General features: G+C 62.0%; 60 protein-coding genes, 5 tRNA genes and 2 pseudogenes (1 of these 67 running past the window's edge). 62 read left to right on the plus strand and 5 right to left on the minus strand.

Features of this window, described 5'->3' with window-relative positions; all coding sequences use genetic code 11:
• The first annotated feature begins 40 nt into the window (after positions 1–40).
• A complete protein-coding gene (gene groES, locus BMIN_RS04170) occupies positions 41–334 on the plus strand; it encodes a co-chaperone GroES (RefSeq protein ID WP_022860850.1) in 294 nt (97 codons plus the stop codon).
• 117 nt (positions 335–451) lie between these two features.
• On the opposite strand, the gene BMIN_RS04175 is transcribed toward groES, so the two are convergent.
• Positions 452–1,690 carry a trans-sulfuration enzyme family protein gene (locus BMIN_RS04175; protein WP_022860851.1) on the minus strand — a complete coding sequence of 413 codons (1,239 nt, stop codon included), beginning with the start codon at positions 1,688–1,690 and terminating at the stop codon, positions 452–454.
• A 175-nt stretch (positions 1,691–1,865) separates the two neighbouring features.
• On the opposite strand from BMIN_RS04175, the gene BMIN_RS04180 reads away from it, so the two are divergent.
• From BMIN_RS04180 to dapC, 9 genes are all read left to right on the plus strand, one after another.
• Positions 1,866–2,936 carry a histidinol-phosphate transaminase gene (locus BMIN_RS04180; RefSeq protein WP_022860852.1) on the plus strand — a complete coding sequence of 357 codons (1,071 nt, stop codon included), beginning with the start codon at positions 1,866–1,868 and terminating at the stop codon, positions 2,934–2,936.
• A 182-nt stretch (positions 2,937–3,118) separates the two neighbouring features.
• Positions 3,119–3,200, plus strand: a tRNA-Tyr gene (locus BMIN_RS04185).
• A 1-nt stretch (position 3,201) separates the two neighbouring features.
• Positions 3,202–3,273, plus strand: a tRNA-Thr gene (locus BMIN_RS04190).
• A gap of 4 nt (positions 3,274–3,277) precedes the next feature.
• Positions 3,278–3,351, plus strand: a tRNA-Met gene (locus BMIN_RS04195).
• Positions 3,352–3,399: 48 nt separating this feature from the next.
• Entirely contained in the window at positions 3,400–3,570 is a 171-nt protein-coding gene (gene rpmG / locus BMIN_RS04200) for a 50S ribosomal protein L33 (protein WP_026647380.1), read from the plus strand.
• 96 nt (positions 3,571–3,666) lie between these two features.
• Positions 3,667–4,869, plus strand: coding sequence for an FAD-binding protein (locus BMIN_RS04205; RefSeq protein ID WP_022860853.1), 1,203 nt, complete (start codon positions 3,667–3,669; stop codon positions 4,867–4,869).
• A 102-nt stretch (positions 4,870–4,971) separates the two neighbouring features.
• Entirely contained in the window at positions 4,972–6,489 is a 1,518-nt protein-coding gene (locus tag BMIN_RS04210; protein WP_022860854.1) for an APC family permease, read from the plus strand.
• Between the two features lie 51 nt (positions 6,490–6,540).
• Positions 6,541–6,864, plus strand: coding sequence for a ferredoxin (fdxA, locus tag BMIN_RS04215; RefSeq protein WP_022860855.1), 324 nt, complete (start codon positions 6,541–6,543; stop codon positions 6,862–6,864).
• Between the two features lie 30 nt (positions 6,865–6,894).
• Positions 6,895–8,010 (plus strand): succinyldiaminopimelate transaminase, encoded by a 1,116-nt coding sequence (dapC, locus tag BMIN_RS04220; protein ID WP_022860856.1) that lies wholly within the window; start codon positions 6,895–6,897, stop codon positions 8,008–8,010.
• Positions 8,011–8,186: 176 nt separating this feature from the next.
• On the opposite strand, the gene dinB is transcribed toward dapC, so the two are convergent.
• The 3 genes from dinB to BMIN_RS04235 all read right to left on the minus strand — a co-directional run bounded on the left by dinB (position 8,187) and on the right by BMIN_RS04235 (position 11,083).
• Positions 8,187–9,467, minus strand: coding sequence for a DNA polymerase IV (gene dinB, locus BMIN_RS04225; protein WP_022860857.1), 1,281 nt, complete (start codon positions 9,465–9,467; stop codon positions 8,187–8,189).
• Between the two features lie 104 nt (positions 9,468–9,571).
• The gene (locus BMIN_RS04230; protein ID WP_022860858.1) at positions 9,572–10,501 is read right to left on the minus strand and encodes a DMT family transporter; all 930 of its coding nucleotides are present in this window, start codon (positions 10,499–10,501) and stop codon (positions 9,572–9,574) included.
• A 78-nt stretch (positions 10,502–10,579) separates the two neighbouring features.
• Positions 10,580–11,083 (minus strand): Lrp/AsnC family transcriptional regulator, encoded by a 504-nt coding sequence (locus tag BMIN_RS04235; RefSeq protein ID WP_022860859.1) that lies wholly within the window; start codon positions 11,081–11,083, stop codon positions 10,580–10,582.
• Between the two features lie 277 nt (positions 11,084–11,360).
• Between BMIN_RS04235 and BMIN_RS04240 the strand changes: the two genes are divergently transcribed.
• From BMIN_RS04240 to BMIN_RS04465, 47 genes and pseudogenes are all read left to right on the plus strand, one after another.
• Positions 11,361–12,497, plus strand: a complete 1,137-nt coding sequence (locus tag BMIN_RS04240) for an ABC transporter ATP-binding protein (RefSeq protein WP_022860860.1) — start codon at positions 11,361–11,363, stop codon at positions 12,495–12,497.
• Complete coding sequence (locus BMIN_RS04245) at positions 12,494–13,474, plus strand: ABC transporter permease (protein ID WP_022860861.1); 981 nt, start codon at positions 12,494–12,496, stop codon at positions 13,472–13,474. Before BMIN_RS04240 ends, BMIN_RS04245 begins: the two co-directional genes overlap by 4 nt.
• Positions 13,471–14,373 carry an ABC transporter permease gene (locus BMIN_RS04250; protein WP_238565620.1) on the plus strand — a complete coding sequence of 301 codons (903 nt, stop codon included), beginning with the start codon at positions 13,471–13,473 and terminating at the stop codon, positions 14,371–14,373. Before BMIN_RS04245 ends, BMIN_RS04250 begins: the two co-directional genes overlap by 4 nt.
• A 117-nt stretch (positions 14,374–14,490) precedes the next feature.
• Entirely contained in the window at positions 14,491–15,606 is a 1,116-nt protein-coding gene (locus tag BMIN_RS04255; protein WP_022860863.1) for an ABC transporter substrate-binding protein, read from the plus strand.
• A 97-nt stretch (positions 15,607–15,703) separates the two neighbouring features.
• Positions 15,704–15,832 carry a hypothetical protein gene (locus tag BMIN_RS09065; RefSeq protein WP_022860864.1) on the plus strand — a complete coding sequence of 43 codons (129 nt, stop codon included), beginning with the start codon at positions 15,704–15,706 and terminating at the stop codon, positions 15,830–15,832.
• Between the two features lie 2 nt (positions 15,833–15,834).
• Complete coding sequence (locus BMIN_RS04260) at positions 15,835–17,484, plus strand: amidohydrolase (RefSeq protein WP_022860865.1); 1,650 nt, start codon at positions 15,835–15,837, stop codon at positions 17,482–17,484.
• Between the two features lie 178 nt (positions 17,485–17,662).
• Positions 17,663–19,039 (plus strand): aspartate aminotransferase family protein, encoded by a 1,377-nt coding sequence (locus BMIN_RS04265; protein WP_022860866.1) that lies wholly within the window; start codon positions 17,663–17,665, stop codon positions 19,037–19,039.
• 90 nt (positions 19,040–19,129) lie between these two features.
• A complete protein-coding gene (locus BMIN_RS04270; RefSeq protein WP_022860868.1) occupies positions 19,130–20,470 on the plus strand; it encodes an NAD-dependent succinate-semialdehyde dehydrogenase in 1,341 nt (446 codons plus the stop codon).
• 175 nt (positions 20,471–20,645) lie between these two features.
• Positions 20,646–20,732: transfer RNA gene (locus tag BMIN_RS04275), tRNA-Ser, on the plus strand.
• A 276-nt stretch (positions 20,733–21,008) separates the two neighbouring features.
• Positions 21,009–21,677, plus strand: a complete 669-nt coding sequence (locus BMIN_RS04280) for an IMPACT family protein (RefSeq protein ID WP_033395420.1) — start codon at positions 21,009–21,011, stop codon at positions 21,675–21,677.
• Between the two features lie 79 nt (positions 21,678–21,756).
• Positions 21,757–22,374, plus strand: a complete 618-nt coding sequence (locus BMIN_RS04285) for a hypothetical protein (protein ID WP_022860870.1) — start codon at positions 21,757–21,759, stop codon at positions 22,372–22,374.
• Between the two features lie 78 nt (positions 22,375–22,452).
• Positions 22,453–24,618: a 4-alpha-glucanotransferase gene (malQ, locus tag BMIN_RS04290; protein ID WP_022860871.1), complete on the plus strand. Its 2,166-nt coding sequence runs from the start codon at positions 22,453–22,455 to the stop codon at positions 24,616–24,618.
• Positions 24,619–24,932: 314 nt separating this feature from the next.
• Positions 24,933–25,382 carry a 50S ribosomal protein L13 gene (rplM, locus tag BMIN_RS04295; protein WP_022860872.1) on the plus strand — a complete coding sequence of 150 codons (450 nt, stop codon included), beginning with the start codon at positions 24,933–24,935 and terminating at the stop codon, positions 25,380–25,382.
• A gap of 20 nt (positions 25,383–25,402) precedes the next feature.
• Entirely contained in the window at positions 25,403–25,891 is a 489-nt protein-coding gene (rpsI, locus tag BMIN_RS04300; RefSeq protein ID WP_022860873.1) for a 30S ribosomal protein S9, read from the plus strand.
• Between the two features lie 266 nt (positions 25,892–26,157).
• A pseudogene (adhE, locus tag BMIN_RS04305) lies at positions 26,158–28,889 on the plus strand (bifunctional acetaldehyde-CoA/alcohol dehydrogenase).
• Between the two features lie 491 nt (positions 28,890–29,380).
• A complete protein-coding gene (gene rpsJ / locus BMIN_RS04310) occupies positions 29,381–29,689 on the plus strand; it encodes a 30S ribosomal protein S10 (RefSeq protein ID WP_003827292.1) in 309 nt (102 codons plus the stop codon).
• A 16-nt stretch (positions 29,690–29,705) separates the two neighbouring features.
• The gene (rplC, locus tag BMIN_RS04315) at positions 29,706–30,356 is read left to right on the plus strand and encodes a 50S ribosomal protein L3 (RefSeq protein WP_022860875.1); all 651 of its coding nucleotides are present in this window, start codon (positions 29,706–29,708) and stop codon (positions 30,354–30,356) included.
• Positions 30,357–30,360: 4 nt separating this feature from the next.
• Positions 30,361–31,026, plus strand: a complete 666-nt coding sequence (rplD, locus tag BMIN_RS04320; RefSeq protein ID WP_022860876.1) for a 50S ribosomal protein L4 — start codon at positions 30,361–30,363, stop codon at positions 31,024–31,026.
• Positions 31,027–31,028: 2 nt separating this feature from the next.
• Positions 31,029–31,325 carry a 50S ribosomal protein L23 gene (gene rplW, locus BMIN_RS04325; protein WP_022860877.1) on the plus strand — a complete coding sequence of 99 codons (297 nt, stop codon included), beginning with the start codon at positions 31,029–31,031 and terminating at the stop codon, positions 31,323–31,325.
• A gap of 35 nt (positions 31,326–31,360) precedes the next feature.
• Entirely contained in the window at positions 31,361–32,191 is an 831-nt protein-coding gene (gene rplB / locus BMIN_RS04330) for a 50S ribosomal protein L2 (protein ID WP_022860878.1), read from the plus strand.
• 15 nt (positions 32,192–32,206) lie between these two features.
• Complete coding sequence (gene rpsS / locus BMIN_RS04335) at positions 32,207–32,485, plus strand: 30S ribosomal protein S19 (RefSeq protein WP_022860879.1); 279 nt, start codon at positions 32,207–32,209, stop codon at positions 32,483–32,485.
• Between the two features lie 14 nt (positions 32,486–32,499).
• Positions 32,500–32,859 (plus strand): 50S ribosomal protein L22, encoded by a 360-nt coding sequence (gene rplV, locus BMIN_RS04340; protein ID WP_022860880.1) that lies wholly within the window; start codon positions 32,500–32,502, stop codon positions 32,857–32,859.
• Between the two features lie 2 nt (positions 32,860–32,861).
• Positions 32,862–33,671, plus strand: a complete 810-nt coding sequence (gene rpsC / locus BMIN_RS04345; protein WP_022860881.1) for a 30S ribosomal protein S3 — start codon at positions 32,862–32,864, stop codon at positions 33,669–33,671.
• A 3-nt stretch (positions 33,672–33,674) separates the two neighbouring features.
• A complete protein-coding gene (gene rplP / locus BMIN_RS04350) occupies positions 33,675–34,094 on the plus strand; it encodes a 50S ribosomal protein L16 (RefSeq protein WP_022860882.1) in 420 nt (139 codons plus the stop codon).
• The gene (rpmC, locus tag BMIN_RS04355) at positions 34,094–34,351 is read left to right on the plus strand and encodes a 50S ribosomal protein L29 (RefSeq protein WP_022860883.1); all 258 of its coding nucleotides are present in this window, start codon (positions 34,094–34,096) and stop codon (positions 34,349–34,351) included. The genes rplP and rpmC overlap by 1 nt, the downstream gene beginning before the upstream one ends.
• A 2-nt stretch (positions 34,352–34,353) precedes the next feature.
• Positions 34,354–34,620: a 30S ribosomal protein S17 gene (gene rpsQ, locus BMIN_RS04360; RefSeq protein WP_026647385.1), complete on the plus strand. Its 267-nt coding sequence runs from the start codon at positions 34,354–34,356 to the stop codon at positions 34,618–34,620.
• Positions 34,621–34,691: 71 nt separating this feature from the next.
• Positions 34,692–35,060, plus strand: a complete 369-nt coding sequence (gene rplN / locus BMIN_RS04365) for a 50S ribosomal protein L14 (RefSeq protein ID WP_022860885.1) — start codon at positions 34,692–34,694, stop codon at positions 35,058–35,060.
• A 1-nt stretch (position 35,061) separates the two neighbouring features.
• Positions 35,062–35,397 (plus strand): 50S ribosomal protein L24, encoded by a 336-nt coding sequence (gene rplX / locus BMIN_RS04370; protein WP_022860886.1) that lies wholly within the window; start codon positions 35,062–35,064, stop codon positions 35,395–35,397.
• On the plus strand, positions 35,394–35,966 hold the full coding sequence (gene rplE / locus BMIN_RS04375; protein WP_022860887.1) for a 50S ribosomal protein L5: 573 nt from the start codon (positions 35,394–35,396) through the stop codon (positions 35,964–35,966). Before rplX ends, rplE begins: the two co-directional genes overlap by 4 nt.
• A 1-nt stretch (position 35,967) precedes the next feature.
• On the plus strand, positions 35,968–36,153 hold the full coding sequence (locus BMIN_RS04380; protein WP_022860888.1) for a type Z 30S ribosomal protein S14: 186 nt from the start codon (positions 35,968–35,970) through the stop codon (positions 36,151–36,153).
• 85 nt (positions 36,154–36,238) lie between these two features.
• Positions 36,239–36,637: a 30S ribosomal protein S8 gene (rpsH, locus tag BMIN_RS04385; RefSeq protein WP_022860889.1), complete on the plus strand. Its 399-nt coding sequence runs from the start codon at positions 36,239–36,241 to the stop codon at positions 36,635–36,637.
• Between the two features lie 16 nt (positions 36,638–36,653).
• Positions 36,654–37,193 (plus strand): 50S ribosomal protein L6, encoded by a 540-nt coding sequence (gene rplF, locus BMIN_RS04390; protein ID WP_022860890.1) that lies wholly within the window; start codon positions 36,654–36,656, stop codon positions 37,191–37,193.
• Position 37,194: 1 nt separating this feature from the next.
• Entirely contained in the window at positions 37,195–37,566 is a 372-nt protein-coding gene (rplR, locus tag BMIN_RS04395) for a 50S ribosomal protein L18 (RefSeq protein ID WP_022860891.1), read from the plus strand.
• The gene (gene rpsE / locus BMIN_RS04400) at positions 37,563–38,291 is read left to right on the plus strand and encodes a 30S ribosomal protein S5 (RefSeq protein ID WP_026647386.1); all 729 of its coding nucleotides are present in this window, start codon (positions 37,563–37,565) and stop codon (positions 38,289–38,291) included. The genes rplR and rpsE overlap by 4 nt, the downstream gene beginning before the upstream one ends.
• Positions 38,288–38,473: a 50S ribosomal protein L30 gene (rpmD, locus tag BMIN_RS04405; protein WP_152595158.1), complete on the plus strand. Its 186-nt coding sequence runs from the start codon at positions 38,288–38,290 to the stop codon at positions 38,471–38,473. Before rpsE ends, rpmD begins: the two co-directional genes overlap by 4 nt.
• A gap of 2 nt (positions 38,474–38,475) precedes the next feature.
• Positions 38,476–38,934, plus strand: a complete 459-nt coding sequence (gene rplO, locus BMIN_RS04410; protein WP_022860894.1) for a 50S ribosomal protein L15 — start codon at positions 38,476–38,478, stop codon at positions 38,932–38,934.
• Positions 38,935–39,141: 207 nt separating this feature from the next.
• The gene (secY, locus tag BMIN_RS04415; protein ID WP_022860895.1) at positions 39,142–40,479 is read left to right on the plus strand and encodes a preprotein translocase subunit SecY; all 1,338 of its coding nucleotides are present in this window, start codon (positions 39,142–39,144) and stop codon (positions 40,477–40,479) included.
• Between the two features lie 20 nt (positions 40,480–40,499).
• Positions 40,500–41,063 (plus strand): adenylate kinase, encoded by a 564-nt coding sequence (locus tag BMIN_RS04420; RefSeq protein ID WP_026647387.1) that lies wholly within the window; start codon positions 40,500–40,502, stop codon positions 41,061–41,063.
• A 143-nt stretch (positions 41,064–41,206) separates the two neighbouring features.
• The gene (gene infA / locus BMIN_RS04425) at positions 41,207–41,425 is read left to right on the plus strand and encodes a translation initiation factor IF-1 (RefSeq protein WP_003808114.1); all 219 of its coding nucleotides are present in this window, start codon (positions 41,207–41,209) and stop codon (positions 41,423–41,425) included.
• A 15-nt stretch (positions 41,426–41,440) separates the two neighbouring features.
• Positions 41,441–41,554: a 50S ribosomal protein L36 gene (gene rpmJ / locus BMIN_RS04430; RefSeq protein ID WP_003814578.1), complete on the plus strand. Its 114-nt coding sequence runs from the start codon at positions 41,441–41,443 to the stop codon at positions 41,552–41,554.
• Between the two features lie 126 nt (positions 41,555–41,680).
• Positions 41,681–42,058 (plus strand): 30S ribosomal protein S13, encoded by a 378-nt coding sequence (gene rpsM, locus BMIN_RS04435; RefSeq protein ID WP_022860897.1) that lies wholly within the window; start codon positions 41,681–41,683, stop codon positions 42,056–42,058.
• An 83-nt stretch (positions 42,059–42,141) separates the two neighbouring features.
• On the plus strand, positions 42,142–42,540 hold the full coding sequence (gene rpsK, locus BMIN_RS04440) for a 30S ribosomal protein S11 (protein WP_022860898.1): 399 nt from the start codon (positions 42,142–42,144) through the stop codon (positions 42,538–42,540).
• A 79-nt stretch (positions 42,541–42,619) separates the two neighbouring features.
• A complete protein-coding gene (locus BMIN_RS04445) occupies positions 42,620–43,615 on the plus strand; it encodes a DNA-directed RNA polymerase subunit alpha (protein WP_022860899.1) in 996 nt (331 codons plus the stop codon).
• An 84-nt stretch (positions 43,616–43,699) separates the two neighbouring features.
• Positions 43,700–44,344 carry a 50S ribosomal protein L17 gene (gene rplQ, locus BMIN_RS04450; RefSeq protein ID WP_022860900.1) on the plus strand — a complete coding sequence of 215 codons (645 nt, stop codon included), beginning with the start codon at positions 43,700–43,702 and terminating at the stop codon, positions 44,342–44,344.
• 134 nt (positions 44,345–44,478) lie between these two features.
• Positions 44,479–45,423 (plus strand): tRNA pseudouridine synthase A, encoded by a 945-nt coding sequence (locus tag BMIN_RS04455; RefSeq protein ID WP_022860901.1) that lies wholly within the window; start codon positions 44,479–44,481, stop codon positions 45,421–45,423.
• Between the two features lie 104 nt (positions 45,424–45,527).
• Positions 45,528–45,613: transfer RNA gene (locus tag BMIN_RS04460), tRNA-Ser, on the plus strand.
• 817 nt (positions 45,614–46,430) lie between these two features.
• Positions 46,431–47,738 (plus strand): DUF2142 domain-containing protein, encoded by a 1,308-nt coding sequence (locus BMIN_RS04465; RefSeq protein WP_022860903.1) that lies wholly within the window; start codon positions 46,431–46,433, stop codon positions 47,736–47,738.
• Between the two features lie 29 nt (positions 47,739–47,767).
• Here the strand turns inward: BMIN_RS04465 and BMIN_RS08050 are convergent, their stop codons facing one another.
• On the minus strand, positions 47,768–48,553 hold the full coding sequence (locus BMIN_RS08050; RefSeq protein WP_152595160.1) for a hypothetical protein: 786 nt from the start codon (positions 48,551–48,553) through the stop codon (positions 47,768–47,770).
• 194 nt (positions 48,554–48,747) lie between these two features.
• Here BMIN_RS08050 and nusA point away from each other — a divergent pair, with 194 nt between their 5' ends.
• The 5 genes and pseudogenes from nusA to BMIN_RS04495 form a co-directional block, all read left to right on the plus strand.
• Entirely contained in the window at positions 48,748–49,848 is a 1,101-nt protein-coding gene (gene nusA / locus BMIN_RS04475; RefSeq protein WP_022860905.1) for a transcription termination factor NusA, read from the plus strand.
• Positions 49,849–50,037: 189 nt separating this feature from the next.
• Positions 50,038–52,869, plus strand: coding sequence for a translation initiation factor IF-2 (gene infB, locus BMIN_RS04480; RefSeq protein WP_022860906.1), 2,832 nt, complete (start codon positions 50,038–50,040; stop codon positions 52,867–52,869).
• Positions 52,870–52,957: 88 nt separating this feature from the next.
• On the plus strand, positions 52,958–53,581 hold the full coding sequence (gene rbfA, locus BMIN_RS04485; protein ID WP_022860907.1) for a 30S ribosome-binding factor RbfA: 624 nt from the start codon (positions 52,958–52,960) through the stop codon (positions 53,579–53,581).
• Positions 53,578–54,651 carry a tRNA pseudouridine(55) synthase TruB gene (truB, locus tag BMIN_RS04490; RefSeq protein ID WP_022860908.1) on the plus strand — a complete coding sequence of 358 codons (1,074 nt, stop codon included), beginning with the start codon at positions 53,578–53,580 and terminating at the stop codon, positions 54,649–54,651. The genes rbfA and truB overlap by 4 nt, the downstream gene beginning before the upstream one ends.
• 184 nt (positions 54,652–54,835) lie before the next feature.
• Positions 54,836–56,080 (plus strand): annotated as a pseudogene (locus tag BMIN_RS04495) (riboflavin kinase) (it continues 35 nt past the right edge of the window).

Genomic DNA, 56,080 nt, shown 5'->3' on the forward strand with positions numbered 1-56,080 from the left:
GTATTATCTATTTCTCTTAATAAGAAAGAGGAGGTCCACAGTGTCGATCTCACTCACACCGTTGGAAGACAAGATCATCGTCAAGCAGGCCGAAGCCGAGGAGAAGACCGCGTCAGGTCTCTTCATCCCGGACAACGCCAAGGAGAAGCCCCAGCAGGGCGAGGTTCTGGCCGTTGGGCCCGGACGTCGTGATGATGACGGCAAGCGCATCCCCGTGGACGTCAAGGTCGGGGACAAGATTCTGTACTCGAAGTACGGCGGCACTGAGGTCCATTATCAGGGTGAGGATTACCTGATCGTGGCTGCGCGCGACGTTCTGGCGATTTTCAACTGACCTTCCTTCGCTGCGAAGGGGCCCTGCGGAAGCTTTTCCGCAGGGCCCCTTGCTGTTCCGGCGCGTTCCGCCTTATCGACGGAATGCGCCGGGACGGAATAAGACCGGATGAGGCGGTCAGATGCCGGCTTCGGCCAGGGCGTGGTCGATGTCGCGGAGGATGTCGTCGACATCCTCCAGTCCGATCGCAAGGCGGAAGAATCCGTTGCGGAACCGTGGCGGGTAGAGATCCCGGCGCTCGTCGTCCTCGCCGAGGAAGACGATGAGGCTTTCGTCATGACCCAGAGACACCGCCGATGTGATCACGTTGAGGTGGGACACGAACCGGTTGTGCCCATCATGGTCGGTGTCCAGAGCGAAGCTCAGCACGCCTCCGAATCCGGCCTCGGGCGACGTCAGCTGCGAGACCGCGACGTCATGCCCGGGATGGTCCTCCAGACCGGGGTAGGCGACGAATCGAACCTTGCCGAGGCCTTCCAGATGCCGGGCCACGGCCAGAGCCGAGGCGTTGTGGCGCCTCATCCGCAATTCCAGGGTGCTTGACCCGCGGTTGATCAGCCAGGCGTTGAAGGGGCTGATGATCCCGCCGTAATTGACCTGATAGACGTAGCGTATGCGATCCGTCCTCTCCTTCGTCGTCGCGATCACGCCGCCAAGGGCGTCCCCGTGCCCATTGATGTATTTCGTCAGGCTTTCGATGACGATATCCGCTCCGAGATCGAGCGGACGGACGTTGAAGGGACTGTTGAAGGTGTTGTCGACGCTGAGGAGGATGTCGTGTCCATAGCGGCGCTCCGCATCGCGTACGACGGCCGCGACGGCCGCGATGTCGGTGACCTTCAGAGTGGGGTTCGCCGGGGTCTCAATATGGACCAGACGCGTCTGCGGGCCTATGGCGGCGGCGACGGCGGAGGTGTCGGACGAGTCGACCATGCTGGTGCGGATTCCGTATTTCTCAGGCAGGATCTGATGCAGAAGCCGGTAGGCAGCGATGTACGTGGTGTCCGAAAAGACGGCGTGGTCGCCCGAGTCGAGAAACGTCGTGAAGGTCGCCGACAGCGCCGCCACCCCCGATGCCAGCACGACGCTGTCCTCGGCGCCCTCGAGGTCGGCGAGCTTCTTCTCGAGATACCGCTGGTTCGGATGCCCGTTGCGCGCGTAGAGATTGACGTCGGATGAGGACCAGTTGATGTCGGAGGGGTCGTAGGGCAGCGCGTAGGCGTTGGCGAAGGTCAGGGGGCGGCGGATGGCGCCCGTTTCGGCGTCGACGCCATTGCCCACGTGAATGGTCCGTGTGGAGAATCCGAGTGGGGTGTCGTCGAAGGATGTCCCGTTGTGAACAAGATCTGCAATCATGTCTTAACAGTGGCATCGGGCCTTCGCCGGGTCAATGCCGTCGATGCGTCCGTCTGCCGCCCATCGGAGCCTTCCTGCAACGGGCTATCAGTAACGGGTATAGGACGATTGGCCGCTCCGGCGGGCGTGTGGCCGTGGCCGCGGGTTCTGTCGCCGTCGCGCCTACGATGGGTGTATGACTTTCCGACACCGTCCCATCGTCGACACCATACCCGCCTATCGGCAGGGCCGTCCCGCTCCGTCGTCCTCGGGGAAGCGGTCCTTCAAGATATCCAGCAACGAGAATCCGTTCGATCCTCTTCCCAGCGTGCTTGAGGCCATATCCACCCAGGCTTTGGGAAGCATCAACAGGTATCCCGATATGCGGGGGTGGGCGGTTGTCGAGCGCATCTCGTCCCAGCTCGGCGTGGATCCCGGGAACGTCGTCCTTGGATGCGGATCCACCGAGGTCATCACGCAGCTCGTCGGTCTGGTCGCGGGCCCCGGCGACGAGGTCATCTATCCGTGGAGAAGCTTCGAGGCCTATCCGATCATCGTCGCCGGAGCGGGGGCCGACAGCGTGCGGGTGCCCAATCGGGCCGATGGCTCTCACGATGTGGACGCACTGATCGCGTCCGTGACCGAGCGCACCCGGCTGCTTATCGTGAACAACCCCAACAATCCGACGTCGACGCCCCTGTCGGATGTCGACGCCAGACGGATCATGGACGCCGTTCCCTCCGACGTGATCGTGCTTTTCGACGAGGCCTACTGGCAGTTCAACACCTTCGCCGGGGCGAGCTCGGCCATGGATCTGTTCGCGGAGTACCCAAATGTCGTCGTGGCCCGGACCTTCTCGAAGGCGTATGGTCTGGCCGGATTGAGGATCGGATACGCCGTGGCTCCCCCCGACGTGGCCGAGGGCATGATGAAGCTGTCCCTGCCCTTCGCGGTCACCGACGTCGCCCAGAAGGCGGCACTGGCGTCCCTGGACGCTTCCGAGGAGCTCGCCGCTCGCGTGCGTTCGATTATCGCCGAAAGGGATCGCGTGGTCGCCGCGCTGCACGATCAGGGCTGGGAGTTTCCGGAGCCGTATGCGAACTTTTTCTGGCTTCCGCTTGCGGGCCGCACCGGGGAGGCTGCCGAAGCCTTCACTCGGGCGGGGCTGTCCACTCGGGTGTTCGACGGTGAGGGCGTGCGCATCTCCATCGGGGAGCCAGAGGCCAATGATCGTGTTATCGCGGTCTGCGGAGGGCTTCGCGAATAGGCGGATTCCCTTTTGCGCCCGGAGCGGCGGCGGTGCGTTCTGATGCGCCCGCGCCGCCGGTCGGACGCTCCGTCGGGCGCCGAAGATGGCGGTGTGCGGCGTGTCCTCGACTTGCATAAGTCGGCGGCACGTGGCAGTATGGCCAAGTTGCCGATTGAGGCCTAGGTCTTGTGCGGCAACATGGCGGATTTCCCAAGCGGTCAAAGGGAGCTGACTGTAAATCAGCCGCTTCGTGCTTCAGTGGTTCGAATCCACTATCCGCCACGCCTCGATAGCTCAGTGGTAGAGCACTTCCTTGGTAAGGAAGAGGTCGTGAGTCCGATTCTCACTCGAGGCTCGATGGCGGGGTAGCTCAGCTGGCTAGAGCGTACGACTCATAATCGTAAGGTCAAGAGTTCGAGTCTCTTCCTCGCTACGAACATCGGCCAACGTCGATGACCACACGAACACAGAGGTGAGACATATGGCAAGCAAAAGCGCCGATATCCGTCCGGGCATCACGCTCGCATGTACCGTGTGCAAGGAACGCAACTACATCACGACGAAGAACCGCCGCAACACCCCGGATCGTCTTGAGTTGAAGAAGTTCTGCCCACGCTGCGGCAAGCAGACCGTGCACCGCGAGACTCGATGAGAGCATACGTGTCGCATCAGGCCCGGCCCAGTGCCGGGCCTTTTGTGTCGCGGCCGCTGTCCCCGACGCCGTGACGCGGTTTCGATACCGGGTACCATGTCCAGCATGACGACGACCTTCGCGGATCTGACCACCATCGGGGTGGGCGGTCCCATATCCTCCTTCATTGAACCCGCCGACGATGATGAGCTCATCGACTCCATCAGACGTGCCGATGGTGGCCGGATTCCCCTTGCCGTCATCGGCGGGGGCTCCAACATCCTCGTGGCGGATGAGCCCTTCGACGGCGTCGTGCTCCGTGACGCGCGTAGGGGCGTCTCCATCGTCGACGGTGGTTCCACGGGTTCCGGGGGTAATCGTGTCCGGATCAAGGCCCAGGCGGGATGCGTCTGGGATGATCTCGTCGACGCCACGGTCTCCAGGGGATGGCACGGCATCGAGGGGCTGTCCGGCATACCCGGGACCGTGGGCGCGAGCGTGGTCCAGAACATCGGCGCGTATGGGCAGGAGGTCGCCACGTCGGTGAGATCCGTCCGAGTCTGGGATCGTGCCGCTCTGGTCGTTCGCGATATCGAGGCCTCCCGGATGGGATTCGGCTACCGGACCAGTATGCTCAAGCACAGCATGTATCAGGCCCCCGGCGTGCCTGATCGACGTTTTTTCCCCACTCCCCGTTTCGTCGTGCTCGCGGTGGAGTTCGAGCTGTTTCGCACCGGATACGCGACGGTGGGATACGGGCAGCTTGCCAAGGCTCTTGGCGTCGAGGTGGGCGCGGAGATGGAACCGGCCCGCGTGCGGACGGCGGTGCTGTCGATACGCGGAGCCAAGGGAATGCTGGAGGACGCCCGTCGATACAATCTGGCCGCGATGCGTGGCATGAGGGCGCAGTCCGGCCTCGCCGCTGCGTTGTCCCATCAGAAGGGGCTGGATGAGGAGTCGCTCGCGGATCGGCATAGTTGCGGGAGCTTTTTCGTCAACCCGGTTCTGCCCCTTCGACGGGGCGCGACCCTTCCGCCGGAGGCTCCGAGGTTCGAGGCGGTGCTTCCGGACGGTTCGCCGGGCGTCAAGACCTCGGCGGCATGGCTGATCGAGCATTCGGGATTCGCGAGGGGGTTCCGGGTGACCCCGCAGGCCCGGGCGTCCCTGTCCACTCGGCATACGCTGGCGTTGACGAACCGGGGAGGGGCCACCGCCGAGGATGTGGCGGTTCTGGCGCGGACGGTCGCCGCTGGGGTCCTGTCGACGTTCAAGGTGGATCTGATGCCCGAACCCGTCATCGTGGGAGTGGATGTGCCGTAGTCGCGTGCGGTCGGTGCCGTTGGCGCCTTTGATGGATGGTTCTGCCGCTGGGCCCGTCGGGCCGGCCACGAACCGCGGAAATGTCAGGAGAGGACGATTGCCATGCAGGTGTTTCGCACCAAATCGGTCGAACAGACCATAGCGGAGACCGGGGAGGAGGGGCGATCCCTCAAACGTAATCTGACATGGTGGGATCTGGCGGTTATGGGCGTCGCGGTGGCGGTCGGAGCGGGGATCTTCTCGGTGGGCGCCCAGGCCGCGGCCTTCCACGCGGGGCCCGCGGTCATCGTCAGCTTCCTGATAGCGGGGATCGTATGCGGCGCCGCGGTCATGTGCTATGCAGAGCTCGCCTCGATCATACCTGTGGCGGGTTCCGCCTACACCTTCACCTACACCACGATAGGCGAGATCGTGGCATGGGTCATCGGCTGGGATCTCATCCTGGAGATGCTGATGGCGGGATCGGTGATCTCCAAATACTGGGGCGTGTACCTCAATGACTTCATGCGCCTTATGGGGTGGCAGGGGAACACCAATCTTGTCGTCGGGAATATCCACCTCGACGTGGCTCCCACCATCATCGTCACGTTCTTCACCGTGCTCCTCGTCTTAGGGACGAAAATAAGCGCGCGCGTCGATGGCGCCATGACGGTGCTGAAGATCGGCATCGTCCTCTTCGTCGTGGTCGTCGGATTCTTCTATGTCAAGGCCGAGAACTTCAGTCCCTTCATCCCGCCCGCGCAGCCGACGTCTTCCGCTGCGGGCTCCGCATCCGTTGGCGGGGTGATGACGCAGACGCTGTGGCAGTATGCCACGGGCACGCGGCCGATGATGTACGGAGTCGCAGGGATCGTCTCGGGCGCGGCTCTGGTGTTCTTCGCCTTCATCGGGTTCGACGTCGTGGCCACAGCGGCGGAAGAGACGGAGAATCCGCGTCGGAACGTGCCGTTGGGAATCGGCGTCGGCATGGCGCTCATCATCGTGATGTACATCCTTGTGGCGATCGTGACGACCGGCATGGTTTCCTACAAGGATCTCGCGAAGCAGCAGGACCCCTCCCTGGCGACGGCCTTCGAGCTCGTCGGAGCCGATTGGGCGGCCAGAATCATCAGCTTCGGCATCGTGCTGGGGCTGACGACGGTGGTGATGGTCCTCCTTCTCGGTCTGACCCGCGTGGTGTTCGCCATGAGCCGTGATTGTCTGCTCCCGCGGGGTCTGTCCGCAACGGGGCGCAGGGGGACGCCCGTCGCGCTGCAGATCTGCTCGGGTGTTCTGGTGGCGGCGGTCGCGTCCTTCTCGGACATCGACGTCCTCAGCGACATGGTCAACATCGGCACGCTGTCCGCCTTCGCCCTGGTCTCCATCTCCATCCCGATCATGCGACGCAAGCGTCCGGATCTTCCGCGTTCCTTCTCCGTCCCCGGCAATCCTTGGGTGCCCATCCTCATCTCGCTGGCCACGATGTGGCTGATGCTGAATCTGTCGGTTCTCACGTGGATCCGATTCGTGGTCTGGCTGGCGCTGGGCTTCATCGTGTATTTCTCGTACGGATACCGGCATGCACTTGCGGGAGGGCGGCATGCGGTTGCCGAAGCCCCGGGCGGCGACGATGGATCGTGAGTCCCCTATGGTGGGTAGCCTAGGAGGGGACGTGAACCCAAGGAGGTAGCTATGGCATATGTGATTGCCCAACCCTGCGTGGACGTCAAGGACAAGGCGTGCGTGGACGAATGCCCCGTCGATTGCATCTATGAGGGGGACCGTTCGCTGTACATCAACCCCAACGAGTGCGTGGACTGCGGGGCGTGCGAGCCGGTGTGTCCTACGGAGGCCATCTTCTACGAGGAGGATCTCCCCGAGGAATGGGCCTGGTACAAGGATGCAGCGGTGGACTTCTTCTCCGAGGTCGGTGATCTGGGAGGCGCCTCCGCCGCCGGTCCGATCGGACATGATCCCGCTCAGGTGGCGGCGCTTCCGCCTCAGGCCGCCAGCTGACGTGGCCACGCAGGACGGTATTGGAGGAGCATGGGACTGAGGTCTTTCGGCAGCGTCTACGATTGGAGCCGCCTGAGCGGTTATCGGAGCGTGGCGGGCGACTACCCCGAAGGCATGATTGACCTGTCGGTCGGGTCTCCGGTGGATTCCGTGCCCAAACGCATCATGATGGCTCTGACGGACGCCGCGGATGCGCCCGGCTATCCGAAGACGGCGGGATCCCCGGAACTGAGGACGGCGATGGCCGATTGGTTCCTCAACTGCCGGGGCTTCGATCTGCGTGAGATCGACGCGGTCTCCCTTCCCACGGTCGGATCCAAGGAGGCCGTCGCCCTGATGGCGTCCCTGCTGGGGCTTGGCGAGGGCGATGTCGTGGTGCAGCCCCAGGTGTCCTATCCGACATACGAAATCGGCACCCAGTTGGCCGGCGCGACGGTTATGAAGGTCGCTGACGTCGCCGACGTCGCCGCATGGTCGCATCAGCCGGGCGTGCGTATGGTGTGGGTGAACTCCCCCTCGAACCCCACCGGGGAGACGCTGTCCATCGCCCAGATGTCCGGCATCGTCCGCGCCGCGCGCTCCATCGGGGCCGTGGTCGTGTCCGACGAATGCTATGCCATGATGTCCTGGTCGGGGTCGCCGTCGTGCTGCGTTCTCGATCCCGCCGTGTGCGGCGGCGACTGTTCGAATCTGGTCATGCTCTACTCGCTGAGCAAGCAATCAAGCATCGCGGGTTATCGCGCCGCCTTCATGGCGGGGGACCGGGCCATCGTGGAACGGATGTCCGTCTATAGGCGCCAGATGGGCCTCATCGTTCCCGGACCCATCCAGCATGCCATGGTGGAGGCCCTGCGCGACGTCCAGGATGTTGAGGCGCAGGCGGACCGCTACCGTTCCCGTCTCGTCAGACTGGTCGCCGCCCTTCGGGACGCCGGCTACGATGCCTCCATGCCGCAGGGGGGACTCTATGTCTGGGTGCGCGCGCTGTCCGGTGACTGCTGGAAGGATCTCGGGGCTCTGGCGAAACTGGGCATCATGGCCAGTCCCGGTGAATTCTACGGTGACGGATCCCGGCTGCGTTTCTCTTCGACGGCAAGGGATGATGACGTGGATGCGGCATGCTCCCGACTGTCCCGAGGGGTGTGACGAACGTGTGACGAACGGGAGTGTGACGAACTAGGGCGTGACGAAAAGAGACGCAGACCGTCGGGGCCGGCGGGCGTAGAGAACCCCGCGTCTATCGAGAACCCCGCGTCTATCGAGAACCCCGTGTCTGTCGCGAATCCCGGCACCGAGAATCCCGGCGTCTGGGACGCCGGCCTCTAGAACCCCAGACGGGCCGCTCCGGATCCGTACTTGTGGCGGACCGTGTCCAATGCGGCCTGCGTGAGTCGGAGTCTGCTTGAGGGATCGCCGAGATCGGGGTCCTCGCCTGGCGCCGTCTCGTCCAATGATGGCTGCACGGCGGTGGTGCCGGTGTCCGAGAGCGAACTCACTGACACTCCAACGAGCCTCAGGGGCGTGAGCGGATGATCCTGCGAATGCGTGGACAGCGTTTCGGAATCCACCCGCAGGATTCGGGCGAGGAGAATCACAGCCTCGTGATAGACGCGCGAGTCGAGATCGCTTGGCGACGGCATGCTGTGCGATCTTGATTCATACCTGAGATCGGGATACCGGACTTTGACTGTGACGGTCCGCGCCACGCGGTGACGGTCCCGCAACGTGGCCGATACGTCCTGACAGCACCAGCGAAGCAGTCCCAGTATCGTCTCGCTGCCGGATGCGTCATGCTGGAAGGTCCGCTCGGCGCCGATGGATTTCTCCGTCGTGCGGGGCGCGATGACGCGCTCGTCGTCCCCGTGCGACATCAGGCGCAAACGCCGCGCGATCGTGGCGGATCCCGCCGCGGCCGTCAGCGCCTTGTCGTCAAGTCCGTTCAGGTCGGCGACGGTGCTTATCCCCCATAGGTGGAGCCTCCGCTCCATGGCGGGTCCTATTCCGGGCATGGCGCGCAATGGCATCATCCCGACGAACTCCTCGCGGCGGGATCGCGGGATGAGGAGCATGCCATCCGGTTTGGCCATCGTCGACGCGAGCTTCGCCACCACCGCGCTGGACGCGATGCCCACCGAGCACGTCACATGGAAGCGCGCGCTCACCTCCGCGCGGATCCATCGTGCGATCGCGGTGGGGCGTCCCCATGCCAGCAGGGCGGAGGATACGTCCATATAGGCCTCGTCGACCGACACCTGTTCGATGCGGTCCGTGACGCGGCCGAGGACGTCGGAGAAGATCCGGCGTGACGTCTCGCGGTAGTATCGCATATCCACCGGGAGGAAGACGCCGTCCGGGCACAGCCGTCTCGCCTGGGCCGTCGCCATGGCCGAGTTGACCCCATATCGGCGGGCCTCGTAGCTGGCGGCGGAGACGACCGACCGGGGACCGGTGCCTATGATCACCGGTCGCCCCCGCAGCTCCGGATGCCTCGCGACTTCCAGGGAGGCATAGAACGCATCCATGTCTATATGGAGAACGCGGCATCCCGTTTCGTCATGGCCCCAGTCGCGTCGGGCTTCCCGGGGGCGTGGTGAGGTGCTCATATCACCATCCTAGGCAGGATCCGGCGGTTGAATGCGGACGGTGACCCGTGAGTGCGTGGCCCCGTGCGTCGGGTTCCGTGAGCCGAGTTCCGTAAGTCGGGTCGTCAGCGATTGGCGATTTCGGACAGCATCACCGAGCCGAAGATAAGCGCGAACCCTACGGCGGCCACCGGGGTGGGCCGTTCGGAATACACCAGGATCGACAGGATCAGGGTGAACAGGGTCTCGGTGCACAGCAGAATGGAGGCCTCGTTCGGCGACGTCCCCGCGATGCCCAGATTCTGCAGCACCTGCGCGGCGAACGTGGCCAGCAGAAGGATGCCGACGGCCCACAGGGTCCGCGAGTGGAGGGGGAGGGAGGGCAATTGACGTTCCCAGATCAGCGATCCGACCAGAAAGAGGACGAAGGAGCTGCAGAACACGATGAAGGTCAGGGTTATGGGGTCGTGGCGCACGGAGGCCATCGCGATGAGGAAGAAGTACAGCGCCCAGCCGACCGCTCCGAGAAGCGTCATGGCGTCGGAAAGCGCGTGGGGCGTTCCGCTCGCAAGGCCTCCGCTCTGGGACGAGGCCACGAAACCCACTCCTATGAGGCATAGAAGCGATGCTCCGATATGCTGCACGCCGGGCGCCCTTTTGCGGAAAACCCACATCAGGAATGGCGTCAGAACGCAGTAGGAGGCCGTCAGAAAGGCGTTGCGCCCGGGCGGCATGCCCCGCAGCCCGACGGTCTGGAGAAGGAAGGCGCCGTAGTACAGGATCCCGGCGATGACTCCCGAGCGCAGGGACGCGACGGTGAACGTGGAGATAATCCGTTTGCCGAAGAATATCCACATAAGAACGATGCCGCCGAACATCCGTATGGCGAGGAGCTGCTGTACCGATATGTCGGCTATGGCCTCCTTCGACAGCGTGTAGGTGCTGCCCCAGATCGCGGCGGCGGCCACGAGCATGAAGCGCGACAGTCGTCGGCGCGCGATCTGGTCGCGGTCGGTCCGCGTCGGGGTCTCTTCGGGATATGCGGATGTGGGCATGGGTGTCATGATGGTGGTTGATTGTTTCGATTTTCTTTATGCGCGCGTGAATGGAGTGCGCATATCGTCGTCAAAAGTCTATCGGACTCCAAAATCGTATCTTTGCGATGCCAATGTCAGGTAGGTGAATATCTCCGTTCTGAGAACGCCCTCGATGGATCTGATCGAGGTCACGACGGATAGGAGCTCATCGTCCGATGAGCTGAAAGCCTCGACGAGAAGATCGAATCTCCCGGCCGTCACCACGATGTAGTCGATGTTGTAGAGGGATTTGAGCCGTTCGATGATCTCGTCCAGGTTCGCCGATCCACCGATCGTCACCCCGATCATCGCCTGACGCGTGAAGCCCAGCTGCAGGGGGTTGGTGACGGCGACGATCTGGATTACCCCGGCTTCGGTCAGACGCTGGACCCTGTTGCGGACGGCTGCTTCCGAGAGGCCGACCGATTTGCCGATCGATACGTACGAGCGTCTGCCGTTCTCCTGAAGCTGTTTGATGATCACCTTGTTGATGTCATCGAGGAGCGGATGGGGGCCTGAAGCGCCGTCATGGGGGTCGTCATGCGTGTTTTCTGTTGGCATGGCTCCATTATCCACCGGAGAAGACGGGGGACCGTCGGACGAAAACTCGTCGTTACGAAAAGACGCGGATGGCAACGTGGATTTTACGCTAAGGAAATCAAGACAAACTTTGATGAATACCAACAAAAACAAATCGAAAATATGTATTCACCTCGTGAACCGCAATGAAAAACGATAAATGATAAGTTGTTCGTTTTGAATGTCCGGTTTGCTGAATGCGGTTGCGGGGTCTTTCCTCTTGTGGTCTTGGCTGTGGACGCGGCGAAAGGATGGTGCGATGATCGGCGCGGTGGATTCGACGGCGGTGGATTCGACGGTTGGCAGGGATCGGGGCGTTGCCCTCCGGGAGTCCGGGCTCACCATCAATAGGGCATGCAAGGTTTTCCGGTCGGCGGAGGGCAAGGAGGTCCGCGCCATCGACGATGTGAGCCTCGCCATATGCCGGGGCGAGTTCTTCGTCATGCTTGGCCCGTCGGGCTGCGGCAAAACCACCCTTCTGCGGTCGATAGCCGGTCTGGAGACCTTGGACGCGGGCGAGATCTACCTTGACGATCGCAAGATCGACGATCTTCCGCCCTATGAGCGCCCGGTGAACACGGTGTTCCAGAGCTATGCGCTGTTTCCCCACATGACCGTTGAGCAGAACGTCGCCTTCGGGCTCGAGATGGAGCGAAAGCCGAAGAAGGAGATCCGCAAAACCGTGTCGGACATGCTCGATCTCGTTCATCTCGGCGACATCGCCTCCCGCCGTCCCGACCAGCTTTCCGGTGGGCAGCAGCAGCGCGTCGCCCTTGCCCGGGCGTTGGCGAAAAGCCCGCAGGTCCTTCTCCTTGACGAATCGCTATCCGCGCTGGACTTCAAGCTCAGAAGGCAGATGCAGGTCGAGCTCAAGAGGATACAGCGCGAAACGGGCGTGACGTTCGTTTTCGTCACCCACGATCAGGAGGAGGCCCTGTCCATGGCGGATCGGATCGCGGTGTTCTCCAACGGCCGCCCCGAACAGGTGGGAACGCCGGAGCAGATATACAACGAGCCGGTGAATCGTTTTGTGGCTGACTTCATCGGTGACATCAACTTCATCGAGGGGCGCAAGGGGCGGGGCGACTGCGTGGTGCTGGAGGAGTCGACGTTCCCCATCGCTCAGGACCTCAGCGGTCTCGCCGAGGGCGATCGCGTCTGCGTGGCGGTGCGTCCCGAGCACATTGCGCTGAGCGCGCCGGGGGGAGAAGGCATACAGGGAACGGTCACGTGGCTGACGTTCATGGGTGCGCATATCAGTTGTTCCGTGCTGCTGTCCGACGGAACCACCGTGATGGCGCGGTTGACGCCATCCTCGGTCGATGTTCCGCTGTCGCCGAACGCTCCGGTCACAGTCGTGATCGGGGCGGAGCGCATGAGGGTGGTGGAACGGTGATCGGCGCGGCTGGCCCGAGTGCGGAGAAACCCGATTCCGCGCGCATTCCGGAGTCGTCGCGGCGTCGTTCGGCGTTCTCCCATCGCCCGGTGCGTCCCGGGATGCTTGGCCACTGGTACGCCGTTCCGTCGGTGATCATCGGACTGTTGTTCACGCTGGGGCCGGTGGGCGTCATCGTGGCGTTCTCGTTCATGAGTCAGCCGGATTCCGGTGGGGGCGTGGTTTTCCGGTTCAGCACCATGGCCTACGAGAAACTGATCTACCGCGAGGATTTCTCCGGGAACCGCTTCCTCGATGCCAGATATCTTGAGGTGTGCTGGACGTCGTTGTTCCAAGCCCTCGTCACCACGGTGACCTGCATCGTCCTGTCCTTCTTCATCGCGTTGTGGATGTCCCTGCAGAAGCCGCGGACCCAACGGACCCTCGTGCTTCTCGTGACGATTCCCTTCTGGACCAATCTGATCGTGCGCACATACGCGTGGATGCTGATCCTCAATGAGAACGGCCCGGTCAACGCCCTTCTCCGGGCCGTGGGGCTTGGGAGCAGACAGCTTCTGTATACGTCCTCCGCATCGCTGATAGGTCTTATCTTCACGTTCCTTCCCTTCGCCATCCTGCCCATGTATTCCGCGCTTTCCGGATTCGACTTCAGGCTGGTCGAGGCCGCGTTCGATCTGGGCGCGCGAAAGATCACGGTGATGCGCAGGATCATTCTGCGGGCGGCGAGGCCCGGGGTGGTGTCGGCCATAGCCCTGTGTTTCATACCGGCCTTCGGCTCGTACGTCCAACCGGTTCTTCTCGGTGGCGGAAAGGTTCTAATGATGGGCAACCTCATCGCCTCGCAGTTCGCCGAGGCCCGCAACTGGCCCTTCGGCGCGGCCCTCTCCACGATCATTCTCGTCGTCACACTCGTCTGCGGGTTGGCCGCCACCGTTCTTGGCGGCAAGGCCTCGAGGAAGGCTGGGCAGTTGATGTGAGCAAGCCGGTAACGATTATGTCCGATGACGCTTCCGCAACGGAGGCCCCGCAAGTCTCCCCGCGTTTCGCTGGACTTCCCCTGAGCACCAGACGCTCGGGCCGTCGTGGCGGAAACTCGCTGAGAAGATTTCCCGGCGTCGCCCCGATAAGCGTGCTGGTGCTGATCTTCCTCTACGTGCCCATGGTCTTCGTGGTGGTGTTCTCCTTCAACAAAGGACAGCAGGCTCTTCTATGGCGGGGCTTCTCCCTGAGGTGGTTCGCCAAGGTCTTCACGGATTCCTCCATAATCTCCGCGACGCTCGTGTCCCTGGAGGTCGCCTCCATCGCCATGGTGCTGTCCACGATCCTCGGCGTGGCCTTCGTTCTCGCCGCCGACAACATGTCGAGGGCCGGATCAAGACTCGCGACGGCGCTTATCAACGCCTCGCTCATTATTCCCGAGGTGGTTCTGGGCATCTCCACCATGGCCTTCATCAGGCTTCTGGGCATGTCGCCGGGCTTCGTCCCGTTGATCCTGGCACACACCACATTCTGCATACCTTTCGTGGTCATGCCGGTGCGCGCCAGGCTTCAGACCATAGACCAGTCCTGTTTCGAGGCGGCCGTCGATCTGGGAGCCACCCGTATGCGAACCGTCATGCGGGTGACGCTTCCCCTTCTGACTCCGGCGATTATCTCCGGAGCTCTTATGGCCTTCGTGATCTCGATGGATGACTTCATGATCTCCAATTTCCTGACGGCGGCGGGAACCACGACGCTGCCCATCTACATCTTCTCGCTTATCCGCAAGGGGGTGAATCCCAGCATCAACGTCGTGGCGACGCTGCTGCTGCTGATGGCCGTCGTCGTAACCGTGGTGTCGACGCTTCTGACGAATGGGCGGAGGAGAAAATCGTGACCTTCGCTCCTTCCGGACGGTCCGGGCGTCGCGCTTCCGGGATCATGCGGAGCGGAACGGAACGAATCAGGGACAAGAGACAAGACAAGGGATAAGAGGACAAGAGGAAGGACAATCATGAACGCGATGAAGAGGGTGGCGTCGCTAGCCGTGGCGACCGCGATGGTTTTTGCCATGGGGGCCTGCGGGGGCGGCGTGAGCGATTCCGCGCAGACCGGGTCGGCTTCGGCGGCCACCGGCGACTACAAGGCGGCCACGGGAGGAGAACTGCACGTCTACACCTGGGCCGGGTACATGCCCGACAGCGTGATCAAGGCGTTTGAGAAGGACACCGGCATCGAACTCACCGTCGACACCTTCGACAGCAACGAGGCGCTTGAGGCCAAGATGAAGTCCACGGGAGGGACGGGCTACGACGTCATCATGCCCAGCGACTACATGGTCAAACAGATGATCTCCGAGGGTCTTCTGCTCAAGTTCGACACGTCGAGCCTGCCGAATGCGAAGAACATCGCCACCGAATTCACGAGCCCCTATTATGACTCGGATCTCGAGTACTCCGCGCCATACATCGTCGGCTACACGGGTATCGTGTATGACTCGTCCTCCATCTCCGCGCAGGACGCGCCGACGTCGTGGAAGAAGTTCTTCAGCTCGTCGTCGTCGATCGGCAAGGCGCAGGTGCTTGACGACCAGATCGAGATCACGAACGCCGCGCTGCGGGCGGTGGGATCCGACCAATGCTCGACGAATTCCGATGACTATCAGAAGGCATCCACTCTGCTGGATGGCTTCAAAAGCAAGGTCGGCGTCCTGAGCTCCGAGGGAGTGGCGGACCGTCTGGCGTCCGGAGAGGAGAAATACGGCATGGCGTGGAGCTATGACGCTTACCAGGCGACCGTCTCGAATCCGAATCTGAAATTCGTCTATCCCACCGACGGCACATCGAAGTTCGTTGACAACATGGCCATTTCGGCCGGGGCGGAGAACGTGTCCCAGGCCAAGACGTTCATCAACTGGATGCTCAACCCCAAGAACAAGGTGGCCGTTGAGGAATCGGGAGGCGCGGGCAGCGTTCTTAAGGGCGGCAACGAACTGCTTCCCGAGGCGATGAGGAAAAGCAACGTCATCGTTCCCTCCAGCGCGGAGCTCAAGACGCTGCGCATAGAGAAGGCGTGCTCCAACAAGGTCAACGACTACTACACGCAGCTTTTCGAGGACTTCCGTCGTTAAGAGGATCCGTGCCGTCGGTTCGACCCTGAGCGCGGGCGCGGCGGCGACGCGGGGGTATGACGTTGTCGTTCCGAGCGGATACGGAGTCGAGGAGCTGATGCCGGATGATCTGAAGAACGATTCGGCCATCATCACTCCCAGCGACGTCAAACTCATGGACGTCCCCCAGTGCTCCACGGACGTCGTCAACAAATATTCCCAGATCTGGGAGCAGTTCAAGGAGTGACCATGAGTCAGACGTCAATGTTGTCCGGTGTTGATCGTGATGATCCTCTGCGCGTTTACCGTGGTGGCAGAGTGTGGGTTCGCAGGGGGGTGATGACGTCCGCCGTCGCGGTACGCGGGGCGGTCGTCGCGGCTTTGGGGAGAACCGCGGAGGGACTGGTCGACGAGGCGGACGAGGTGGTGGACCTGCGCTCGGGTCTGCTGCTGCCGGCATTCGGCGACGGACACTGCCATCCCATTTTCGGCGGTCTGGAGGCCCAGGGGCCTGACGTCGCCCATGCGACGAGCGTCTCGCGGATACAGCATGCGCTGAGGGATTGGGCGGACTCGCATCCGGGCGGCGATTGGATATTCGCCGCCAGCTATGATCCGGCTCTCGTGGAGGGGGGATCCTTCGACGCTCGGTGGATAGATGAGGTCGTCCCGGACCGTCCCGTGTGGCTTCGCGCCCATGACTACCACACCGCGTGGTGCAACACCAAGGCCCTTGCCCTTGCCGGCATAACGGCCGACACTCCCGATCCTCCGCTTGGCCGCATCGATCGTCGGGAGGATGGTTCGCCCAAGGGGACGCTCCGTGAATGGGGGGCCGTGGATCTGCTTCTGAAGGTCGCTCCCGAGCCCTCCCGTGAAGCCCTGGACCGCGCCTTGCGAACCGCATGCGAGGAGCAGAACGGATGCGGTGTGACGTGGATGCAGGACGCGTGGGTGGACGGGGGCATGCACCTGCCGTATTGCGATCTCCTCTCTCGCGGGGAGCTTTCCGTGCGATCGAATCTGGCGTTCAGGGCGGATTCGCGATACTGGCGTGGTCAGTTCGACGGATTCCGTCGCGCTCGTCAGGAAGTGCGGGATGCGGGGGATGCGGGGCTTCTTGACGCCCGAACCGTCAAGTTCTTCGCCGATGGGGTCATCGAATCGGGAACGGGGGCCATGCTTGATCCCTACGTCGACGCCGGTGGCGGGCGTGGGATGGAGGTGTGGGATCATGATGAGCTCGCGAGGGCGGTCACCGTCGCCGATTCACTGGGGTTCCAGGTGCACATCCATGCCATCGGCGACCGTGCCGTGCGTAACGCCCTTGACGCGATCGAAGCGGCGACGCTGAACAATCCCGGATGGGACAGGCGCCCGGTCATCACCCATGTCCAACTCGTCGATTCCGTGGATGTCGAACGATTCGCCGATCTTGGGGTGATCGCCAACATCGAGTCCTTCTGGATTCAGCGGGATCCGGTGATGGTCCGTCTCACCGAGCCTCGTCTTGGCGAGGCGCGGTCGCGTCGACAGTATGCCCTGGCTGACCTTCGCGAAGCCGGAGTCATGCTTTCTCATGGATCGGACTGGCCCATTTCCAGCAACAACCCCGTCCAGGCCATCGGGCGCGCGGTGACGAGGAAGACGGATCGGGGCCTCCCCCAGGGAGGTTGGATACCCGAGGAGAGGATCACCGTCGAGGATGCCATCGATATGGCGACCCGGGGAAGCGCAGTGCAGGGGTTCACCGAGGGGTTCCGCGGGACGCTTGACGTCGGGCGCCATGCGGACATGGTTCTTCTTGAGAGGGACATCACCTCGATTCCTCCGGAGGATATCGCGCGGACCCCTGTTCTGGGGACCTGGCTGGACGGATCGAACGTCTTTCGGAGATGAGGGCGGCAAGGTAATAGGAGAATTAATGCATTCTGCCATGATGACGATGTAATTCGAAGGTTTTTGAGTTCACCAAGAAGAAATAATTATCTGATTAGGTAAAAACACCACTAAAAACGAAACCTCCAACGTCGGCTGGTCGTATGCCGGAGTATGGAGGATGGCTAAGGAGAATCCCATGACGGGAATCATCGATCCGACACGACTCAAGGAACTGACCGCGAAGGAATCGGACAGGCTCGACGCGAAGCTGGTCAGGTCTCGCGAGATGTACGGGAAGGCGCGTGAGCATCTCTGCAACGGCGTTGCGTCCTCGTATCAGCTGCGCGACCCGTGGCCGATCTACGTGGATCACGGCGAGGGATCCCGCGTGTGGGACGTGGACGGCAACGAGTACTACGACTTCCACAACGGTTTCGGCGCCATGGTCCAGGGGCACGCGAATCCGGTGATCGGTGAGGCCGTGAACAAGCGCTTCGCCAAGGGGACGCATTTCGCGCTTCCCGACGAGGACGACTTCGTCGTCGCCGGCGAGCTGTCGGAGCGCTTCGGCCTTCCGAAGTGGAGATACACGAATTCGGGATCCGAGTCCACCATGGACGCGATCCGCATCGCGCGCGCCTACACGCACCGGGACCCCATCATGAAGATCTTCGGGTCCTATCATGGCCATCACGACGCGGTGATGATATCCATTGCCGAGGATTATGACAAGATCGGCGACCGTCTGCATCTGAGGTCCCTTCCCTATGGAGCGGGAATCCCGGCGGCGACGATTCCGCTGACCGTCCCGGTCCCCTTCAACGACGCCGAGGCGCTCGAGCACCGCATCGTCGAGATGGAGGGCGAGGGCAACGCTCCGGCGTGCCTGATCATGGAGGCGTGTCTGATGAACATGTCCATCGTGCCGCCGGAGCCGGGGTATCTGGAGGCGGTGCGGGACATCACGACGCGGCATGGCATGGTGCTGATATTCGACGAGGTCAAAACGGGTCTGACCATAGGACCCGGTGGCGCCACGAAGCTTTTCGGCGTGCGTCCCGACATGGTCACCATGGCCAAGGCCTTGGGAGGCGGGCTCCCCATGGGCGCCATCGGAGGCACCGAAGAGGTCATGAGCGTGGTGGAAAGCGGCGAGGTCTACCAGGTGGGGACGTACAGCGGGAATCCTCTGTGCGTCGCCGCGGCCCGGGCGAACCTGGAGAAGGTCCTCACGCCCGACGCCTACGATCATTTCGATCATCTCAACAAGCGCCTTATGGACGGCTGCACCGAGGTGGTCCATCGCTACGGCTTCCCGGGATACGCCGTGGGATTCGGGGCCAAGGGCTGCGTGACGTTCTCGCCGCACAAGATCGTCGACTACGTCACCTTCCGGCAGGGACAGCGATCGGATCTGAACCAGCTGTGCTGGCTGTACGCCATGAATAGAGGCGTGTTCATGACACCGGGGCGTGAGGAGGAATGGACCCTCTCCGTTGCCCATGACGACAAGGCGTGTGACGCCTACATCAACGCATTCGCCGAGATGGCCCACGATCTCATGTCCGACTAGATGATCGGAGGTCCGCATCCCTCGGTGATGCGGTCCTCCTGCGGACCGATGGTCAGACGGACGAGAAGAACGAAGGAAAGGACGGCTTCCATGTACGCAGTCATCAACCCCGCCACGGGCGAGGTCGAGGAGGAATACGAGACCTTCACCGATGACCAGGTCAGGGAGGCCGTCGCCTCCGCGGACCGCACCTGGCGCGAATGGTCGCTGGTCTCGTCGCTGGACTCGCGCATCCCGCTCATGCGCAACGTCGTGGAGATCTACATGAGGCGACGCGACGAACTGGCGGACATCATCCATCACGAGATGGGCAAGTCGCTTGAGGAGGCCGTCGGCGAGGTGGAGTTCTCCGCGCAGATCTACGCCTACTACGCCGACCACGCCCGCGAGCTGCTCGCCGACATGCCGGTCGACCGTCTCGGCGGCGGCACCGCGCTCGTCCGCAAGCTTCCCCTGGGACCTCTTCTGGGCATCATGCCGTGGAACTACCCCTATTATCAGGTGGCGCGCTTCGCCGGACCGAACCTGCTCATCGGGAACACGGTGATTCTCAAGCACGCGTCCCTGTGCCCGAAGTCATCCGCCGCGATGGAGGCGATCTTCCTTGAGGCGGGGTTTCCCCGGGGGGCGTTCGTCAACATATATGCGACCATCGATCAGGTGGCCGCCGTTATCGCCGACCCCAGAGTGCGGGGCGTCTCCCTCACCGGTTCGGAACGGGCCGGGAAACAGGTCGCGTCCGAAGCCGGCAGCGCCCTGAAGAAGGTCGTCTGCGAGCTCGGAGGCAACGACCCCTTCATCGTCATGAGCACCGATGACCTCGATGAGGCCGTCGGCTACGGGATCGCCGCCAGATACGAGAACGTCGGGCAGATCTGCAACGGGGCCAAGCGCTTCATTGTCGTCGACGGCCTGTATGACGACTTCCTCGGCAGATTCGTCGAGGCGTCCAAAAAGCTTGATCTGGCGCCGATGTGCTCCGAGGCGGCCGCGGCGAATCTCAGCCGTCAGGTCCATAGGGCCTTGGACGAGGGCGCGACGCTCGTCATGGGGGACCCGGACAACCATGGGGCCCGGTTCAGCCCCGTGATTCTCGCCGACATCCCCGAGGGGGCGTCGGCGCGGCATGAGGAGTTCTTCGGTCCCGTGTCCCAGTTCTATCGTGTGGCGGACGCGGGGGAGGCCTTGCGCGTCGCCAACGATACGCCCTATGGTCTGGGATCCTACGTCTTCACGACGGATCCCTCCGAGGCCGAGTTCTTCGCCAACGGATTGGAGACGGGCATGACCTACGTCAACGAGGCGGGCGCCGACAGCGCCGAGCTTCCCTTCGGGGGTGTGAAGAACTCGGGGTTCGGGCGTGAGATGGGGGTGCTTGGCATGAGGGAGTTCGTCAATCTCAAGCTCATCACGCATCATCGCGGAGCCTAGTCCGGGATGGCGCTCGACGTCCTGGCGAATCCGCGTCGTTGAATCCGCGTCGTCGAATGCTGTCGCGCCGGAGCATGACCCGTCGATGTATGGCGTCGTCGGCCCATGGCGTCGTCGGCGGGTCAGATTCGCACGGGATGGTACAGTAATCAGTTGTTGCGCCAAAGCGCATCGTGGAGTCATGCCTGAGTGGCCGATAGGGGCACCCTGCTAAGGTGTTAGTCGTGTAAGCGGCTCGAGGGTTCGAATCCCTCTGACTCCGCGAATGGTCTTCGGGGATGATTCCCCGGAGGCCTTTTTTCATGCCGAAAACCGAGTGTTTCCAAGCCTTCCGGGACTGTTTCCCGCCATTGCGTCGCACAGACGTTTGCGTCAGGAATCGTCGGTTTGACTTGTCCGTAGCTTGTCTTTTAGATTGTCGGCAGGAGGGACGATGCCATGAGACGACAGTGGGGGAGTCTGTTCGGCGCCCGGCGCCGCCGGACCCTCGCAGGGATCCCTCGGATGCCGTGTTTCCCGACGCGGTACTATGTGGGCGATGGCAACTGAATCCCTTACGGTGATTGATGGGCCGGACTCTCCGGCCGTCTACGAGCATGACCAGCGCAAATCGCGTTTCATCGCCCAGATATGCCATCTCGCCGACGTCGCCGAGGTCGGCGACATCGTGGCGAGGGTCAGGTCGGCCGCCCCCAAGGCCCGGCATGTGGTTCACGTGGCGGTGCTGGGAATCGATCCGGGATCCCGTGACGTTCGCATGAGCGATGACGGGGAGCCCTCGGGAACCGCGTCCCGTCCGATTCTTGAAGTTCTGCGGTCCCGTGGACTCACCGATTGCCTGATCGTGGTGACGCGATATTTCGGAGGGGTGCTTCTGGGGGCCGGCGGGCTTGCCCGGGCCTATTCCGCCGCCGCCTCGGGGGCTCTCGGAGCGGCCACGCAGGCGGTTCTGACCGTTTATGAGCAATACGACGTCGAGGCCGACTACTCGGCCTTCGCCGTGGTGAACAGGATCGTCTCCCGTGTCGGAGGGAGAGTATCCCGGGCCGATTACACGCAGAGCGTCCGGTGCGGGATCGTCGTCCCGGAGTCGTCCGCCGGATCGTTTGAGAGGCTTGTCGTCGAGGAGACCGCGGGTATGGTGGTTCCTCGTCCGCGCGGCGCGATCCGGATGCCGAGACCGCTCGCCTCGGACGGTGATGCGTGATCGGCGTGCGCGCGTTGCGGTTCGACGGGCGCATGGCTTGGGTCGTCGAGGTCGGGGTCGTTGAGGTTAAGGTGGAGGTATGAGCGAGACGCATGACGGGGAGACCTCCTTTGAGCCGTTGACGGTGACCTATGAGAGATTGCGGCATTCGGACGATTCGCGGTCATTGAGCGAGTTCGCCCGTCGCACGCTTCCCGATCGTTCGGATCAGGCGGCCTTTTCGCGCGCCACGGCACTGCTGGAGGCCGTGGCGGGCAATGCGAACACGCCTGTTGAGGACCGCGTGTATCTGGCCACCGCGATGCCCTTTCCGAACGTGCTGGTGAAGCTGTCCACGGATCGGGATCCGTCCGTGCGGGCCGCCGTGGCGGGCAACGTCCATGACAAGAACTGGCTGGTGGGGCGTCTGTCGAAGGATCCGGACCCCACGGTCCGTTCGGCCGCCCTGCGCAACCCCCAGACGTCGTGGAAGATGCGGCTGGAGGGCGCCCAGAATCCGGACACCGATGCCGGCACTCTGGCGTATCTGGCCGGATTGGGATACGACGGGGATGATGGGTCGCCTGTCGTTCTGGCGGCTATGGTTCGCCGTGCCGTCGCCCTGAATCCCTCCTGTGACGCCGAGACGATCCGCCTGCTGTCCGAGGATCGCGATCCCGGCGTTCGCGCCGCCGCGGAAGCCGTTTCTGGCGCGTGAAACCGTACTCGGCGTGTCGTGTTCCATGACATGTCCCGCTTTGGGATGGCGCGGGTCTTGTCGAGTTACACTGGGTCTATGACAGAGAAGAGCGAAAGCAAAGAACGTCTGGCTCGTCCACTCATCCGTCTGGCCAAGTTGGTGGGAGTCGGCACGGATTATGTGGGGCAGTCCGACGATTACCACCAGATCGATGATGATGTCCTGGTGGCGATCCTGAAGTCTTTGGGCATTGACGCATCGAGCGATGAGGCCATCGACAAGGCGATCCATGGGATACTCGACCGGCGTCATGCCCGTCTTGTGCAGTCCACGATCCTGCATGTTCTGGGACAGGAGTCACAGGTCACCGTGAACACGGGAATCCTTGAGATTCCGACGGCCTCGATCACGCTGGAGTCCGGGGCCGACTATGCGGGCGCCGTCGTGGCGGGCCCGGGCGACGGGTCCCAGGCGTATTCGCTGGGGGACAGGTTCGTTTCCACCGCCACGGTGACGATTCCCGCGGATCTTCCAATGGGATACCACACGCTTCATGTCACGGTCGGCGATCGCACGCAGGACGCCACGCTGATATCCGCCCCCGACCATATCGAACTGCCTGATTCCCTCCGCCGGGGACGGCTGTGGGGGTGGATGGCGCAGCTTTATTCCATCCGTTCCGGAGGCTCATGGGGCGTGGGGGACTACGAGGATCTCAAGACGATGCTCACGTCGGCGAAGGCGAGGACCCAGGCCGACTTCATCCTCATCAATCCCCTTCACGCAAGTGAGCCGACCGTTCCGCTTACCCCCTCGCCCTATCTTCCGATCTCTCGCCGCTTCGTGAACTTCACGTATATCCGGCCCGAGTCCATACCTGAGTACGCCATGCTCGACGCCGATTCCCGTCGTCAGATCGTGGAGCTCCACGATCAGGTCGAGCCGCTCAACGGCGATGCCCAGCTCATCGACCGCGATGCCATGTGGCGCACGAAGATGAGGGCCCTGTGGCTTATTTTCAAGTCGGGACGTCCCGCCCAGCGGCAGCGGGAGTTCGACGCCTTCCGCGGGGAGTGCGGATCGGAGCTGGAATCCTACGCCACATGGTGCCTGTGCTACGACAAATGGGGCAAGCCCGAAGATGGCCCCGACAGCTGGGAGAAGCGGTTCGACCGCGAGTCCCCGGAGGTGACGGCCCTCAGGGAGCAGTTCCCCGATACGTTGGATTTCTACCGCTGGCTCGAGTGGATTGCCACCCAGCAACTGGAGGATGCGCAGAAGGCCGCCAAGGAGGCCGGGATGCGTCTGGGGATCATGTCCGATATGGCGGTCGGCGTGCATCCGGCGGGTTCGGATGTGTGGTGGTACCCGGAGCGGTTCGCCAAGGGTGCGACGGTCGGTGCCCCGCCCGACTACTTCAACCAGCAGGGGCAGGACTGGAGCCAGCCGCCGCTGAGTCCCATGGAGCTGGAGAACACCGGCTATGTGGTGTATCGGGACATGGTTCACGGCATGTTCGCCAAGGCCGGCGCGGTCAGAATCGATCATATTCTCGGACTCTTCCGCCTGTGGTGGATTCCCGAGGGCTGCTCGGCCAAACAGGGTGCCTACGTCTACTACGATTCCGAGGTCATGCTGGGGATTCTTGCGATCGAGGCCACCCGGGCGAACGGCGTCGTCGTGGGTGAGGATCTGGGTGTCGTCCCGGATTACGTCACGGAGTCGTTGTCCCGGCATGGCGTGTTCGGCTGCTCGGTGGAATGGTTCGAGCAGGACAGCGGCGTTTTCCGCAAGCCGTCCACATGGCGCGAGAACGCGTTGGCATCGGTGAACACGCATGATCTTCCGCCGGCGGCCGGGTATCTGAACTATGAGCAGGTGAAGATTCGTCAGCGTCTGAACCTTCTGACCACGTCGGTCGAGGAGTTCAAGGCCGATGCCGTCAGGGAGCACGACGGCATGATTGCGATGCTGGTGGACAACGGGTTCCTTGACCGCGAGCTGGCGCAGGACGAGGCGGCGCATGAGCAGGAGATCGTCGAGGCTCAGTACCGCGCTCTTACGTCCGCGCCCAGCAAGCTTCTTGCCGCTGCGGTCGTCGACGGGGTCGGGGAGCGTCGCGCCCAGAACCAGCCCGGGACCAACAACGAGTATCCGAACTGGCGTGTTCCGCTGGCCGACGGGAACGGCGACGTCGTCCCGTTGGAGGAGCTCTTCGACAATCCGCGGATGCAGTCTCTTGCGGATGTCATGAACGGTTAGGGTCGATGCCCCTTGCCCGCGCGCATGCTGACCGGCGATCAAGACGGTCAAGCCGATGGCGATCAGTCCGCCCTTGCCCGCGCGCGTGCGGACCGGCGCTGAATTCGACCCGCGCGGGTCCGTCGTGTTGCGGTTAGGCATAGCGGGCGATATAGTAAAGGATTGTTGTGTTTCCCTAAGGGGTCCTTCAAAGCGCTTTCCCACTCGCCACCGAGGACTTTCAGGGAGCCCACGGATAATGAGACCAATGCCAGTGCGCGTTCAGACGCGTGGGGGCCGCGGTCCGGAACACAATATCGAGAAAAGGTACACCCGTGAAAACGTTCACACCAAAGTCGGACGATCTGACTCATGATTGGTATGTCGTCGACGCCACAGACGTGGTCCTCGGTCGTCTTGCCACTCAGGTCGCCACGCTGCTGCGTGGCAAGAACAAACCTACATTCGCGCCCCATGCGGATTCAGGCAATCACGTCATCGTCATCAATGCGGGGAAGGTCGCTCTGACCGGCAACAAGCTGGGCAAGGAGCTCTACTCCCATTCCGGTCGTCCCGGCGGATTGCGCAGGGACACGTACGCCAAGCTGCTGACGACGAACCCTGAGCGCATCATTACCTCCGCGGTCCGCGGCATGCTGCCGAAGAACCGTCTGGCAAGCGTTCAGATGGGTCGTCTGCACGTGTTCGAGGGATCCGAGCATCCCCACACGCCGCAGAAGCCCACGATCTTCGAGATCACTCAGGTCTCGCAGCAGGCCAAGTGAGCCGAAGGGAGAAATAGATCATGGCTGATAACACAACCAACTCCGCCGTTGAGGCCGAGGAGACTTTGACCACGTACACCACCGAGACCAATGCCGGCGCAGGCACGGGATCGTCCGAAATCGCCCCGGGATATGGCACGGGACGCCGCAAGGAGGCCATCGCGCGCGTCCGTCTCGTTCCCGGAAGCGGGCAGTGGACGGTTAACGGTCGCGCCTTGGAGGACTACTTCCCGTCGCGGCTGCTGCAGCGCGAGGTGAATTCACCCATCGTCCTGCTCAAGCTTGAGAACAAGTTCGACGTCGTCGTTCTTGTCGATGGCGGTGGCAAAACCGGTCAGGCCGGAGCGATTCGCCTCGGCGTCGCCCGTGCCCTCAACTCCATCGACCGTGAGGCGAACCGTCCGGCCTTGAAGAAGGCGGGATTCCTCACTCGCGACGCTCGTGCGGTCGAGCGCAAGAAGGCCGGTCTGCACAAGGCCCGCCGCGCTCCGCAGTTCTCGAAGCGTTAGTCGTTCGTCGCCGTCTCAGGCCCCGGCCCCGTATGGGACCGGGGCCTGAGCGTTTGTCCGGAGAAATCCGAGTGTAAAACAAAACTCACAAATACCGTACAATACGGAACATCGTTGGCTCCTCATCATTCATGAAACGCTCAACTCGTGCATCGCGCGGGAATCGTACATCTCGTCCTATAGATTGTGACGAAGGTCACATACACCAGTGACGCTGAAGTGTTCATGGGTCTGGTGGTTCATGAACATCATTTGAGGAGGACTGCATGTCAGACGAACACAATGACGCGAATCTTGTCAAGCCGACGCCCGATGAGATACGGGCGCAGGCCGAAGCGGAGGTGGACGCCCTTGTGGGCAGGGCGCAGGAGGCCCTGACCGCTTTTGAAGCACTTAATCAGGAGCAGGTGGACAGAATCGTAGCCAAGGCGTCGATCGCCGCCTTGAACAAGCATCTGGTGCTGGCAAAGATGGCCGTGGATGAGACCGGTCGTGGTCTCGTAGAGGACAAGGCCACGAAGAACATCTTCGCATGCGAGCATGTAACCAATTATCTGGCCAACCAGCGTACCGTCGGTGTGATCCGCAGCGATGACGTTCTGGGGATCGACGAGATCGCCGAACCTGTCGGAGTCGTCGCCGGCGTGACCCCGGTAACGAATCCCACGTCCACCGCCATCTTCAAGTCGCTTATCGCGCTGAAGACGCGATGCCCCATCATCTTCGGATTCCACCCCTTCGCCCAGAAGAGCTCATCCGAGGCCGCGCGCATCGTGCGTGACGCCGCCGTCGCCGCAGGAGCCCCGGAAAACTGCATCCAGTGGATCGAGCATCCCTCAATCGATGCGACCGGAGCGTTGATGAAGCATCCGGGGGTCGCGACGATTCTGGCCACGGGCGGTCCGGGAATGGTCAAGGCCGCATACACGTCCGGCAAACCCGCGCTGGGAGTCGGGCCCGGGAACGCGCCTGCCTATGTCGACGCCGATGTCGATGTCGCCCGGGCGGCCAATGACCTCATTCTGTCGAAGCATTTCGACTACGGGATGATCTGCGCCACGGAGCAGGCCATCATCGCGCGCAAGGAGGTCTACACTCCTCTGGTGCGCGAGCTGAAGCGCCGTAAGGCATACTTCGTCAACGACGAGGAGAAGGCCAAGCTCGAGCAGTACATGTTCGGGTGCGTGTCCTACTCGGGGAAGACTCCGAAGCTCAACTCTGCCGTCCCCGGCAAATCGCCTCAGTTCATAGCCCATGCCGCGGGGTTCGACGTTCCCGAGGACGTCACCATACTCGCCGCCGAATGCAAGGAGGTCGGGGAGAACGAGCCGTTGACCATGGAGAAGCTCGCCCCGGTCCAGGCGGTCCTCAAGGCGGAGGACAAGGAGCAGGGATTCGAGATGTGCGAGCAGATGCTCGTTCATGGCGCCGGTCACACCGCCGCCATCCACACCAACGACGAGGATCTCGTCCGCGAGTATGGCCTGAGGATGCATGCCTGCCGGATTATCTGGAACTCCCCGTCGTCACTGGGCGGAATCGGCGACATCTACAATGCCATCGCGCCGTCGCTGACCCTCGGCTGCGGTTCGTATGGCGGCAACTCGGTGTCGGGCAACGTGCAGGCCGTGAACCTCATCAACATCAAGCGAATCGCGCGGAGGAACAACAACATGCAGTGGTTCAAGATTCCTGCGAAGACCTACTTCGAGCCCAACGCCATCCGGTATCTGCGCGATATGTACGGCATCGAGCGCGCCGTCATCGTCTGCGACAAGGTCATGGAGCAGCTCGGCATAGTCGACAAGATCATCGATCAGCTCAGGGCCCGTCACAACAGGGTCACCTTCCGGATCATCGACTACGTCGAGCCCGAGCCCTCGGTGGAGACCGTCGAGCGCGGCGCATCGATGATGCGCGACGAGTTCGAGCCCGACACCATCATCGCCGTCGGCGGGGATCCCCCATGGACGCGGCGAAGATCATGTGGCTGCTGTACGAGCGGCCGGAGATCGCGTTCTCGGATGTCCGGGAGAAGTTCTTCGACATCCGCAAACGCGCGTTCAAGATTCCGCCGCTGGGCAAGAAGGCCAAGCTCGTGTGCATCCCGACGTCCTCGGGAACGGGTTCCGAGGTCACGCCGTTCGCCGTCATCACCGATCACAAGACCGGATACAAGTACCCGATCACCGATTACGCGTTGACGCCGTCGGTGGCCATCGTCGACCCCGTCCTCGCCCGCACCCAGCCTCGGCGTCTTGCCCAGGATTCCGGCTTCGACGCGCTGACGCATGCGATGGAGGCCTACGTGTCCGTGTACGCCAACGACTTCACGGATGCCATGGCGCTTCACGCCGCGCGACTCATCTGGGACAACCTCGAGATCTCGGTCAATGGGGATGACGGCGAGGAACGCACCAAGGCGAAGGAACGCATGCACAACGCGGCCACCATGGCGGGCATGGCGTTCGGCTCCGCGTTCCTGGGGATGTGCCACGGCATGGCCCACACGATCGGAGCGCTCTGCCATCTCGCGCACGGGCGGACGAACTCGGTTCTTCTCCCGTACGTGATCCGGTACAACGGTTCGATCCCCATGGAGTCGACCAGCTGGCCGAAGTACAACAAGTACGTCGCCGCCGAGCGCTATCAGGATCTGGCGCGTGATCTGGGCGTGGATCCGGGATCCACACCCGAGGAGGGCGTCGAGAACCTCGCGCTCGCCGTTGAAGAGTATCGCGACGAGAAGCTGGGGATGAACTCCAGCTTCCAGCAGCTCGGCGTGGATGAGGACTACTTCTGGAGCATCCTCGACCAGATCGGCATGCGCGCTTTCGAGGACCAGTGCACCCCCGCGAATCCGCGCGTCCCCCAGATAGAGGATATGAAGGACATCGCCGTGGCGGCCTACTACGGCGTCCGTCAGGAGGAGGGACATCGGCTCAGGGTGCAGAGGGAGGGCGTCGGCGCCACCGAGGAGGCATCGGAGCGTCTGTGATGACGTCGTCTCCCTCCCATCATGGCCGTTGATCGCCTGCGTCCATGAGGTTGCGACCACCGGGGCGTCCACGGTACGTGGACGTCCCGGTCGTTGTCAGCGTCGTTGTCGGCGAAGCTCGTTCGTGGTCGGATGGGTGACGGTCGAATGCGACGGGCATCACCCGGTCATCCCCGGTCGTGCTCAGTCGTCGCCGGTTCGTCGTCCGGGCGCGCGATGACGCGGTCAGCGAAGCCCGATGAGGGACGCGCCGCAAGGCGACACGCCGTTGCGTGAAGACGGCCCGGGTGCTTTAATGGAGAAGTTGCCTGTTTTGGGCTCGCATATTTGTAAGAAAAAAGCGAGCGCGGCGCTCTCATCGGTCTATTCGGTCGAGGGGGTGGGCTGCGCACTGATGAACGGTGTCTTTCGTGGAACGACGCCTTTTGCCGGTGTCCTGTGCAGCAGGGTTAAGTAAATCAGCAAGACAACGCAAGAAAGGGCGGACGGCAATGGCGGGACAAAAAATCCGCATCAGGCTTAAGTCCTATGACCATGAGGTCATCGACCAGTCGGCGAAGAAGATCGTCGAAACGGTGACGAATGCGGGTGCCACCGTGGTGGGTCCGGTTCCTCTGCCGACGGAGAAGAACGTGTTCTGTGTTATTCGTTCTCCCCACAAATACAAGGATTCGCGCGAGCATTTCGAGATGCGTACGCATAAGCGTCTGATCGATATCGTGGACCCGACCCCCAAGGCCGTGGATTCCCTGATGCATATCGATCTGCCCGCCGATGTCAACATCGAGATCAAGCTGTAGGGGAGGAGGGACCGCAATGTCGCAGAAGGCCAACCGTAGCGCACTGCTGGGCAGGAAGCTCGGCATGTCGCAGGTGTGGGACGAGAACGGATACTTCGTTCCCGTCACCCTGCTCGACGTGTCCACCAACGTGGTCACGATGGTCAAGGATGGCGAGAAGGATGGCTACACGGCCATTCAGCTCGGCTATGGACAGATCGATCCGACCAAGGTGACCAAGCCCTTGGCCGGGCATTTCGCCAAGGCGGGAGTCACTCCCCGTCGTCATCTGGTCGAGGTCCGCACGGAGAACGCCGCGGACTATACGCCGGGGCAGGAGCTCACGGCCGAGCAGTTCGACGAGGGCGTTCAGGTGGACGTCACCGGAACGAGCAAGGGCAAGGGATTCGCGGGCACCATCAAGCGCTGGGGCTTCAAGTCCTATCGCCGTACCCACGGTTCGCACAAGAACGAGCGTCGTCCAGGTTCGGTCGGCGCATGCGCCACGCCAAGCCGCATCCTCAAGGGGAAGCACATGGCGGGTCGCATGGGGCATGACACCTCGACCGCGTTGAACCTCACCGTTGTCTCCTCGGACGTCGAGAGCGGAATCATCGCCGTCAAGGGTGCCGTTCCAGGGCCCAAGGGCGGAATCGTCCTCATTCGTTCGGCAGTGAAGGGAGCCTGACATTATGGCCAACATTACTCTGAACGTCAGTGGCGCCGAGGGCAAGGCTCTGGGCACCGTCGAGGCTCCCGCCGAGCTCTTCGGAGTCTCCGCCGAGGACATCCAGGCGCACGTGCCCCTGATCCATCAGGTGGTTATCGCGCAGCTGGCGGCGGCGCGCCAGGGAACCCATTCGGTGAAGACCCGCTCCACCGTCTCCGGCGGCGGACGCAAGCCTTGGAAGCAGAAGGGCACCGGCCGGGCTCGGCAGGGGTCGATACGCGCTCCTCAGTGGGCTCACGGAGCCATCGCCCATGGACCCGTTCCTCGTTCATACGAGCAGCGCACGCCCAAGAAGATGAAGGCGGCCGCGCTTCGCTACGTTCTGTCCGACAGGACCAATGCGGGACGCGTCGCCGTCGCGGACTTCGGCATCGGCGAAACGCCATCCACCAAGGCCGCGGTGTCCGTTCTCAATCCGCTAACCTCGAACAATTTCACCACGGTGGTGCTGTCGCGCGACAACATCAACGAGTGGCTCTCCGTGCGCAACATCCCCACGGTGCATGTTCTGTTCGCGGATCAGCTCAACACCTATGATGTGGTCACCGCTCAGTACGTCGTCTTCTCGCGTGAGGGTTTTGACGCCTTCGTCGCGGCGAAGACCGAGCCGACCGTGAAGGAGGCCTGATTATGGTAGCGATCCATAACCCAGCTCACGACGTCATCCTCAAGCCTGTTGTCTCCGAGAAAAGCTATGCGGCCTCGGATCGCGGACAGTACACCTTCGTGGTGGCCCCCGAAGCGAACAAGGTCCAGATCAAGCAGGCAATCGAAGAGATCTTCAAAGTCAAGGTGACGAACGTCAACACCCTCAACCGCGCCGGCAAGCGCCAGCGCACCAGGACGGGATTCGGCCGCCGCGTGAATCAGAAGCGTGCGATCATCACCGTTGCCGAGGGACAGACGATTGACATCTTCGGTAACTGAAGGTTAGCCGAGAAAGTCGAAGGAAGAACTACATTATGGCTATCCGCGTTTATAAGCCGACGACCGCGGGCCGTCGCAACGCATCCGTCTCGGATTTCTCCGAGCTCACGCGCTCAACACCCGAGAAGTCGCTGGTTCGCAAGCTCAGCAAGACTGGTGGTCGCAACTCATACGGCCGCATGACCTCACGCCATCGCGGCGGCGGCCACAAGCGCCAGTATCGTCTGATCGATTTCAAGCGTTGGGACAAGGACGGCGTTCCCGCGAAGGTCGCCCATATCGAGTATGACCCCAACAGATCCGCGCGCATCGCGCTGCTTCACTATGCCGATGGCGAGAAGCGCTACATCATCGCTCCTGAGGGAATCAAGCAGGGCGATGTCATCGAGACGGGCGCCCAGGCCGACATCAAGCCGGGCAACAACCTGCCTCTGCGCAACATACCCACCGGTACCGTGATCCACGCCATCGAGCTTCGTCCTCTGGGCGGTGCGAAGATCGCGCGTTCCGCCGGTGCCGCGGTTCAGCTGGTCGCCAAGGACGGCATCTACGCCCAGCTGCGCATGCCGTCCGGAGAGATCCGCAACGTCGACGCCCGCTGCCGCGCCACCGTCGGTGAGGTCGGGAACTCCGACCACGCCAACGTCGAGCTGGGCAAGGCCGGACGCGCCCGCTGGATCGGCAAGCGGCCGATCACCCGTGGCGAGTCCATGAACCCCGTCGACCATCCTCATGGCGGACGTACTCGCGGTGGCAAGCCGCCTGTGTCTCCGTGGGGCAAGGGCGAGGTCCGTACCCGTCGTCCGAAGAAGGCCTCGAACAAGATGATCGTTCGTCGTCGTCCCAATGGCAAGAACCGCAAGTAAGGGAGCGTCCACAAGATGACTCGTAGCATCAAGAAGGGCCCCTTCGTCGACGCCCACCTGCAGAAGAAAGTCGACGAGCAGAATGAGAAGGGCACGAAGAACGTCATCAAGACGTGGTCGCGCCGGTCGATGATCACCCCGGACTTCATCGGGCACACGTTCGCGGTCCATGATGGCCGCAAGCATGTTCCGGTTTTCGTCACCGAGGCGATGGTCGGTCATAAGCTTGGTGAGTTCGCCCCCACGAAGACCTTCAAGGGTCACGTGAAGGACGACAAGAAGGTACGCCGCTAAGGAGAGCATGACACATGGAAGCTAAAGCAATTGCTCGTCACGTACGCGTGACGCCGCGCAAGGCTCGTCGCATGGTCGACCTCATCCGCGGCAAAAAGGCGACCGAAGCAATCACCATTCTGAAGTTCGCACCCCAGTCGGCGGCCCTGCCCGTCCGCAAGGTCCTCGAAAGCGCCATCGCCAACGCACGGGTGAAGGCGGAGAAGGACGGGGAGTCGTTCCGCGAGAACGAACTCTTCATCCAGGAGACCTACGTCGATGAGGGTGTGACGCTCAAGCGCTTCCGCGCCAGGGCGCAGGGACGTGCGGCCCGTATCAACAAGCGGACCAGCCACATCACAGTTGTCGTCGCCAGCAAGGAAGGAGCCCGCTAAAGATGGGTCAGAAGATCAATCCCTTTGGCTACCGCCTGGGCATCACCGAAAGCCATCGTTCAAAGTGGTTCTCCGATTCCAACAAAGCCGGTGAGCGCTACCGCGACTTCGTTCTCGAAGACGACAAGATCCGCAAGGTCCTCAGCAAGGATCTGGAGCGGGCGGGCGTGTCCCGCATCGTTATCGAGCGCACCAGGGACCGGGTACGCATCGACATCCATACGGCGCGACCGGGCATCGTCATCGGACGCCGGGGAGCCGAGGCCGAGCGAGTCCGCGCCAAGCTCGAGAAGCTGACCGGCAAGCAGGTCCAGCTCAACATCTTCGAGGTGAAGAACGCCGCCATCGACGCGCAGCTCGTCGCCCAGGGGATCGCCGAGCAGCTCACCAACCGCGTCACCTTCCGCAGGGCCATGCGCAAGGCTCAGCAGGACGCCATGCGGGCGGGTGCCAAGGGCATCCGAATCAAGCTCGCAGGACGTCTCGGTGGCGCCGAGATGAGCCGTTCCGAGTTCTACCGCGAGGGTCGCGTCCCGCTGCAGACGCTGCGTGCCTTGATCGACTACGGCTTCTTCGAGGCCAAGACGACCTATGGCCGCATCGGCGTCAAGGTCTGGATATACAAGGGCGACATGACCGAGAAGGAATTCGAGGAGCAGCAGGCTCAGCAGGGCGCCGGTCGTTCCGGTCGTCGTGGTGACCGTCGTCCCCGTCGGGGACAGCGTCCCGAGTCCCAGTCCCAGCAGTCTCAGCCGAAGTCCGACGCCGCGGCACAGTCCGATAAAGCCGCCGTCGCGGAAACGAAGGAGTGAGCAATGCTTATCCCCAAGAGGACAAAATACCGTAAGCAGCAGCGTCCCGCCCGCCGTGGGATGTCCAAGGGCGGAAACGAGATCGCGTTCGGCGATTTCGGAATCCAGGCGCTGGCTCCCGCTTACATAACCAACCGCCAGATCGAGGCGGCCCGTATCGCCATGACGCGTTACATCAAGCGTGGCGGTCGTGTATGGATCACGATTTTCCCCGATCGTCCTTTGACCAAGCACGCTCTGGGAGCGCGAATGGGTTCGGGAAAGGGCGCGCCGGAGTTCTGGATCGCCAACGTGCATCCGGGTCGTGTGATGTTCGAGATCGGTGGAGTGTCGGAGGACGTCGCTCATGAGGCCCTTCGCCGTGCCATCGACAAACTCCCCATGAAGTGCAGGATCATTGCGCGAGAAGGCGGTGACATCTGATGTCGGTCGGAACAGCTGACTACAGCATCAAGAACCTCAATGAGAAGACGACCAGCGAGATCGAGGATTTCCTGAAGAAGTCCAAGGAGGAGATGTTCAATCTCCGTTTCCAGTCGGCCACCGGTCAGCTGGAGAACTCGGCGCGTCTCAAGGCGGTTCGCCATGACATCGCCCGTATGTACACCGTCCTGCGTGAACGCGAGCTAGGGATCAGCCAGGAGCCCGAGGCACCCGCGACCGCATCCAAGGAGAAGTGACCATGGTTGATCAGAAGGAACGCAACTTCCGCAAGGTTCGTCGCGGTTACGTGGTGTCCGAGGCAATGGACAAGACGGTGACCGTGGAGCTCGAGCAGCGTTCGACCCACCCGCTGTACGGCAAGGTCGTTCGCAGCACTCGTAAGGTCAAGGTCCATGATGAGGCGAACGACGCGCATGTCGGCGATCTCGTGAGTATCATGGAGACTCGGCCTTTGAGCAAAACGAAGCGTTGGCGTCTCGACACCATTATCGAGCGCGCCAAGTAATAAGGTTCGGCAAGGCTCCGCGTCCCACCCCTGTGGTGGACGTGGAGAACCAGCTCGGCTAAGGAGAATCAATGATTCAGCAGGAAACGCGGCTTCATGTCGCCGACAACACGGGTGCCAAGGAGATTCTTGCCATCCGCGTGCTCGGCGGATCGAAGCGACGCTATGCCGGCATCGGCGACGTCATCGTCGCCTCCGTCAAGGACGCCATCCCCGGCGGGTCGGTCAAGAAGGGCGACGTCGTCAAGGCGGTCGTCGTCCGTACCGTCAAGGAGCATCGCCGTGTCGATGGCTCCTACATCAAGTTCGATGAGAACGCTGCGGTTATTCTCGGCTCGGGACATGAGCCCAAGGGCACGCGTATCTTCGGACCGGTCGGTCGCGAACTGCGCGACAGGCGTTTCATGAAGATCGTGTCGCTCGCACCGGAGGTGATCTGACATGGTAGCCAAGATCAGAAGAGGCGATCAGGTCAGGGTCATCCGCGGCAAGGATCGCGGCAAGGAGGGCAAGGTCACCCGAGTCCTTCCCGATGACAAGCTCATCGTCGAGGGCGTGCAGATCGTCAAGCGCCATGTGAAGGCGACCCAGCAGGGGCAGCAGGCCGGCATCGTCCCGACCGAGGCCCCCATCCATCGCTCGAACGTGATGCTCGTCGATCCCGAGACCTCGCAGCCCACCCGCGTGGGCGTCGTCGTCAAGCAGGAGGCCCGTGACGGCAAGGTGAAGACCGTGCGCGTGCGCGTGGCCAAGAAGTCCGGAAAGGAGCTGGCATGACCGATACAACAGTTGAGGCGCCGGCGACCCCCCGTCTCAAGCAGGACTACCGTGACCGCATCGTCCCGGAGCTCGAGAAGGAATTCCATTACTCCAATCCCATGCAGGTGGCACGCATCCAGAAGGTCGTCGTGTCCATGGGCGTGGGAGCCGCAGCCCGTGATTCGAAGCTCATCGAGGGCGCGATCAAGGACCTCACCCTCATCACCGGGCAGAAGCCCAAGGTCACCAAGGCCAAGAAGTCCGTCGCGCAGTTCCATCTGCGTGAGGGGCAGGCCATCGGCGCGTACGTCACGCTGCGTGGCGACAGGATGTGGGAGTTCCTCGACAGGCTTCTGACGCTGGCTCTTCCCCGTATCCGTGATTTCCGCGGCATCAACGGGAACCAGTTCGACGGACAGGGCAACTACAATTTCGGCCTCACCGAGCAGTCCATGTTCCACGAGATCGATCCGGACTCCATTGATCACCAGCGCGGTATGGACATCACCGTGGTGACCAGCACCAAGGATGACAAGGAGGCGCAGGTGCTTCTGCGTCACCTCGGATTCCCCTTCAAGGAGAACTGATATGGCAAAAACCGCTCTGAAAAACAAAGCGGCCTCCAAGCCGAAGTTCCAGTCGCGTGCCTACACGCGCTGCCAGGTTTGCGGCCGCCCGCACTCCGTCTATCGCAAGTTCGGCCTGTGCCGTATCTGCCTTCGCGAGAAGGCCCATCGCGGCGAACTGCCCGGAGTAACGAAGTCCAGTTGGTAAACATCGACGCTGAAGGTCCCTGCCCGATGGGGGTCATGCCCCCGTCCGGCACCGGAAACCACGGCGAGAAAGGGCGTTAGCCCACATGACAATGACAGATCCAATCGCAGACATGCTCACGCGTCTGCGCAATGCCAGCGCGGCCAAGCACGAGACTGTGGACATGCCGTATTCGAAGTTCAAGGCGAACATCGCCGAGATCCTCAAGCGCGAAGGCTACATCAAGGACTTCGGCGCGAAGGAGGCCAAGGTCGGACGCACTCTTGAGCTCACCCTCAAGTACGGTCCCAACGGCGAGCGTTCGATTCAGGGAATCAAGCGCATCTCCAAGCCCGGACTTCGGCGCTACGCCAAGTCGGACGCGCTTCCCATGCCGCTCGGCGGACTTGGGGTGGCGATCATCTCGACAAGCTCGGGACTGCTGACTCAGAAGGAATGCCTCGACAGAGGCATCGGCGGCGAGATCGTCGCCTACGTGTGGTGAGAGGAGAGAGCTAAACATGGCATCGCATATTGGCAAGCTCCCCGTCGCCATTCCGGCGGGAGTCGAGGTCTCCATCGAGGGACAGCAGTTCTCGGCCAAGGGTCCGAAGGGATCCGACAGCTACGTGATTCCTGAGGGGATCACCGGTTCCGTGGAGGGTGCGGATATCGTGCTCACCGCGTCCGACGACGAGCGTCCGACACGCGCGCGTCACGGATTGAGCCGATCGATTATCGCGGGCATGGTTCAGGGCGTTCATCAGGGGTACACCAAGTCCCTTGATATCATCGGAACCGGCTACCGCGCCCAGCTCAAAGGCAAAAGCGTCGAGTTCTCCCTGGGATACTCGCACACCATCACCGTGAATCCGCCGGAGGGTATCGAGTTCGAGCTCCCGTCCGCGAACCAGATCCTCGTCAAGGGAACCGACAAGCAGATCGTCGGTCAGGTCGCGGCGAACATTCGCAGGCTTCGTCCTCCCGAGCCCTACAAGGGCAAGGGGATCAAGTACACGGATGAGCGTATCCGCCGCAAGGCCGGAAAGGCTGGTAAGTGATATGAGCGTCAAGATTTTCGGTAAGGGTACGAAGGTCGCCCGTCTCCGCCGTCATGCCCGTCTCCGCAAGCGCATCTCCGGAACCGCGGAAAGGCCCCGTCTTGTGGTGACTCGCTCGAACAGGCACATGGTGGCTCAGATCGTCGACGACACCAAGGGCGTGACCTTGGTGAGCGCATCCACATTGACCTCCGATTTCCAGGGATTCCAGGGGACCAAGGTCGAGGCCGCCCGCAAGGTCGGCGAGCTTGTCGCCCAGAAGGCCGCCGCTGCGGGAATCACCACCGTTGTCTTCGATCGCGGTGGCAACAACTACCATGGTCGCGTCGCAGCAGTCGCTGAGGGCGCCCGAGAGGGAGGTCTGGCACTGTGAGCGAGAACGTCAACCAGAAGGAAACCCCAGTGGCAGAGGAAACCAGAACCGCAACCGGCGGCGAGGGACGCGGCGAGGACCGTCGCGGTCGTCGCGGTGGCCAGCGTGGTGACCAGCGTCGTGGCGGCCAGCGCGGACGTCGCGAGGAGAATCGTGGCGACGAGCTTCTCGATCGCGTCGTGACGATCAACCGCGTCTCCAAAACGCACAAGGGCGGACGTACGTTCAGCTTCGCGGCCCTTGTGGTCGTCGGGGACGGCAACGGCACCGTCGGAGTGGGTTACGGCAAATCTCGGGAGGTCCCCGCGGCGATCGCGAAGGGACAGCTCGACGCCAAGAAGCACATGTTCACGGTTCCCCGCGTCAAGGGAACGGTGACCCATCCGGTGATCGGCCATGATTCGGCGGGAACCGTGCTGCTTCGCCCCGCGGCCCCGGGAACCGGCGTTATCGCCGGTGGCGCGGTCCGCGCGGTTATGGAATGCGCCGGCATCACGGACATCCTGACCAAGTCAATGGGTTCGCCTACCCCCGTCAACGTGGTCCGCGCCACGGTCGATGCTCTTCGCAGCCTTGAGGAGCCCGAGGAGATCGCCGCCCGTCGAGGCATGGCCCTTGACGAGGTCGCTCCCGATTCGATGCTCCGCTCTCGCGCCGAGGGTATCGCCGAAGCGCGTAAGGCCCGTGAGGAAGCCAAAGCGGCAGAGTCGAAGGATGGTGAGTGATGACCAACCTCAGGATCACATTGGTGCGTGGCGTCGTCAATTCGACCCCACGCCAGAGGGCAACAGTTCAGACCTTGGGTCTGCACAAGATCGGCCATACCGTCGTCCGTGAAGACACCCCAGCCAACAGGGGACTGGCCAACACGGTGCGTCATTTGGTCACCGTAGAGGAGGTCGACTGACCATGGCGAACGAGGAACCATCAATTCTGCAGATGCACGATCTGCATCCGGCTCCGGGAGCCAAGAAGGAGAGGATCCGCGTTGGACGCGGCGAAGGTTCCAAGGGCAAGACCTCGGGGCGTGGCGCCAAGGGAACGAAGAAGCGCTATCAGGTCCGTCCGGGCTTTGAGGGCGGGCAGCTTCCGCTGTACATGCGTCTTCCCAAGCTCCGTGGATTCCGCAGCCCCTTCAAGAAGGAATTCCAGGTCGTCAACGTTTCGGCGCTGTCCGACCTCTTCCCTCAGGGCGGCGACATCACCGTCGAGGATCTGGTGTCCAAGGGAGCCGTGCGTTCCGGATATCCGGTTAAGATCCTTGGCGATGGAGAGGCAACGGCCGCTTTCAATCTCAAGGGCGTCGTGGCTTCGGCATCCGCTCTTCGCAAGATTGAGGCGGCGGGCGGCTCAGTCGCTCAGAACTGACATCGGCTGAGAAACGGATCGATGATAGGAATGCGTTCGGCCCCTTCTGGTTTCCGGGAGGGGCCGAACCTGTAACGATATTTGTTGTCGAACCGTGCGTGTGCTCGAGGTAGAGGCGCTACGGTAGACTCGTGCATCGTGGCCGCTTAAGTAACCGTAGTGGTCCATCCGCGTCACGACAGGCGCAGGACAAGGGAGGAACCCCAGGTGAGGACGCTAATCCAAGCCCTGAGAACCAAAGAGCTTCGCAACAAGATCCTCTTCGTTCTCGGCATCATCGTCATCTATCGCATCGGCTCGTTTATTCCGACGCCGGGCGTTGACTATTCGGTCGTGCAGCAGTGCATCAGCACATCGAGTACGACATCCGAGAATTTCGTCGGTCTTGTCAACCTTTTCTCGGGCGGAGCCATGCTCCAGCTGTCGATCTTTGCTTTGGGAGTCATGCCCTATATCACGGCGTCGATCGTCATCCAGCTTCTCCGCGTGGTCATTCCGCGGTTTGAGGCCCTCCACAAGGAAGGGCAATCCGGGGAGACGAAGCTGACGCAGTACACCCGATATCTGACGATCGGTCTTGCCGTCCTCCAGTCGACGACGATTCTGGTCACCGCGCGTTCGGGCGCGCTGTTCAACTATCAGTGCTCGCAGGTCATTCCGGACGGTTCGGTGTGGAACCTCGTGGTCATGGTCCTCGTGATGACCGGCGGAACCGGCCTGATCATGTGGATGGCCGAGCTCATCACCGATAAGGGAATCGGACAGGGCATGTCCGTGCTCATCTTTATGTCCATCTGCTCCGGCTTCCTTCCGCAGCTGTGGGAGATCGGCTGGGGAACCAACGGAACCGACGGCAACTGGTCCAAGTTCGCGATCGTCACCTCCGTTCTTCTGCTGATTCTCATATTCGTTGACTACGTCGAGTTGTGCCAGCGTCGTATCCCCGTGCAGTACACGCGCCGGATGATCGGTCGCAAGATGTATGGAGGCTCGTCTACCTATCTCCCTCTGAAGATCAACATGAGCGGCGTCATCCCGCCGATCTTCGCCTCATCCATCCTGGCCATTCCGACGCTTATCGCGCAGTTCGGCAAGAGCGGCCAAAGCTGGGTCACATGGATCAACACGAATCTCGCGTCCACGACATCGGTGTGGTACATATCGCTGTATGCGGTGATGATCGTGTTCTTCTGCTTCTTCTACACGTCCATCACATTCAATCCCGATGAGACGGCCGACAACATGAAGGAATACGGCGGCTTCATTCCCGGGATTCGAGCGGGGAACGCGACGAGCCGGTACCTGAACTACGTCATGAACAGGCTCAACACCGTCGGTGCGGTCTACCTGCTGTTCGTCGCGCTGATCCCGACCGTCCTCATCATGTGGCTCGAGCTCAACAACAAGCTTCCGTTCGGTGGAACGACGATCCTCATCATCGCCGGCGTCGGTTTGGACACGCTTCGTCAGGCGAAGGCCCAGACCGAGCAGTTCCAATACAGCGGATTCCTGTTCAGCAACACCTCACATGTAGAAGGACAATGACGACGAAAGGGATGCATCCGATGCGACTTCTGATCATGGGACCACAGGGAGTGGGAAAGGGAACGCAGGCCGCGCTGCTGAGCAGGCATTTCGGCATTCCCGCGATCTCCACGGGCGACATCTTCCGATTCAACCTGAAGAACCACACGCCTCTGGGAGTTCAGGCTCAGGGATACATTGACAGGGGTGAGCTGGTTCCGGATGATCTGACCAACTCGATCGTCAAGGACCGGATCGGTCAGGACGATGCCGCGCAGGGGTGGATTCTTGATGGATATCCGCGCAACGCCTCCCAGGTCGACGCCTTGGACGCGATGCTGAAGGATCTCGGCACTCCTCTTGACGCCGTGGTGGCGCTCCAGGCGGATCGGGACGTCCTTCTTCATCGCATCAGTCGGCGCGCTCAGGAGGAGGGACGCTCGGACGACACCCCGGAGGCCATCTTCAGACGGTTGGAGACCTACGAGCGCGAGACGGCGCCTTTGCTTGCCGTCTATTCCAAGCGCGGCCAGCTGTTGTCCGTTGATGGAACGGGCGACGTCGACGCCATCAGCCAGCGAATAGTCGAGGGGCTGGCGCATTAGAATTCGGCACCGGATGGGAACCTCCTGGATGTCGGAGACGACACGACACGCGGGTAGCTGAAGCTGCCCGCGTGCTTTATCATTGTAATTTGGTGTGTCTTCGGACATGTCAAGTAATTCATCCGAGGAATGGAACGAGGCCCATGGCAAAAGACGGTGTGATAGAGGTCGAAGGTCAGGTAGTCGAAGCACTGCCCAACGCGATGTTTCGCGTGGAACTGGAGAACAAGCACATCGTTCTCGCCACCATCTCCGGCAAAATGCGTAAGAATTACATCCGCATTCTGCCGCAGGACCGTGTGGTGCTGGAGATGAGCCCATACGACCTCAACCGCGGACGAATTACGTACCGGTACAAGTAAAGGCAAAGGAAAACCATGAAGGTCAGCCCAAGCGTGAAGAGGATCTGCGAGAATTGCCGCGTGATCCGGCGTCACGGCCGTGTCATGGTGATCTGCACCAACCCGCGCCACAAGCAGCGCCAAGGCTGAGCAGATCCCAGCGGCATAACAATACAAGGCGCTAAGTCACAGCATTTGCTGAACCCCGGGGCGCAGGCCCGGGCCGGGAATCCGGAGGACTTGGTGCACGACCTGCGAAGCAGAAAAGGAATGGCAATGGCACGTCTTGCCGGAGTCGACATCCCCAATGACAAGCGCATCGAAATAGCCCTCACCTACATCTTTGGTGTCGGGCGGACTCGTGCGAAGGAAACGCTTGCCGCGACCGGTATCAATCCGGATACCCGCGTCAAGGATCTGACGGATGAGCAGCTGATCACACTCCGTGACCACCTCGAATCCAATTACAAGATCGAGGGTGATTTGCGTCGAGAGATCGATGCGGATATCCGCCGTAAGATTCAGATCAACTGCTATCAGGGTCTGCGCCACCGTCGCGGACTTCCTGTTCGCGGGCAGAGGACTAAGACCAATGCGCGTACCCGCAAGGGACCGAAGCGCACAGTGGCCGGAAAGAAGAAGGCCACCAAGTAATAGGCGGCTCGGTCCGGGCCACGAGGGTCACATCTCATCGTCCGGACAAATAACACAGGTCGATACTCAGGAAACGAGGGTCAATGGCAGCCACGAAGCAGGCCGCGCGCAAGCCGCGTCGCCGGGACCGCAAATCGGTGCCGGTTGGTCAGGCGCATATCAAATCCACATTCAACAACACGATCATTTCCATCACGGATCCGTCCGGTGCCGTGGTGTCCTGGGCCTCAGGCGGCGACGTCGGGTTCAAGGGATCACGTAAATCCACTCCGTACGCGGCCGGCATGGCCGCCGAGTCCGCGGCGCGCAAGGCCATGGAACATGGGGTGAAGAAGGTCGACGTTTTCGTCAAAGGGCCGGGTTCGGGTCGTGAGACCGCTATCCGCTCCCTCCAGTCCGCAGGGCTTGAAGTCGGATCCATCACCGATGTCACTCCGCAGGCGCATAACGGGGTTCGTCCCCCCAAGCGCCGTCGCGTCTGAGCACTACGTCACCCCAATTCGTCCAATGTGCCTGCGAACGGTGAGTGCACCACCGCTCAGAGGCTGAAAGGATATCACAGTGCTTATTGCACAGCGTCCGACACTTACGGAGGAATCTCTCACCCCGCAACGCTCGCGTTTTATCTTCGAGCCGCTTGAGCCTGGGTTCGGATATACGCTTGGCAACTCGCTTCGCCGTACTCTTCTGAGCTCCATTCCCGGCGCCGCCGTCACATCGGTGCGCATCTCAGGGGCTCTGCATGAGTTCACCACGATCCCCGGGGTGGAGGAGGATGTCACCGAGATTCTTCTGAACATCAAGGGAATCGTGCTGACAAGCGAGTACGACGAGCCAGTGGTGATGTATCTACGCAAATCCGGGAAGGGTGAGGTCACAGCGGCCGATATCACTCCGCCGGCAGGCGTCACCGTGGCCAATCCGGAACTGCATATCGCGTCGTTGGCCGAGGACGGCGAGCTTGAGATCGAGTTCACCGTCGAGCGTGGGCGTGGTTACGTTCCCGCGCAGCTCAACAAGCAGGACAATGACGAGATAGGCCGAATCCCCGTGGATTCGATCTATTCCCCGGTGCTGAAGGTGAGCTATAAGGTCGAAGCCACGCGAGTGGAGCAGCGGACCGATTTTGACAAGCTGATACTCGACGTGGAGACCAAGCCGGCGATATCGCCTCGCGATGCGGTCGCCTCGGCGGGATCGACGCTTGTCGAGCTCTTCGGGCTCTGCAAGGAGCTCAATGCCCAGGCCGAAGGCGTCGAGGTCGGCCCGGCTCCGGTGACCGAGCAGGCCAATCCCGAGATGACGGTTCCCATCGAGAATCTCAATCTCACGCAGCGCAGCTACAACTGCCTGAAAAGGGAGGGCATCCACACTGTCGGCGAGCTCGTCTCGCATACGGAACAGGATCTGCTGGACATTCGCAATTTCGGAATGAAGTCCATCGATGAGGTGAAGGAGAAGCTCCAGACCATGGGGCTGTCGCTGAAAGCCTCTCCGTTGGGTTTTGACACCAACAATCTGGAGGGTGGCACGTTCTTCTCGCCTGAGGACGAGTAGTCGGGCCTTCGCCACAACAAACCCCGGTGCCGGATGTTCGGGCCATTGCCCACCTAGCGCCGGGCGATAAGGAGCACACATACCATGCCAACACCAAAGAAGGGCCCGCGTCTGGCCTCAAGCCCCGCCCACGAGCGGCTTATGCTCGCGAACATGGCGACGAGTCTGTTTCAGAACGGACACATCACCACGACGCTGCCCAAGGCGAAGCGGCTTCGTCCCCTCGCCGAGCGTCTGTTGACCTTCGCGAAAAGGGGTGATCTTCACTCCCGTCGTCGCGTGATGCGGGTCATCCGCAACAAGTCGGTCGTCCACACGTTGTTCACGGACATCGCCGAGCAGATGGAGCAGCGTGAGGGTGGATACACCCGCATCGTGAAGATCGCTCCGCGCAAGGGTGATTCCGCGCCACGTGCGATTATCGAGCTCGTCACCGAGCCCCTCAGCGATAAGAAGGCCGTTGTCGCCGAAGCTGAGTCGGCGACGAAGGCCGCGTCCAAGGATGATGCCGCCGAAGTGACCGCTGCCGCAGATGCCGCGATTGCCGAGGGCGTCGCCAAGGATGCCGTCGACCAGGCCGTGGAGGCCAACGACGGCGGTTCGGATGCGTCCGTCGCCAATGAGGCGGCGATCGATCTCAACGACGTCGCGAAGAAGGCCGACGAGGCCGAGTCGGATGCCGAGGAGACGGCCGACGTCGCTGACGAGGCCGCGGATGCCGCCAAGTGATTGCCGTAGGCGATCGTCGACGATGATCTGATCATCTGATTTCGTCGGCATTCCATCGTCCCGCCGGCATGCCCATGCGCATGCCGGCGGGACGATGCTGTTTCCGGTGGGATGGTATTTCTATACTGGATTCAATGCGAGTCAAAATCGAGCTGGGATATGACGGCACCCGATTCCACGGATGGGCGACGCAACCGGGCATGGCGACGGTCCAGGGAACAGTCGAGGACTGTCTGGCGACCATCCTGCGGGTACGTAGTCACGATCGTGCCGCCGGCTGCGGCCTTGCCGATGGACGCGGCCATGCCGATGGGCACGGTCCCGATCCGGAACCGATGGGGCGTCTGGTCGTGGCCGGCCGGACGGACGCGGGCGTGCATGCCTCGCATCAGATATGTCACGTCGACGTCGATCCCGAGCTCCTTGACGGTGTGGTCGGGCATATGGGCGTCGGCTGGTCCCAGGCGCTGGCGCACAGGATGAATCATATCCTGCCGCCGGACATCAGGATCATCAACGTCTCGCAGGCCCCGAAGGGCTTCGACGCGCGATTCTCGGCCCTTGACAGATTGTATGTGTACCGGCTTGCCGACGGATCGGGCGTCGTGGATCCGCGCCTGAGGGGGTTCGTGGCTTCGTGCGGCCACACGCTTGACGTCGACGTCATGAACGATGTCGCGTCATTGATGATCGGACTGCATGATTTCGGATCCTTCGCGATCCCCAGTCCTCACGGGACGACCATCCGCAACGTCATCGAAGCCGCATGGCATCGTTGCGACACGGGTGATGGATGCCTTCGTGGCGTCGCCGGCGACCTCATGGAATTTACCATCAGGGCGGATGCCTTCGCGCACAATATGGTTCGTTCCCTGGTGGGCGCCAGCATCATCGTCGGGTCGGGGAAGCGCGATGTCGCATGGTTCTCGTCGAAGCTCGACGTGCCCCGGCGCGAGGGGTTCACGGGGCCGGCCGAGGCGCGGGGGCTGACGCTGGAAAGGGTGAGATATCCTGATGACGCGTTTCTCGGGTCTCGTGCGGAGTCGGTCAAGGCGCTTCGCACTCTCGATGGTGAATGACGCGCCGGGGTTTGACGGTGAAGGTCACGTTGAGATTCGACTCGCTTGTGTTTGCGCGTCCCCATGTTTATCCGTATACTAAGCGAGTTGCCTTGCGCAACGTTGGATGAGTGTCCGAGCGGTCTAAGGAGCACGCCTCGAAAGCGTGTGAGGACGAAATCCTCCGCGAGTTCGAATCTCGCCTCATCCGCGATACCCCTAGGGAATGGCTGAATACCGCCACTTCCTAGGGTTTTTACGTATAATTTCGATACTTCGCGTGTCATCACGCCACCCCCATCCCGTGGTTGGGCGGTGCCTAGAGTTTCATACAACAAGACGGCACAACTTACTCGCTGAAGCGGGTAATAATCTCCCATACGTGTGATCTATCCTGTGCATCAAGGAAGAATGAAAAGTGGATGGCAGAGCCCCAGTGCAAAACCGCTCCAGATTTCTTCGATTGTGACCGTGGCAGTATTTGTTTGTTTCGTAGTGGATGTTCTGGTTGATCCTGGTGTTCGTCGGTCACCGGTATTTTCCGCCGTTACTTGCTCATAATCTCGGTTTCCCAGTAACCAATCCACTCCGCATCGCTATCATATCGGCGATCGCAGCGATCGCGTGTCGGATTCTAGCTGCAAGTGCAACGCTGGGTTTGGGTTATTCTTGATGCGGTGAATGACCGGATGGTTCTATGACTATGCCGGGACGGACGTGAAGGATATTGCGTGCCATCTTCGCTACAGAAGGTTGTTGTTTTGGCGGTCCCTGTCCGTGAAGAGCCGGATGATCGAGGAACGACGGGTCTGGGGGGCGTGACGGAGTCGTGCCGATGCGTTGGCGACGCCATTGGGACGGGATTGGTACAGGTGGCAATGATGGGATCGCGGCATACGGCATGTTCCACCGGGTCTATTGACGGCAGCTGGACAACCGTTGGATTCCTGCCACGGATACGCGATGCGGCGCGGATGCCACTCCGGGTTCTGCGGAGAAGATTTCCTCACTTTGCGCAAGGTTCGTTGATGCCATTGATGGTGTTCCTTCTGGTCTGTTGCAGCGAGGCTTGTGCGTTCATCATGACGGTGGGGCCTTTGACCATGCCGGATCCGGATTTGCATCTCAGCGGCACCTATGCGCTGGCGACCTTGCAGTCATTCAACGCGACGAACGAGGTGGAGTCAGCGGTCGGTACCAAAGGGGGTGGTCTGGAAAAGAAAAGACTCCAGATGCTGCATGGCGACTCGAGATACCTCCGTCAGCATACGATGCGGAATGTTCTTATCGAGTCTCTTCATATCACATCTCTAACGGAGGATTATGCATATGACGCTCAGGTCGGTGAACTGGATTCTGTGTCGCATCATGCCGTAACCACGCCGATGCGCAGCAACCAGTATCTTTTCGTCGTATTTATTCCTCAGGCGATAGGGATGCGGATTGGCTGGCTTCTGGGGTTGCCTCCATCCAAGGTCCTGACATTGGCGCGTGTGTCGAACGTGTTGTTTTACATGGTGTGTTTGGGGGTCGCCATCCGTGTGGTCCCGCGGGCGAAATGGCTGCTTGCTTTTATAGGCTGCTTGCCTATCGCGGTTTTCTGTTCAAGCAGCTTGATGGCTGATGGCGTGGTAATCGGTTTCTCGACGTTTTTTGTGGCGTTGTCTTTATATTTGTGCTCCCGACGTCGTGGGATCGGCTGGGCTGGATGGTGTCTGCTCGTTATCATGGGCGTCGTCGAGTGCCTGATGAAGTTCGCCTATGCGCCTCTGGCTTTGCTCCCTTTGATGGCGATCCGTTCCATGAATAGGCGGCAACGTACGGCATATGCGGGAGCGGTGATCGGTTTTGCCGCGTTGATCACAATATGGTGGCAGAGGAATTATGCGCTGGTTATCCGACCGGAAACGTACCGGATGAACAAGGAGCTGCTTCTTGCCAGGCCGTTTGAATCCTTCGCCACCGTGATGATCAATGTGGTCGTTGGAACTTTCGACGTAGTGGTGAGGGACAGGGTTCTGGTGTTCGGCTTGTTGATTTTCCTCATGGCATTCGTGGTTGCCGGGCATGGTCGATTCCCCCGGGAGTCGATCACGGATTCATATGGGAGGATGATTTTCGCGGCATGCATTGTGGTCGGGGTCGCTTCTCTGATACTCGTGTGGCTTTCTCTGTTTCTGACCTGGAACGACCTGCAGGGGCTTGGGAATTGGGCGATCAGGCTTGATGGTTTTCAGGAGCGTTATCTCTGTCCCATTCTTCCTCTGCTTGTGGGCATGTGGTTCGTTCGCGCGCCTGAGGGCGCTCCGCGCGGTTACGATGCCACTCGGCGATGAACGGATTTGTGCCGGCTCCGGGCTTGGAATCAGTCGAGCAGCGCGCTATCGACCACGGGATACCCCCATTGAACCGCGTTCCAGAGGTGGTATTGGGCCAATGCCATCAGCAACGTCAGCGATTCGGCGTTGCCTAGACGTGTGGCCTTCTGCGTGGCGCCTTGTGTTTTCTGCGTGGCGCCTTGTGTGGTGGTGGCCGAGCTGGATGATCGCGCCGTCGCCGCGGCGGTGATCGCGCGCGCGCAGTCCATCTCGACCACTGCGGCGGTCGGGACGCTGAGTCCGGTGGCGGAATCGACGATGAGGTCGGGGTGCGCGATCAGCGATGTGACCGAGTAGACCTGCTGCCGGCGGTCGGGCCCGTTGTCGTTCTTTGCGGAGGACGTCAGCCTCGCGGCGATGGCGCGTCGCTGATCGCCTTCCTCGAGCGTGGCGTGTTGACCACCCCGCGCAGCCAGCAACTGCAATGCGAAACCCGCCCTGTCCTCGGCCACGGCCATGGAGGACAGGGCGTCGCCGTCGAAATCCACTGCGTTAAGCGAGCTTATGTCGATGGAGGGGGAGACGTCGCGGGATAATCCCAGCATCGCGGAGGCGGTCCGGAGAGACGCCCGATCATGGACGGACCACATGAGGGCCTGGGGGATCCGGTCCGGGCATTCCGTAGCCAGAGACGACCATAGATCCAGGGCGGTGTCACCGGCGAGAATCCGCTCGATCGCGGAAAACGCCGATTGCGCTTTTCGGGACATGTCAAGGGCGGCGCTGGTCGACGCCGCACATGTCGACGACGACGTCCGCGTGGATGACAGCACGGTGGTCCGCGGAGCTGCGCATGACGATAACGTCAACGCGACGACAAACGAGATGGCAAGAATCCCGATGCCGCGGAGGTGTGCCCCCCGCTGGCACATGGAATCCGGTGTCTGCATGACCTCCTACAATAGACATGATTGTGACTATATGGGCGACACGCGCCCTTTGATAACTTCACAGGAGGGCTTGCGGCATGGAATTAGACTTGAAGGGGATTCATCAGGTTGCTGCCGATCAGGGGATCGACGCCGATGCCGTTGATGACGCCCTTGCCGAAGCTCTCACGTTGGCGTACGCCAAGGCCGGCCGTAGCTCACGTCATATTCGTGTGGATCTTGATGAGCGAGCCGGCACCGTGACCATCTGGGCGCGGGACGAGAAGCCCGGCGAACCGACGGAGGAGAACCCGAACCCTGCGCCGGTGCTTGGCGAGGAATATGATGACACGCCGCATGATTTCGGTCGCCTTGCGGCGGCGACGTCACGGCAGGTCATCTCCCAGCTGTTCCGAAAGGCCGAGGACGAGCGCGTTTTCGGGGCCTTCTCCGGCCAGAAGGGCAAGCTCATCATGGGCGTTGTCCAGCAGGACGTCAAGGACCCCGCGAACGTGCATGTGGCGGTCGGCGACGTCGAGGCCATACTGCCGCGTCGTGAGCAGGTTCCGGGTGAACGCTACCGGCATGGTGAGCGCATTCGCGTGTATGTCGTCAACGTGGCCAGAGGGCTGCGCGGTCCTGAGATCGTGGTGTCGCGGTCGCATCCCGAACTCGTACGGAGGCTTTTCGAAAGGGAGGTGCCGGAACTGGTGTCGGGCGCCGTCTCCATCATGGCCATCGCCCGCGAGGCGGGCGCGCGGACGAAGGTCGCGGTTCGTGCCAACACGGCAGGCGTGAATCCCAAGGGTGCGTTGATTGGCCCTGGTGGAGCTCGCGTCCGGGCGGTTATGGAGAATCTTGGATCCGAGAAAATCGACATCGTCGATTGGTCCTCGGATCCGGCGGCACTGATCTCCGCCGCGCTGTCTCCCGCGCAGACGACATCGGTGCATATCGTCAGCGAGAAGAACAAAACCGCGGTGGCGTTCATCCACGACAACCAGCTTTCCCTGGCCATCGGCAAGGAGGGGCAGAACGCTCGGCTGGCGGCGAAGCTCACCGGCTGGCGCATAGGTATCGAGTCGGAGGAATCCCGTGCGGCCAAGGCGGCCCAGCAGACTCAGGCGGAAGGCGCGCAGCCGGACTCCGTGGGCGATCATGCTCAATCGCAGGAGGATTCAGACAAGGAAACGGACTGACGCCGCAATCCAGCGTCACGAGTATGCTGTGACGAGGACAACCGATCACGCGCACCCGAACGGTCGCGCGACGGGACGGAACGAGGTAAAGCAATCATGGTCGCACGATGAGACAGGATAGGCTCGCCGTCATCATAGAGTGACCGCGCCGGTTAGGAGCGCGCGGCCACGGAATAAGGAGAACACTGAGTGGCAAAACAGCGCGTATATGAACTGGCCAAGGATCTTGGCGTGGACAGCAAGACCGTTCTTGAGAAGCTCAAGGACATGGGCGAGTTCGTCAAATCCGCGTCCTCCACGGTCGAGGCGCCGGTGGTGCGCAGACTCAAGGAGTCCTTGGCTCCGCAGTCCGAGGGAGCGTCCGGTAAGAAGCCGTCGGCGAAACCGGCGAGGCCTCGTTCCGCGGCATCGATGAAGCCGTCGCCGGCCTCGGCGCGGAGGGCCTCTTCGCCCTCGGATTCCATGGCTCATCATGCCGAGTCCGTCCATCATTCCTCGGCCGGTTCCGCGGCGCCCATCCCTGGCCCGACGCATCCGCATCGTCCTGCGCAGTCCCAACATGCGGACGGTTCGGGATCGCTGCCCGAAAGGCGTCAGGGCCAGCATGACAGGTCGGCGCACCCGGGAGCGCCCCATCAGCGGTCCCAGGGATCGCGCGATGGCTCTCGCGGCAATACCCCCATGCCCCACGCGCCTCGTGCGGCGGGCGCCTCCGAGAGCAAGCAGGGCCAGCATTCTCGTGCGACGCCGGGGCCTCGTCCCGGGAACAATCCATTCAACCGCAAGCAGGGTATGAGGACTCCGACTCCAAGCGACATCCCTCGCCCGCATCCCATGGCTCGTCCCACCGTGGACAACGGGCATGGACGATCGAATCGTAACGGTGCGTCGCGCGGCGGATTCAGAGGTCGGCCCGGACAGGGGTCGACGGGTGCTCGTCCAGGGCAGTGGGGGCAGCATCGTCCCGGCGCCGGATCCCAAGGAGCGGGGTCGGCGCATTCGGGAGGCAATCGTTTCGGCGGCGGATTCCAAGGGAACGCCGGCGGAGCGGCATCGTCCGGCGGCCCCTCACGCGGTCGTGGGCGCGGAGGCGCGGCCGGTGCCTTCGGACGTCAGGGAGGACGCTCCTCGAAGTCAAGGAAGAACCGTCTTCAGAAGCGTCAGGAGTTCCAGGAGATCAAGGCCCCGGTTATCGGCGGAGTGAGGATACCCGCAGGCAATGGACGGGTCATCCGGCTGCGTCAGGGATCGACGCTGTCCGATCTGGCCGAGAAGATCAACGTCAATCCCGCGGCGCTGGTCACGGTGCTTTTCCACCTGGGGGAGATGGCCACGTCCACCCAGTCGTTGGATGAGTCGACCTTCCAGATCCTTGGCGAGGAGATTGGCTGGAACATTCAGATCGTGTCGGCTGAGGAGGAGGACAAGGAGCTTCTCCAGCAGTTCGACATCAATCTCGAAGACGAGCAGGAGCAGGATGACACGGCTCTGCGCCCGCGTCCGCCCGTGGTCACGGTTATGGGCCACGTCGACCACGGCAAGACGAGACTGCTCGACACGATTCGCCAGACCAACGTGATCTCGCGTGAGGCGGGTGGCATAACCCAGCGCATCGGTGCCTATCAGGTCACGGTCTCGCTTGAGGGCGAGAAGAGGAAGATCACCTTCCTCGACACGCCTGGTCATGAGGCCTTCACGGCTATGCGTGCCCGGGGCGCGGAGCTCACCGACGTGGCGATCCTCGTGGTCGCGGCCGACGACGGCGTTATGCCCCAGACGGTCGAGGCCATCAACCACGCGCAGGCCGCGCATGTGCCGATCGTCGTGGCGGTGAACAAGATCGACGTCCCCGGAGCCAACCCCGAAAAGGTCCGCGGCCAGCTCACGGAGTTCGGACTTGTTCCCGAGGAGTATGGCGGAGACACCATGTTCGTCGATATCTCGGCGAAGCTGGGGACGAACGTCGACAAGCTGCTTGAGGCCGTCCTGTTGACCGCCGACGCCGATCTGGATCTTCGTGCGAATCCTTCGATGGATGCGCGTGGCGCCACGATCGAGGCCCGTCTGGACAAGGGGCGTGGAGCGGTCGCCACCGTGCTGGTCCAGTCCGGAACGTTGCACGTCGGTGACGCGATCGTTGCCGGAACGTCGTACGGCCGGGTCCGCGCCATGCTTGACGAGAACGGGCGACAGATGAAGGAGGCCGCGCCCTCCGCGCCGGTTCAGGTTCTTGGTCTGACGTCGGTTCCCACTGCGGGCGACCTCTTCCTCGTCGCGCCCGATGATCGAACGGCCCGCCAGATAGCGGAGAAGAGGCAGGCCACCGAAAGGGCGGCGCAGCTGGCGAAGCGCCGCAAGGTCGTGTCGCTGGAGAGCCTGAAGGAGCAGTTCGCGAAGTCCGAGGTCGATATGCTCAATATCGTCATCAAGGGCGACTCCTCCGGATCGGTCGAGGCTCTGGAGGATTCGTTGATGAAAATCGACGTGTCCGACGAGGTCGGCATCCAGGTCATCCATCGCGGAGTCGGTGCGATCACCCAGAACGACGTCAATCTGGCGACGGTGGACAAGGCCGTCATCATCGGATTCAACGTGCGCCCGAACCGGCAGGTCGCGGATCTCGCCGAGCGGGAGGGCGTGGAGATCAAGTACTACTCGATTATCTACAAGGCGATCGAGGATATCGAGGCTTCGCTCAAGGGCATGCTCAAGCCCGAATACGAAGAGGTCACCACCTCGCACAGTGAGGTCCGCGAGATCTTCCGTTCCTCCAAGTTCGGCAACATCGCGGGAGTCATGGTGCAGGACGGCGAAGTCAAGCGCGGAACCACGTGCCGCATCCTGCGCAACGGGGTGGCGACGGTCAACGATCTGGAGATCTCGTCCCTGCGTCGTTTCAAGGACGACGTGCAGTCGGTCAAGGAGGGCTACGAGGCGGGAATCAACCTCGGAAGCTTCAACGATATCCAGATCGGCGACATCATCGAGACCTTCGAGATGAAGCAGATCGAACGCAAGTAGGCAGTGAGAGCGCGGCCCGGTGTTCGCCGCGCGTTCCGGGCGACATGACTATCCATGTCGCCCGGACCTTTCTTCGGAGGAGGTCGTTATGGCCGGAACCAATCCCCGTGCCGCCAGAGTCGCGGCACTCATCAAGCGCGTCATCGCCGAATCGGTGGAGTTTCATCTGCACGATGAGCGTCTCGCCAACGTCACCATCACGGATGTCCGTGTAACCAATGATCTGCAGATCGCCAAGGTCTACTGGACGCAGCTGGGAACCGAGGGCAAGGAGAGAGGCGAACGGCAGAGGGCGCAGCAGGGACTGAATCAGGCGCGTGGACGGCTGCGCTCCCTGGTCGGGGCCAAGGCCGGGCTGCGGCTGACTCCGCAACTGAGATTCATCTTCGACGAGGTCCCCCGGGAGGCGCATGAGATCGAGGACATCCTCGCCGTGGCACGTCACCGTGACGAGGAACTGGAGAAGACACGGTCGGTGGCCTCCTACGCCGGCGATCCCGACCCCTATCGCCATGATGACGATGATGCCGACGACGAGGTGCTCGGCGGCGACGATGAGCCTCGTAACGATGGGGACGTGCCTGTTGAGCCCGTTTCCGGCTCCGCCGCCGTTCCCGGGTCCGCCTCCGCTTTCGTCTCGGATGAAGCCGAATCCACAGGTGCGGATGCCATGGGTGATAAGGCCGCGGGCGGGGACGCGCTTCAGGGATGACGACTGCGGAATCCTTGGACGCTGGCCGTGAATCCGGTATCCTTCTCGTCGACAAACCATGGGGCGTGACCAGTCACGATGTCGTGTCCTCCCTGAGATCGGTGCTTGGGACGCGTCATGTGGGCCATGCGGGAACGCTGGATCCCATGGCGACGGGTCTGCTCATCGTCGGGTTCGGCAAGGCCACGCGACTCCTTAATTACGCGATGGGATCCTCGAAGGTATACGAGACCACGATACGGCTGGGCATGTCGACCACAACCGATGACCTCGAAGGCGATCCCGTCGTGATTCCGGATGCGTCGCGCGGAGTCGAACGAATCACGCGCGAACGGGTGGAATCCTTGGTGTCGAAGCGCTTCATGGGCGTCATCGACCAGACGCCCAGCCGCTTCTCCGCCGTACGCGTCCAGGGGCGGCACGCCTATGAGCTCGCCCGTGAGGGCCATGACTTCACCATAGCGCCCCGTCGTGTGACCATTCGACGCTTCGACGTCCTGGAACTCGATTCGGCGACCGTCCCCGATCCCCGTGGGGTGGAAGGCGACACCATGAACGTGGTTGACGTGAGGGCCCGCATCGAGTGCTCCAGCGGCACCTACATCCGTTCGATCGCGCGCGATCTGGGCGAGGCCCTGGGGGTGGGGGGGCATCTCGTGTCACTGCGGAGGACCGCCGTGGGACGGTTCTCCGTGGATGAGGACGGCGTGACGACGGCACAGTCGTACAACCGCACCATCACCAGAAGGGATGGCGAGCGCAGGACGGTGATGTCCGCGAGATTCGCCGACGACGACATGGTGATACGGTCTCGCGCGGTGGATATGTCCACGGCCGCGGCCCGGATGCTTCCGGTTGTGCGAATCGATTCCGGCATGGCCGCGCGGCTCCGCTACGGGAAGACCATCGATACCGTGGTCGAGGGTGCGACCGCCGCCATACTTTCCGGATCCGGGCGCCCGGGCGACTCCGGCTGTGATGAGCTCGTCGCCATCGTCGAACCCGCCGGGGATCACGAGGCTCGCCCCAGAGCGGTGTTCCCCGGCGCATCGGGACCGCGGGGCACGTGATCCAGGGATATCAGTAAGCACTGGGTATAAGTGAACGCGGAATAAACAAGTGCAGAATAAACAAGTGAACGCGGAGCGGTAACGAGCAGCAAGACGGTAATGAGTAGCAACGCGGTAGCGAGTAGCAACGAGTAGTAGTGAGTGGACACACGGCATAAGTGAACGCAGGACAAGGGAAGGCGCAATGATCGTCACCAGATTGGAACCGGACTCGCATGGCGACGTCGACTGGCCGATGCTCAACGGAGACAGACGCTCCGTGCTGACCGTCGGTGTTTTCGACGGTATGCATCGTGGTCATCGGGCCGTCATAGAGCGGCTGGTGGAGCGGGCCAGGGAGCTTGGCTGCCTATCCGTCGTCGTGATGTTCGACCCCCGCCCCGGAGCCGTCCACGCCTACGCGAGGAGACACAACAGCGAGGATCCCGGGAGGGGATACGTCGACGGGAATCTCGTCACCTCCGTGGACCAGCGCCTCGACGTCCTGCGTGAATACGGAGTGGACCGCGTCCTGATAGTGCGGTACACCATGGCGTTCTCGACGAAGTCCTATGTCTTCTTCCTCGGGCAGATGGTGGGACGTCTGGGGATGCGTCAGCTCGTTCTGGGTTCCGATGCGGTTATGGGAGCCAACCGGGAGGGGACCGTCAAGTCCATCGCCAACGTCGCCGCGTCCACGGGGGTGTTCGAGCTGGATGTGGTTGACGACCGTGGACCCGGGCACGCCCGCGTGCCCTCTGACAGCGTCGACCCCATATGGACGCCGGGCGGGGAGCCGCAGGATCCGACTAAGGGCATGACGCGCGCCGAGCTTCGGGCATGGAGCAAACGTCATCAGGCGCGGCAGGTGCGCGTGTGGAGCTCGACGAATATCCGTTATCTGCTGTCGCAGGGGAGGATAGGGGAGGCCAACGAGATCCTTGGATACGCCCACGCGGTCGAGTCCACGGTGATTCATGGAGAGCAGAGGGGGAGAACTCTGGGATTCCCCACGGCCAATCTTGATTCGCATGCCGAGGCTACATGCCCGCCGATGGCGTGTACGCCGGATGGATCGTCGATCTGGGGCCTGCGGCCACGTCTGGCACGGATGATGCGCATGGAACGGATGATGCGCATGGAATGGCGGATGATCGGACCGTCTCCGAGACGTTTGCGGACGACGCCCCTCACATGGATGGGGTGGACGGCACGGATGGGTCGTCGCCATCCCCCCGCCGATGGCCCGCCGCCATATCGCTGGGGTCAAAGCCGACATACAGCGCCGTGACGGGGCTGCACGATCGGGTTCTTGAGGTCTATGCGGTCACGGACGAATGGATCGACCTTTACGACCATCGCGTCCGCGTCGAGTTCCTGTCATACCTTCGCCCGCAGATCCGTTTCGGCTCCTCGCAGGATCTGATCGAGGAGATGCGGCGGAATGTCC

Source organism: Bifidobacterium minimum (assembly GCF_000741645.1).
GTDB lineage: Bacteria > Actinomycetota > Actinomycetes > Actinomycetales > Bifidobacteriaceae > Bifidobacterium > Bifidobacterium minimum.

What these genes read in the sequence shown, in the direction of transcription:
- BMIN_RS04175 (WP_022860851.1), bottom strand. Translation starts at nt 1,690, where the DNA reads ATGATTGCAGATCTTGTTCACAACGGGACATCCTTCGACGACACCCCA.
- BMIN_RS04180 (WP_022860852.1), top strand. Translation starts at nt 1,866, where the DNA reads ATGACTTTCCGACACCGTCCCATCGTCGACACCATACCCGCCTATCGG.
- rpmG (WP_026647380.1), top strand. Translation starts at nt 3,400, where the DNA reads ATGGCAAGCAAAAGCGCCGATATCCGTCCGGGCATCACGCTCGCATGT.
- BMIN_RS04205 (WP_022860853.1), top strand. Translation starts at nt 3,667, where the DNA reads ATGTCCAGCATGACGACGACCTTCGCGGATCTGACCACCATCGGGGTG.
- BMIN_RS04210 (WP_022860854.1), top strand. Translation starts at nt 4,972, where the DNA reads ATGCAGGTGTTTCGCACCAAATCGGTCGAACAGACCATAGCGGAGACC.
- fdxA (WP_022860855.1), top strand. Translation starts at nt 6,541, where the DNA reads ATGGCATATGTGATTGCCCAACCCTGCGTGGACGTCAAGGACAAGGCG.
- dapC (WP_022860856.1), top strand. Translation starts at nt 6,895, where the DNA reads ATGGGACTGAGGTCTTTCGGCAGCGTCTACGATTGGAGCCGCCTGAGC.
- dinB (WP_022860857.1), bottom strand. Translation starts at nt 9,467, where the DNA reads ATGAGCACCTCACCACGCCCCCGGGAAGCCCGACGCGACTGGGGCCAT.
- BMIN_RS04230 (WP_022860858.1), bottom strand. Translation starts at nt 10,501, where the DNA reads ATGCCCACATCCGCATATCCCGAAGAGACCCCGACGCGGACCGACCGC.
- BMIN_RS04235 (WP_022860859.1), bottom strand. Translation starts at nt 11,083, where the DNA reads ATGCCAACAGAAAACACGCATGACGACCCCCATGACGGCGCTTCAGGC.
- BMIN_RS04240 (WP_022860860.1), top strand. Translation starts at nt 11,361, where the DNA reads ATGATCGGCGCGGTGGATTCGACGGCGGTGGATTCGACGGTTGGCAGG.
- BMIN_RS04255 (WP_022860863.1), top strand. Translation starts at nt 14,491, where the DNA reads ATGAACGCGATGAAGAGGGTGGCGTCGCTAGCCGTGGCGACCGCGATG.
- BMIN_RS09065 (WP_022860864.1), top strand. Translation starts at nt 15,704, where the DNA reads ATGCCGGATGATCTGAAGAACGATTCGGCCATCATCACTCCCAGCGAC.
- BMIN_RS04260 (WP_022860865.1), top strand. Translation starts at nt 15,835, where the DNA reads ATGAGTCAGACGTCAATGTTGTCCGGTGTTGATCGTGATGATCCTCTG.
- BMIN_RS04265 (WP_022860866.1), top strand. Translation starts at nt 17,663, where the DNA reads ATGACGGGAATCATCGATCCGACACGACTCAAGGAACTGACCGCGAAG.
- BMIN_RS04270 (WP_022860868.1), top strand. Translation starts at nt 19,130, where the DNA reads ATGTACGCAGTCATCAACCCCGCCACGGGCGAGGTCGAGGAGGAATAC.
- BMIN_RS04280 (WP_033395420.1), top strand. Translation starts at nt 21,009, where the DNA reads ATGGCAACTGAATCCCTTACGGTGATTGATGGGCCGGACTCTCCGGCC.
- BMIN_RS04285 (WP_022860870.1), top strand. Translation starts at nt 21,757, where the DNA reads ATGAGCGAGACGCATGACGGGGAGACCTCCTTTGAGCCGTTGACGGTG.
- malQ (WP_022860871.1), top strand. Translation starts at nt 22,453, where the DNA reads ATGACAGAGAAGAGCGAAAGCAAAGAACGTCTGGCTCGTCCACTCATC.
- rpsI (WP_022860873.1), top strand. Translation starts at nt 25,403, where the DNA reads ATGGCTGATAACACAACCAACTCCGCCGTTGAGGCCGAGGAGACTTTG.
- rpsJ (WP_003827292.1), top strand. Translation starts at nt 29,381, where the DNA reads ATGGCGGGACAAAAAATCCGCATCAGGCTTAAGTCCTATGACCATGAG.
- rplC (WP_022860875.1), top strand. Translation starts at nt 29,706, where the DNA reads ATGTCGCAGAAGGCCAACCGTAGCGCACTGCTGGGCAGGAAGCTCGGC.
- rplD (WP_022860876.1), top strand. Translation starts at nt 30,361, where the DNA reads ATGGCCAACATTACTCTGAACGTCAGTGGCGCCGAGGGCAAGGCTCTG.
- rplW (WP_022860877.1), top strand. Translation starts at nt 31,029, where the DNA reads ATGGTAGCGATCCATAACCCAGCTCACGACGTCATCCTCAAGCCTGTT.
- rplB (WP_022860878.1), top strand. Translation starts at nt 31,361, where the DNA reads ATGGCTATCCGCGTTTATAAGCCGACGACCGCGGGCCGTCGCAACGCA.
- rpsS (WP_022860879.1), top strand. Translation starts at nt 32,207, where the DNA reads ATGACTCGTAGCATCAAGAAGGGCCCCTTCGTCGACGCCCACCTGCAG.
- rplV (WP_022860880.1), top strand. Translation starts at nt 32,500, where the DNA reads ATGGAAGCTAAAGCAATTGCTCGTCACGTACGCGTGACGCCGCGCAAG.
- rpsC (WP_022860881.1), top strand. Translation starts at nt 32,862, where the DNA reads ATGGGTCAGAAGATCAATCCCTTTGGCTACCGCCTGGGCATCACCGAA.
- rplP (WP_022860882.1), top strand. Translation starts at nt 33,675, where the DNA reads ATGCTTATCCCCAAGAGGACAAAATACCGTAAGCAGCAGCGTCCCGCC.
- rpmC (WP_022860883.1), top strand. Translation starts at nt 34,094, where the DNA reads ATGTCGGTCGGAACAGCTGACTACAGCATCAAGAACCTCAATGAGAAG.
- rpsQ (WP_026647385.1), top strand. Translation starts at nt 34,354, where the DNA reads ATGGTTGATCAGAAGGAACGCAACTTCCGCAAGGTTCGTCGCGGTTAC.
- rplN (WP_022860885.1), top strand. Translation starts at nt 34,692, where the DNA reads ATGATTCAGCAGGAAACGCGGCTTCATGTCGCCGACAACACGGGTGCC.
- rplX (WP_022860886.1), top strand. Translation starts at nt 35,062, where the DNA reads ATGGTAGCCAAGATCAGAAGAGGCGATCAGGTCAGGGTCATCCGCGGC.
- rplE (WP_022860887.1), top strand. Translation starts at nt 35,394, where the DNA reads ATGACCGATACAACAGTTGAGGCGCCGGCGACCCCCCGTCTCAAGCAG.
- BMIN_RS04380 (WP_022860888.1), top strand. Translation starts at nt 35,968, where the DNA reads ATGGCAAAAACCGCTCTGAAAAACAAAGCGGCCTCCAAGCCGAAGTTC.
- rpsH (WP_022860889.1), top strand. Translation starts at nt 36,239, where the DNA reads ATGACAATGACAGATCCAATCGCAGACATGCTCACGCGTCTGCGCAAT.
- rplF (WP_022860890.1), top strand. Translation starts at nt 36,654, where the DNA reads ATGGCATCGCATATTGGCAAGCTCCCCGTCGCCATTCCGGCGGGAGTC.
- rplR (WP_022860891.1), top strand. Translation starts at nt 37,195, where the DNA reads ATGAGCGTCAAGATTTTCGGTAAGGGTACGAAGGTCGCCCGTCTCCGC.
- rplO (WP_022860894.1), top strand. Translation starts at nt 38,476, where the DNA reads ATGGCGAACGAGGAACCATCAATTCTGCAGATGCACGATCTGCATCCG.
- BMIN_RS04420 (WP_026647387.1), top strand. Translation starts at nt 40,500, where the DNA reads ATGCGACTTCTGATCATGGGACCACAGGGAGTGGGAAAGGGAACGCAG.
- infA (WP_003808114.1), top strand. Translation starts at nt 41,207, where the DNA reads ATGGCAAAAGACGGTGTGATAGAGGTCGAAGGTCAGGTAGTCGAAGCA.
- rpmJ (WP_003814578.1), top strand. Translation starts at nt 41,441, where the DNA reads ATGAAGGTCAGCCCAAGCGTGAAGAGGATCTGCGAGAATTGCCGCGTG.
- rpsM (WP_022860897.1), top strand. Translation starts at nt 41,681, where the DNA reads ATGGCACGTCTTGCCGGAGTCGACATCCCCAATGACAAGCGCATCGAA.
- rpsK (WP_022860898.1), top strand. Translation starts at nt 42,142, where the DNA reads ATGGCAGCCACGAAGCAGGCCGCGCGCAAGCCGCGTCGCCGGGACCGC.
- rplQ (WP_022860900.1), top strand. Translation starts at nt 43,700, where the DNA reads ATGCCAACACCAAAGAAGGGCCCGCGTCTGGCCTCAAGCCCCGCCCAC.
- BMIN_RS04455 (WP_022860901.1), top strand. Translation starts at nt 44,479, where the DNA reads ATGCGAGTCAAAATCGAGCTGGGATATGACGGCACCCGATTCCACGGA.
- BMIN_RS04465 (WP_022860903.1), top strand. Translation starts at nt 46,431, where the DNA reads ATGCCATTGATGGTGTTCCTTCTGGTCTGTTGCAGCGAGGCTTGTGCG.
- nusA (WP_022860905.1), top strand. Translation starts at nt 48,748, where the DNA reads ATGGAATTAGACTTGAAGGGGATTCATCAGGTTGCTGCCGATCAGGGG.
- rbfA (WP_022860907.1), top strand. Translation starts at nt 52,958, where the DNA reads ATGGCCGGAACCAATCCCCGTGCCGCCAGAGTCGCGGCACTCATCAAG.
- truB (WP_022860908.1), top strand. Translation starts at nt 53,578, where the DNA reads ATGACGACTGCGGAATCCTTGGACGCTGGCCGTGAATCCGGTATCCTT.